55 protein-coding genes (2 of these 55 only partly in view) are annotated in these 55,783 nt (G+C 74.9%); 43 read left to right on the forward strand and 12 right to left on the reverse strand.

What is annotated here, in order from left to right; all coding sequences use genetic code 11:
- Positions 1-697 carry the final stretch of an ABC transporter substrate-binding protein gene (locus RM780_RS03120; RefSeq protein ID WP_311628866.1) on the forward strand. The gene continues 902 nt to the left of window position 1, outside the view, so 697 of the gene's 1,599 nt are visible here — the last part of the coding sequence; its start codon lies beyond the left edge, outside the window; its stop codon occupies positions 695-697.
- A gap of 35 nt (positions 698-732) precedes the next feature.
- On the opposite strand, the gene RM780_RS03125 is transcribed toward RM780_RS03120, so the two are convergent.
- Positions 733-1,401, reverse strand: a complete 669-nt coding sequence (locus RM780_RS03125; protein WP_311628868.1) for a response regulator transcription factor — start codon at positions 1,399-1,401, stop codon at positions 733-735.
- A gap of 50 nt (positions 1,402-1,451) precedes the next feature.
- Positions 1,452-2,411, reverse strand: a complete 960-nt coding sequence (locus tag RM780_RS03130) for a RecB family exonuclease (protein WP_311628869.1) — start codon at positions 2,409-2,411, stop codon at positions 1,452-1,454.
- 98 nt (positions 2,412-2,509) lie between these two features.
- Between RM780_RS03130 and RM780_RS03135 the strand changes: the two genes are divergently transcribed.
- From RM780_RS03135 to RM780_RS03145, 3 genes are all read left to right on the forward strand, one after another.
- Positions 2,510-3,763 (forward strand): site-2 protease family protein, encoded by a 1,254-nt coding sequence (locus RM780_RS03135; RefSeq protein ID WP_311628942.1) that lies wholly within the window; start codon positions 2,510-2,512, stop codon positions 3,761-3,763.
- 24 nt (positions 3,764-3,787) lie between these two features.
- A complete protein-coding gene (locus RM780_RS03140; protein ID WP_311628870.1) occupies positions 3,788-4,690 on the forward strand; it encodes a tRNA (adenine-N1)-methyltransferase in 903 nt (300 codons plus the stop codon).
- 117 nt (positions 4,691-4,807) lie between these two features.
- Complete coding sequence (locus tag RM780_RS03145; RefSeq protein WP_311628871.1) at positions 4,808-5,410, forward strand: hypothetical protein; 603 nt, start codon at positions 4,808-4,810, stop codon at positions 5,408-5,410.
- A gap of 49 nt (positions 5,411-5,459) precedes the next feature.
- On the opposite strand, the gene RM780_RS03150 is transcribed toward RM780_RS03145, so the two are convergent.
- On the reverse strand, positions 5,460-5,777 hold the full coding sequence (locus RM780_RS03150; protein WP_311628872.1) for a ferredoxin: 318 nt from the start codon (positions 5,775-5,777) through the stop codon (positions 5,460-5,462).
- A 234-nt stretch (positions 5,778-6,011) separates the two neighbouring features.
- On the opposite strand from RM780_RS03150, the gene arc reads away from it, so the two are divergent.
- The 5 genes from arc to prcA all read left to right on the forward strand — a co-directional run bounded on the left by arc (position 6,012) and on the right by prcA (position 11,665).
- Complete coding sequence (arc, locus tag RM780_RS03155) at positions 6,012-7,796, forward strand: proteasome ATPase (protein WP_394812873.1); 1,785 nt, start codon at positions 6,012-6,014, stop codon at positions 7,794-7,796.
- A 169-nt stretch (positions 7,797-7,965) separates the two neighbouring features.
- Complete coding sequence (gene dop, locus RM780_RS03160) at positions 7,966-9,477, forward strand: depupylase/deamidase Dop (protein ID WP_311628874.1); 1,512 nt, start codon at positions 7,966-7,968, stop codon at positions 9,475-9,477.
- Between the two features lie 122 nt (positions 9,478-9,599).
- Complete coding sequence (locus RM780_RS03165; RefSeq protein ID WP_311628875.1) at positions 9,600-9,818, forward strand: ubiquitin-like protein Pup; 219 nt, start codon at positions 9,600-9,602, stop codon at positions 9,816-9,818.
- Positions 9,819-9,963: 145 nt separating this feature from the next.
- On the forward strand, positions 9,964-10,809 hold the full coding sequence (gene prcB, locus RM780_RS03170) for a proteasome subunit beta (RefSeq protein WP_311628876.1): 846 nt from the start codon (positions 9,964-9,966) through the stop codon (positions 10,807-10,809).
- A gap of 106 nt (positions 10,810-10,915) precedes the next feature.
- Positions 10,916-11,665, forward strand: coding sequence for a proteasome subunit alpha (gene prcA / locus RM780_RS03175; RefSeq protein ID WP_311628877.1), 750 nt, complete (start codon positions 10,916-10,918; stop codon positions 11,663-11,665).
- A gap of 152 nt (positions 11,666-11,817) precedes the next feature.
- Here the strand turns inward: prcA and RM780_RS03180 are convergent, their stop codons facing one another.
- Positions 11,818-12,840, reverse strand: coding sequence for a LacI family DNA-binding transcriptional regulator (locus RM780_RS03180; protein WP_311628878.1), 1,023 nt, complete (start codon positions 12,838-12,840; stop codon positions 11,818-11,820).
- A gap of 120 nt (positions 12,841-12,960) precedes the next feature.
- On the opposite strand from RM780_RS03180, the gene RM780_RS03185 reads away from it, so the two are divergent.
- The 10 genes from RM780_RS03185 (at position 12,961) to RM780_RS03230 (ending at position 23,767) form a co-directional block, all read left to right on the forward strand.
- Entirely contained in the window at positions 12,961-14,223 is a 1,263-nt protein-coding gene (locus RM780_RS03185; protein ID WP_311628879.1) for an MFS transporter, read from the forward strand.
- A gap of 9 nt (positions 14,224-14,232) precedes the next feature.
- A complete protein-coding gene (gene pafA / locus RM780_RS03190) occupies positions 14,233-15,594 on the forward strand; it encodes a Pup--protein ligase (RefSeq protein ID WP_311628880.1) in 1,362 nt (453 codons plus the stop codon).
- Between the two features lie 115 nt (positions 15,595-15,709).
- Positions 15,710-16,690, forward strand: coding sequence for an FKBP-type peptidyl-prolyl cis-trans isomerase (locus RM780_RS03195; protein ID WP_311628881.1), 981 nt, complete (start codon positions 15,710-15,712; stop codon positions 16,688-16,690).
- Between the two features lie 64 nt (positions 16,691-16,754).
- Positions 16,755-17,126 (forward strand): FKBP-type peptidyl-prolyl cis-trans isomerase, encoded by a 372-nt coding sequence (locus RM780_RS03200; RefSeq protein ID WP_311628882.1) that lies wholly within the window; start codon positions 16,755-16,757, stop codon positions 17,124-17,126.
- A 136-nt stretch (positions 17,127-17,262) separates the two neighbouring features.
- Positions 17,263-18,216, forward strand: coding sequence for a helix-turn-helix transcriptional regulator (locus tag RM780_RS03205; RefSeq protein WP_311628883.1), 954 nt, complete (start codon positions 17,263-17,265; stop codon positions 18,214-18,216).
- Between the two features lie 73 nt (positions 18,217-18,289).
- On the forward strand, positions 18,290-19,258 hold the full coding sequence (locus tag RM780_RS03210; RefSeq protein WP_311628885.1) for a helix-turn-helix transcriptional regulator: 969 nt from the start codon (positions 18,290-18,292) through the stop codon (positions 19,256-19,258).
- The gene (locus tag RM780_RS03215; RefSeq protein ID WP_311628886.1) at positions 19,258-19,485 is read left to right on the forward strand and encodes a hypothetical protein; all 228 of its coding nucleotides are present in this window, start codon (positions 19,258-19,260) and stop codon (positions 19,483-19,485) included. The genes RM780_RS03210 and RM780_RS03215 overlap by 1 nt, the downstream gene beginning before the upstream one ends.
- 124 nt (positions 19,486-19,609) lie before the next feature.
- Positions 19,610-19,891, forward strand: a complete 282-nt coding sequence (gene tatA, locus RM780_RS03220; protein ID WP_311628887.1) for a Sec-independent protein translocase subunit TatA — start codon at positions 19,610-19,612, stop codon at positions 19,889-19,891.
- A 122-nt stretch (positions 19,892-20,013) separates the two neighbouring features.
- Positions 20,014-20,847: a twin-arginine translocase subunit TatC gene (gene tatC / locus RM780_RS03225; RefSeq protein WP_311628888.1), complete on the forward strand. Its 834-nt coding sequence runs from the start codon at positions 20,014-20,016 to the stop codon at positions 20,845-20,847.
- 94 nt (positions 20,848-20,941) lie between these two features.
- Positions 20,942-23,767, forward strand: a complete 2,826-nt coding sequence (locus RM780_RS03230; RefSeq protein ID WP_311628889.1) for a DEAD/DEAH box helicase — start codon at positions 20,942-20,944, stop codon at positions 23,765-23,767.
- A gap of 42 nt (positions 23,768-23,809) precedes the next feature.
- Here the strand turns inward: RM780_RS03230 and RM780_RS03235 are convergent, their stop codons facing one another.
- Complete coding sequence (locus tag RM780_RS03235) at positions 23,810-24,715, reverse strand: 5'-3' exonuclease (RefSeq protein ID WP_311628943.1); 906 nt, start codon at positions 24,713-24,715, stop codon at positions 23,810-23,812.
- A gap of 204 nt (positions 24,716-24,919) precedes the next feature.
- On the opposite strand from RM780_RS03235, the gene RM780_RS03240 reads away from it, so the two are divergent.
- The 4 genes from RM780_RS03240 (at position 24,920) to mycP (ending at position 29,532) form a co-directional block, all read left to right on the forward strand.
- Entirely contained in the window at positions 24,920-26,077 is a 1,158-nt protein-coding gene (locus tag RM780_RS03240; protein ID WP_311628944.1) for a cation:proton antiporter, read from the forward strand.
- Between the two features lie 105 nt (positions 26,078-26,182).
- Positions 26,183-27,178 carry a DUF2510 domain-containing protein gene (locus RM780_RS03245; RefSeq protein ID WP_311628890.1) on the forward strand — a complete coding sequence of 332 codons (996 nt, stop codon included), beginning with the start codon at positions 26,183-26,185 and terminating at the stop codon, positions 27,176-27,178.
- A 69-nt stretch (positions 27,179-27,247) separates the two neighbouring features.
- A complete protein-coding gene (locus RM780_RS03250; protein WP_311628891.1) occupies positions 27,248-28,309 on the forward strand; it encodes a hypothetical protein in 1,062 nt (353 codons plus the stop codon).
- A complete protein-coding gene (gene mycP, locus RM780_RS03255) occupies positions 28,306-29,532 on the forward strand; it encodes a type VII secretion-associated serine protease mycosin (RefSeq protein WP_311628892.1) in 1,227 nt (408 codons plus the stop codon). Before RM780_RS03250 ends, mycP begins: the two co-directional genes overlap by 4 nt.
- A gap of 18 nt (positions 29,533-29,550) precedes the next feature.
- Here the strand turns inward: mycP and RM780_RS03260 are convergent, their stop codons facing one another.
- Positions 29,551-30,516 carry a serine hydrolase gene (locus tag RM780_RS03260; RefSeq protein ID WP_311628893.1) on the reverse strand — a complete coding sequence of 322 codons (966 nt, stop codon included), beginning with the start codon at positions 30,514-30,516 and terminating at the stop codon, positions 29,551-29,553.
- A 140-nt stretch (positions 30,517-30,656) separates the two neighbouring features.
- Here RM780_RS03260 and RM780_RS03265 point away from each other — a divergent pair, with 140 nt between their 5' ends.
- Both RM780_RS03265 and RM780_RS03270 read left to right on the forward strand, forming a co-directional pair.
- Positions 30,657-31,385, forward strand: coding sequence for an SseB family protein (locus tag RM780_RS03265; RefSeq protein ID WP_311628894.1), 729 nt, complete (start codon positions 30,657-30,659; stop codon positions 31,383-31,385).
- Positions 31,386-31,520: 135 nt separating this feature from the next.
- On the forward strand, positions 31,521-32,273 hold the full coding sequence (locus tag RM780_RS03270; protein ID WP_311628895.1) for an aquaporin: 753 nt from the start codon (positions 31,521-31,523) through the stop codon (positions 32,271-32,273).
- On the opposite strand, the gene RM780_RS03275 is transcribed toward RM780_RS03270, so the two are convergent.
- The gene (locus RM780_RS03275; protein WP_311628896.1) at positions 32,251-32,616 is read right to left on the reverse strand and encodes a DUF1844 domain-containing protein; all 366 of its coding nucleotides are present in this window, start codon (positions 32,614-32,616) and stop codon (positions 32,251-32,253) included. The genes RM780_RS03270 and RM780_RS03275 overlap by 23 nt on opposite strands.
- Positions 32,617-32,911: 295 nt before the next feature.
- Between RM780_RS03275 and infC the strand changes: the two genes are divergently transcribed.
- The 7 genes from infC (at position 32,912) to pheT (ending at position 40,217) form a co-directional block, all read left to right on the forward strand.
- Positions 32,912-33,544, forward strand: coding sequence for a translation initiation factor IF-3 (gene infC / locus RM780_RS03280; protein WP_311628945.1), 633 nt, complete (start codon positions 32,912-32,914; stop codon positions 33,542-33,544).
- Between the two features lie 55 nt (positions 33,545-33,599).
- Positions 33,600-33,794, forward strand: a complete 195-nt coding sequence (gene rpmI / locus RM780_RS03285) for a 50S ribosomal protein L35 (protein ID WP_311628897.1) — start codon at positions 33,600-33,602, stop codon at positions 33,792-33,794.
- Between the two features lie 127 nt (positions 33,795-33,921).
- Positions 33,922-34,308: a 50S ribosomal protein L20 gene (gene rplT, locus RM780_RS03290; RefSeq protein ID WP_311628898.1), complete on the forward strand. Its 387-nt coding sequence runs from the start codon at positions 33,922-33,924 to the stop codon at positions 34,306-34,308.
- Positions 34,309-34,459: 151 nt separating this feature from the next.
- Positions 34,460-35,290: a TrmH family RNA methyltransferase gene (locus RM780_RS03295; protein ID WP_311628899.1), complete on the forward strand. Its 831-nt coding sequence runs from the start codon at positions 34,460-34,462 to the stop codon at positions 35,288-35,290.
- A gap of 34 nt (positions 35,291-35,324) precedes the next feature.
- Entirely contained in the window at positions 35,325-36,404 is a 1,080-nt protein-coding gene (locus RM780_RS03300; RefSeq protein WP_311628900.1) for a sensor histidine kinase, read from the forward strand.
- Between the two features lie 136 nt (positions 36,405-36,540).
- On the forward strand, positions 36,541-37,695 hold the full coding sequence (gene pheS / locus RM780_RS03305) for a phenylalanine--tRNA ligase subunit alpha (protein WP_311628901.1): 1,155 nt from the start codon (positions 36,541-36,543) through the stop codon (positions 37,693-37,695).
- On the forward strand, positions 37,695-40,217 hold the full coding sequence (gene pheT / locus RM780_RS03310) for a phenylalanine--tRNA ligase subunit beta (RefSeq protein WP_311628902.1): 2,523 nt from the start codon (positions 37,695-37,697) through the stop codon (positions 40,215-40,217). Before pheS ends, pheT begins: the two co-directional genes overlap by 1 nt.
- A gap of 607 nt (positions 40,218-40,824) precedes the next feature.
- Here the strand turns inward: pheT and ligD are convergent.
- Positions 40,825-41,706: a non-homologous end-joining DNA ligase gene (gene ligD, locus RM780_RS03315; RefSeq protein WP_311628903.1), complete on the reverse strand. Its 882-nt coding sequence runs from the start codon at positions 41,704-41,706 to the stop codon at positions 40,825-40,827.
- Between the two features lie 30 nt (positions 41,707-41,736).
- Between ligD and ku the strand changes: the two genes are divergently transcribed.
- A complete protein-coding gene (gene ku / locus RM780_RS03320; RefSeq protein WP_311628946.1) occupies positions 41,737-42,774 on the forward strand; it encodes a non-homologous end joining protein Ku in 1,038 nt (345 codons plus the stop codon).
- 115 nt (positions 42,775-42,889) lie between these two features.
- Here the strand turns inward: ku and RM780_RS03325 are convergent, their stop codons facing one another.
- The gene (locus RM780_RS03325; protein WP_311628904.1) at positions 42,890-43,762 is read right to left on the reverse strand and encodes a 3-hydroxybutyryl-CoA dehydrogenase; all 873 of its coding nucleotides are present in this window, start codon (positions 43,760-43,762) and stop codon (positions 42,890-42,892) included.
- A 238-nt stretch (positions 43,763-44,000) separates the two neighbouring features.
- On the opposite strand from RM780_RS03325, the gene RM780_RS03330 reads away from it, so the two are divergent.
- Positions 44,001-45,233, forward strand: coding sequence for a glycoside hydrolase family 10 protein (locus RM780_RS03330; RefSeq protein ID WP_449657193.1), 1,233 nt, complete (start codon positions 44,001-44,003; stop codon positions 45,231-45,233).
- On the opposite strand, the gene RM780_RS03335 is transcribed toward RM780_RS03330, so the two are convergent.
- The gene (locus RM780_RS03335) at positions 45,227-46,222 is read right to left on the reverse strand and encodes a DMT family transporter (protein ID WP_311628906.1); all 996 of its coding nucleotides are present in this window, start codon (positions 46,220-46,222) and stop codon (positions 45,227-45,229) included. The two genes, RM780_RS03330 and RM780_RS03335, sit on opposite strands and share 7 nt — an antisense overlap.
- Here RM780_RS03335 and RM780_RS03340 point away from each other — a divergent pair.
- The 3 genes from RM780_RS03340 (at position 46,221) to RM780_RS03350 (ending at position 48,801) form a co-directional block, all read left to right on the forward strand.
- Entirely contained in the window at positions 46,221-47,675 is a 1,455-nt protein-coding gene (locus RM780_RS03340) for an aminotransferase-like domain-containing protein (protein WP_311628907.1), read from the forward strand. The genes RM780_RS03335 and RM780_RS03340 overlap by 2 nt on opposite strands.
- Before the next feature lie 91 nt (positions 47,676-47,766).
- Positions 47,767-48,327 (forward strand): histidine phosphatase family protein, encoded by a 561-nt coding sequence (locus RM780_RS03345; RefSeq protein WP_311628909.1) that lies wholly within the window; start codon positions 47,767-47,769, stop codon positions 48,325-48,327.
- Between the two features lie 72 nt (positions 48,328-48,399).
- Positions 48,400-48,801 (forward strand): thiol-disulfide oxidoreductase DCC family protein, encoded by a 402-nt coding sequence (locus tag RM780_RS03350; protein ID WP_311628910.1) that lies wholly within the window; start codon positions 48,400-48,402, stop codon positions 48,799-48,801.
- Between the two features lie 31 nt (positions 48,802-48,832).
- On the opposite strand, the gene RM780_RS03355 is transcribed toward RM780_RS03350, so the two are convergent.
- Positions 48,833-49,288, reverse strand: coding sequence for a GNAT family N-acetyltransferase (locus tag RM780_RS03355; RefSeq protein ID WP_311628911.1), 456 nt, complete (start codon positions 49,286-49,288; stop codon positions 48,833-48,835).
- Between the two features lie 78 nt (positions 49,289-49,366).
- Here RM780_RS03355 and RM780_RS03360 point away from each other — a divergent pair, with 78 nt between their 5' ends.
- The 6 genes from RM780_RS03360 (at position 49,367) to RM780_RS03385 (ending at position 54,949) form a co-directional block, all read left to right on the forward strand.
- Positions 49,367-49,873 carry a GNAT family N-acetyltransferase gene (locus RM780_RS03360; protein ID WP_311628912.1) on the forward strand — a complete coding sequence of 169 codons (507 nt, stop codon included), beginning with the start codon at positions 49,367-49,369 and terminating at the stop codon, positions 49,871-49,873.
- A gap of 84 nt (positions 49,874-49,957) precedes the next feature.
- Positions 49,958-50,986, forward strand: a complete 1,029-nt coding sequence (gene argC, locus RM780_RS03365; protein ID WP_311628913.1) for an N-acetyl-gamma-glutamyl-phosphate reductase — start codon at positions 49,958-49,960, stop codon at positions 50,984-50,986.
- 13 nt (positions 50,987-50,999) lie between these two features.
- Positions 51,000-52,172: a bifunctional glutamate N-acetyltransferase/amino-acid acetyltransferase ArgJ gene (gene argJ, locus RM780_RS03370; protein WP_311628914.1), complete on the forward strand. Its 1,173-nt coding sequence runs from the start codon at positions 51,000-51,002 to the stop codon at positions 52,170-52,172.
- Complete coding sequence (gene argB / locus RM780_RS03375) at positions 52,169-53,110, forward strand: acetylglutamate kinase (protein WP_311628915.1); 942 nt, start codon at positions 52,169-52,171, stop codon at positions 53,108-53,110. Before argJ ends, argB begins: the two co-directional genes overlap by 4 nt.
- A 107-nt stretch (positions 53,111-53,217) precedes the next feature.
- Positions 53,218-54,378: an acetylornithine transaminase gene (locus RM780_RS03380; protein WP_311628947.1), complete on the forward strand. Its 1,161-nt coding sequence runs from the start codon at positions 53,218-53,220 to the stop codon at positions 54,376-54,378.
- A gap of 19 nt (positions 54,379-54,397) precedes the next feature.
- Positions 54,398-54,949, forward strand: a complete 552-nt coding sequence (locus RM780_RS03385; RefSeq protein WP_311628916.1) for an arginine repressor — start codon at positions 54,398-54,400, stop codon at positions 54,947-54,949.
- A 45-nt stretch (positions 54,950-54,994) separates the two neighbouring features.
- Here RM780_RS03385 and RM780_RS03390 read toward each other — a convergent pair whose 3' ends face one another.
- Positions 54,995-55,783: the 3' portion of a polyprenyl synthetase family protein gene (locus RM780_RS03390; RefSeq protein WP_311628917.1), read on the reverse strand. It continues 297 nt past the right edge of the window; only the last 789 of its 1,086 coding nucleotides appear in the window; its start codon lies off the right edge, out of view — the gene reads right to left on this strand; it ends in the stop codon at positions 54,995-54,997.

Below are 55,783 nucleotides of genomic sequence, written 5' to 3' on the forward strand. Positions count from 1 at the left end.
CGTCCGGCGGGCCGTCGCCTACCTGCTCGACCGCTCCGCGCTGGTGCGCGACGTCTACCGGCGCACCGCCGAGCCGCTGTACTCCGTCGTCCCGGCCGGGATCACCGGGCACACCACGCCGTTCTTCGACGCCTACGGCGACAACCCGCGCCCCGGGGAGGCGGAGGCCGCGCTGCGCGAGGAGGGCATCACCGAGCCCGTGGAGCTGACCCTGTGGGTCACGCCCGTCCGCTTCGGCCCCGACACCGTGGCCGCCTTCGAGCACATCGCCCGCCAGCTCAACGACAGCGGCCTCTTCCGCGCCCGCGTCCGCAGCGTGGACGCCGACGCCTTCGACGAGGGCGTGGAGAACGGCGAGTTCGGCGCCTACGTCCGCGGATGGGTCCCCGACTACCCCGACCCGGACAACTTCACCGCGCCCTTCTTCGGCGACGGCAATGTGCTGGCCAACAACTACGACTCCCCGCGCATCAGCGAGGAGCTGATGCCGCGCACCGAGAGCGAGAGCGACCGGGCGCGCACCGCCCGGGACTTCGCCGCCGTGCAGGACATCGTGGCCGAGGACCTGCCGCTGATCCCGCTGTGGCAGGGGCGGCAGTACGCTGTCGCGGCCGAGAACATCGCAGGGCTCCAGTGGACCCTGGACGCCTCCACCGTCTTCCGCTTCTGGGAGATCGTGAACGCCCCCGCCGACTGAGCCCCGTCAGGGCCCCGGGCGCCCCCGAACGCCCGTCAGCTCCCCGGCCGCACCAGCCCGCTCTCGTAGGCGAAGACGGCCGCCTGCACCCGGTCCCGCAGGCCCAGCTTCGTCAGCACGTGCCCCACGTGCGTCTTCACGGTCGTCTCGCTGACGAACAGGTCGGCCGCGATCTCGGCGTTGGACAGGCCGCGGGCGACCAGCTTGAGCACCTCCACCTCCCGCTCGGTCAGCGTCTGGAGGGCGTCGGGCACCTGCTCCTCGCCCGAGGGCAGCTTCTCGGCGTACATGTCCAGCAGGCGGCGGGTGACGCTGGGGGCCAGCATCGCCTCCCCGGCCGCCACGACCCGGATGGCCTGCACCAGCTCGGCCGCCGGGGCGTCCTTCAGCAGGAAGCCGCTGGCCCCGGCCCGCAGGGCCTCCACCACGTACTCGTCCAGGTCGAAGGTGGTCAGTACCAGGACCTTCACCGGGCCGTCCTTGTCCGGGCCGGTGATCTGCCGGGTCGCCTCCACGCCGTCCATCCGCGGCATCCGGATGTCCATCAGGACCACGTCGGGCTGGAGCGCCCGCACCTGGTCCAGCGCCTGGAGGCCGTCCCCGGCCTCCCCGATCACCGCGATGTCGCCCTCGGCCTCCAGGATCATCCGGAACCCGGTGCGCAGCAGCGGCTGGTCGTCGACGAGCAGAACGCGGATCGGCACGGTGCCACCCTTCCCTCCGGCCTCACGGGTCGGCCGCCGACCATTCTCGCTCACCTCCCTCCGACCGCCTCTCCGGCGCCCTCCAGCGGCAGCCGCGGCTGGATCACCAGCGGGTAGGGCGGGGGAGTGCCCCCGAACTCCGGGCAGCGCGCGCGGTGATCGCACCAGTCGCACAGGCGCCCCCGGCTCGGCCGCCAGTCGCCGGACTCGGTCGCCGTGCGGATCGCCTCCCACAGCGCCAGCAGCTTGCGTTCGACCCCGCGCAGGTCGGCCTCGTCCGGGTCGTAGGTCAGCACGTCCCCGCTGCCCAGGTACACCAGCTGGAGGCGGCGGGGGACCTCCCCGCGCAGCCGCCACAGCACCAGCGCGTAGAACTTCATCTGGAACAGCGCCTCGGCCGCGTACTCCGGCCGGGGGGCGCGGCCCGTCTTGTAGTCGACGATCCGCACCTCGCCGCCGGGGGCCACGTCCACCCGGTCGATGACGCCGCGCAGCCGCAGCCCCGAGTCCAGCCGGGTCTCCACGAACAGCTCCCGCTCGGCGGGCTGGAGCCGCGCGGGGTCCTCCAGCGAGAACCACCGCTCCACCAGCTGCTCGGCCCCCGCCAGCCACTCCGCCAGCCGCGCCGGATCGATCGCGGCCTTCTCCGACCTCGCGTCCCCCTCGGTCCCCTCGTCCCCCTCGGTCCCCTCGTCCCCCTCGGTCCCCTCAACAGGCCCCGGCGCGCCCTCCTCCGCGAACAGCCGCGCCAGCTCGGGGCGCCGCGCCAGCAGACGCTCCCACTCCGTCGCGACCAGGGCCCTGGCCCGCGGCGCGCTGCGCTGCTCCGGCGGCGCGTCGAACACCCGCTCCAGCACGGCGTGCACGACCGTCCCGCGGGTCGCCGCCGCGCTCGGCTCCTCCGGCAGTTTGTCGATCACCCGGAAGCGGTAGAGCAGGGGACACTGCATGAAATCGGCGGCCCGGGAAGGGGAGAGCGAGTCCGGCGGCGAGGCGGAAGTCCCAGTCATGGAGCGAACCCTACGGCGCGTCACTGACACTTCCCCGCATACCATCGACTCCGGGCCCGCACCTGAGCGCAGGACCGGGCGCACGGCGACGAGGGGAACTGGTGGGAGACTCCGACAGCGGCCGCACACCCCGGGACCGGGACCGTCGGGCACCGGACGGCGCCCCGCCGCGCCGCGGGCCGACCGGGGGGATCCTGATGGGCCGGGTCGTCGGCGTCCCGGTCTACGTCGCGCCCAGCTGGTTCCTCGTCGCGGCCCTCATCACCTGGTTCTTCGGCAACCAGCTCGACCGCGTCCTGCCGGACCTCGGCGGCAGCCGCTACCTCGTCTCCCTCTTCTTCGCCGTCGCCTTCTACGCCTCCGTCCTGGTCCACGAGATCGCCCACACCCTCGCCGCCGTCCGCTTCGGCCTGCCGGTGCGCCGCATCCAGCTCCAGTTCTTCGGCGGCGTCTCCGAGATCGAGAAGGAATCCCCCACCCCCGGGCGGGAGTTCGTCCTCGCGGGCGCCGGGCCCCTGCTCTCCCTCGCGCTCGCCGGGGCCTTCGCGCTGTCCATGCTGGCGGTGCGCGCCGACACCGTTCCCGGCGTGCTGCTGGCCGGCCTGATGATCTCCAACCTCATCGTGGCGGCGTTCAACCTCCTGCCCGGACTCCCGCTGGACGGCGGGCGGATGCTGCGCGCCGTGGTCTGGAAGCTCTCGGGCAACGCCATGACCGGCACCGTCGCCGCCGCCTGGACCGGCCGGGCCTTGGCCGTCGCCGTCCTGATCGGCTTCCCCCTGGCCACGCACTACGGCACCGGCGGGGGCCGCGAGTCCCTCACGGGCGTGGAGACCCTCACCGACGCACTGCTGGCCGCCATCCTCGCCGCCATCATCTGGACCGGCGCCGGCAACAGCCTGCGCATGGCCCGCCTGCGCGAACGCCTGCCCGCCCTCAGCGCCCGCGCCCTCACCCGCCGAGCCGTTCCCGTCACCGCCGAGACCCCGCTCTCCGAGGCCCTGCGCCGGGCCAACGACGCCGGCGCCCGCGCCCTGGTCGTGGTCGACGCCGAGGGCCGGCCCCTCTCCGTGGTCCGCGAGGCCGGCATCGCCGGCGTCCCGCAGCACCGCCGCCCCTGGGTCCCTGTCGCCACGCTCGCCCAGGACCTCACCGCCGGGATGCGTGTGCGCGCCGACCTCAGCGGCGAGGGCCTGCTCGACCACCTGCGCACCGCCCCGGCCACCGAGTATCTCGTCGTGGAGGAGACCGGCGAGATCTACGGCGTCCTGTCCACCAGCGACGTGGAGCGCGCCTTCATCGACGCCATGGCCCGGACCCACCCCTCACCCCGGCCCAGGTCCGCGCCATGATCCGGGTGGACTAGGCTGACAGCCATGTCCGAACCGACCGGTGCAGCCCGCCGTCGCGGGCCCTTCAAGGTCGGGGACCAGGTTCAGCTCACCGACCCCAAGGGCCGCCACTACACGTTCACGCTCGAAGCAGGGAAGAGCTTCCACACCCACAAGGGAGCCTTCCCGCACGACGAGCTGATCGGGGCGCCCGAGGGCACCGTCGTCCGCACCACCGGAAACGTCGCCTACCTCGCGCTGCGCCCCCTGCTCCCCGACTACGTCCTGTCAATGCCGCGCGGCGCCGCCGTGGTCTACCCCAAGGACGCCGGCCAGATCCTGGCCATGGCCGACATCTTCCCCGGCGCGCGGGTCGTGGAGGCGGGCGTCGGCTCGGGCTCGCTGAGCACCTTCCTGCTGCGCGCCATCGGCGACCAGGGCATGCTCCACTCCTACGAGCGACGGGCCGACTTCGCCGAGATCGCCCGGGAGAACGTCGCCCGCTACTTCGGCGGCCCCCATCCCGCCTGGCGCCTGACCGTCGGGGACCTGCAGGACGAGCTGTCCGACACCGAGGTGGACCGCGTCATCCTCGACATGCTCGCCCCCTGGGAGTGCCTGGACGCCGTCTCCAAGGCGCTGGTGCCCGGAGGCATCGTCTGCGCCTACGTCGCCACCACCACCCAGCTGGCGCGCACCGTCGAGACCATCCGCGAGCACGGGACGTTCAACGAGCCGCGCGCCTGGGAGACGATGGTCCGCACCTGGCACGTGGAGGGCCTGGCCGTCCGCCCCGACCACCGGATGATCGGCCACACCGGCTTCCTGCTCACCGCCCGGCGCCTGGCCGACGGCGTCAGCCCGCCGCTGCGCCGCCGCCGCCCGGCCCCCGGCGCGTACGGAGCGGACTACACCGGCCCCGGGTCCGGTTCCGGCGCCGCAGAGTGAACGATCGGGCACCCCGCGGTTCCGCGCCGATGTGAGGTATGGCACGATGCCGGAGCTGGCACTGTGTCCTTTCTCACTGCTCTCACTGCCCCCTCCTCGCCCTCAGGAGACTCCCGCGTGCAGCTCCCGGCAGGTCACGACCTTCCGCACACCCGAGCCCGTACCGTTCACTGGCTGACCACCGCCGCGGCCCTCGCCGTCGTCACCGGCGCCGCCGCTCTCGTTCAGCCCTCCAACGCCACCGCCGCGGCCGAGGCGGGAGCCCCCGCCGGCCGGGCGGACGCCGAACCCCCCGCCGCCTCCCCGGGACCCGATCCCCGGGCGGTGGAGTACCCGCTGGAGTGCGGCCCGGTCGGGACCGTGGTCACCGAGCGGGCCGGCACCGACCTCGACGCCGACGGCGTGGGGGAGACGGTCGCCGTGGTCCGCTGCGACGCCGGCTCGGGCACCCCGCCCAGCGGCATGTACCTCATCGCCGCGGACGCCGGCCCCGGCGGAACGCCCGCCGTCGCCGAGACGCTGGTCGACCCCCGCGAGGGAATGACGGTGGACGCGCTGCGCGCGGAGGGCGACGCGATCGCCGTCCGGCTCACCGGGTACTCCTCGGCGGACGTGCCGCGCTGCTGCCCCGACCTGCGGCGCGAGGTCCGCTGGGAGTGGCGGGACGGCCGGCTGGTGCCGCTCGCCGTCCCCGGCTCCGGGGCCGCGGCTCAGGTCTGAGGCACCCGGCGGCCCGGGGCCTCCTCCGGGCCGCCGGGTGCCGGCCCCGTCAGGCGTCGTCGGCCTCCGGGCCGTACACCTCGGTGCCGTCCGAGACCCTCCGGACGTGGATGCACTGGCCCGGGCAGTCCTTCACGGAAGCGGTCACGTCGGTCAGCAGCGGCAGCGGCACCGGGGCCGCCGCGCCCGGCTCGGTCAGCAGCCCGGCCTCGGTACCCGCGGGCACGGGGGGCTTCACATAGGCAAGCCCGTCGATGTCGAGCTCGAACACCTCGGGGGCGTACTGCGCACAGATGCCGTCGCCCGTGCAGAGGTCCTGGTCGATCCAGACCTCCAGTTCCCCGGCCGCTTCGTTCTGCACCGTCATCGGTCTACCGTTCCTCGTAGGTATGCGTAGGGCTGATTCAAAGAGCGCCATCCCTGACGGCTGTTGACCGCTTACGACCATACAGCGGACGGCTTTCCTCTTCGGAAGGGTGGGTATTCCCCTGGCGAGAGGGAGTGCGCAAGGGTGAAGATCGGACACACCCCGACCGTCTTTGTGATCTAGGGGTTTCGAACTGCACCGGTCCAGGTAGGGTCTGGAAGCGTCCAGCTCCCCTTGGAGGAGGTGAGGACCGTGGTATCCCAGAACGACGACAGCAACCGCGGCATCCGGCCCGGTCGGGGATCCGACGACCCGACCCGGCAGATTGCCGACCTTGAGCAGGAGATCACCGTCCTGCGCCGTAAGCTGGCCGACTCTCCGCGGCACACTCGGATTCTCGAGGAGCGGATCGTCGAGCTGCAGACCAACCTCGCAGGCGTCACCGCCCAGAACGAACGCCTGGCCAACACCCTGCGCGAGGCCCGCGACCAGATCGTGGCCCTCAAGGAGGAGGTCGACCGCCTGGCGCAGCCGCCCTCCGGGTTCGGCGTCTTCCTGCACGCCGGCGAGGACGGCACCGCCGACATCTTCACCGGAGGCCGCAAGCTCCGGGTGAACGTCAGCCCCAGCATCGACCTCGACGACCTCAGGCGCGGCCAGGAGGTCATGCTCAACGAGGCGATGAACGTCGTCGCGGCCATGGAGTTCGAGAGCGCCGGGGACATCGTCACCCTCAAGGAGATCCTGGAGGACGGCGAGCGCGCCCTGGTGGTCGGCCATACGGACGAGGAGCGGGTGGTCCGCCTCGCCGAACCCCTGATGGACGTCACCCTCAGGGCCGGCGACGCCCTCCTGCTGGAGCCCCGCTCCGGATACGTCTACGAGGTCGTTCCCAAGAGCGAGGTCGAGGAGCTCGTCCTCGAAGAGGTCCCCGACATCGACTACACCCGGATCGGCGGCCTCGGCGGCCAGATCGAGCTGATCCGCGACGCGGTCGAGCTGCCCTACCTCTACCCCGACCTCTTCCGCGAGCACGAGCTGCGCCCGCCCAAGGGCGTCCTGCTCTACGGCCCGCCCGGCTGCGGCAAGACCCTGATCGCCAAGGCCGTCGCCAACTCCCTGGCCAAGAAGGTGGCCGAGGTCACCGGCAAGCCCGCGGGGAAGAGCTTCTTCCTCAACATCAAGGGCCCCGAGCTGCTGAACAAGTACGTCGGCGAGACCGAGCGGCACATCCGGCTGGTCTTCCAGCGGGCCCGCGAGAAGGCCGGCCAGGGCACCCCCGTCATCGTCTTCTTCGACGAGATGGACTCGCTCTTCCGCACCCGCGGCTCCGGCGTCAGCTCGGACGTGGAGAACACCATCGTCCCCCAGCTGCTCTCCGAGATCGACGGCGTGGAGGGCCTGGAGAACGTCATCGTCATCGGCGCCTCGAACCGCGAGGACATGATCGACCCGGCGATCCTGCGCCCCGGCCGGCTCGACGTGAAGATCAAGATCGAGCGCCCGGACGCGGAGGCGGCCCGGGACATCTTCTCCAAGTACCTCACCCCCCGGCTCCCGCTGCACGCGGACGACCTGTCCGAGCACCGGGGCAACGCCGAGGCCACCGTCCAGGGCATGATCCAGACCGTCGTCGAGCAGATGTACGCCGAGTCCGAGGAGAACCGCTTCCTCGAGGTCACCTACGCCAACGGCGACAAGGAAGTCCTGTACTTCAAGGACTTCAACTCCGGCGCCATGATCCAGAACATCGTGGACCGGGCGAAGAAGATGGCCATCAAGGACTTCCTCGACCACGACCAGAAGGGCCTGCGCGTCTCTCACCTGCTCTCCGCCTGCGTGGACGAGTTCAAGGAGAACGAGGACCTGCCCAACACCACCAACCCGGACGACTGGGCCCGCATCTCCGGCAAGAAGGGCGAGCGGATCGTCTTCATCCGCACCCTGGTCACCGGGAAGCAGGGCGGCGACACCGGCCGTTCCATCGACACGGTGGCCAACACCGGACAGTACCTGTAGTGCACGACACATCCGGCTGCGGGGCGCGCGAGGGCGGGCCCCGCAGCCGGGCCTTTTACCGACCGCGGGGAAGGAAACCCGCAGTGATCTCCTCACCGCACCGCGTGTCGCCTAGGCTCGTAGGCAGCGTCGGCGCGGCGGAGGGCAGCCGCCGGGCAAGGAGGACCGCATGTCAGTACGGCGAGTGATGGGCATCGAGACGGAGTACGGCGTCTCCGTCCCCGGGCACCCGAACGCCAACGCCATGCTCACCTCCTCCCAGGTCGTGAACGCCTACGCGGCGGCCATGCACCGCGCCCGCCGGGCCCGCTGGGACTTCGAGGAGGAGAACCCCCTGCGCGACGCCCGCGGCTTCGACCTGGCCCGGGAGAACGCCGACGCCAGCCAGCTCACCGACGAGGACATCGGCCTGGCCAACGTCATCCTCACCAACGGCGCGCGGCTCTACGTCGACCACGCCCACCCCGAGTACAGCTCCCCGGAGACCACCGGCCCCCGGGACGCCCTGCTGTGGGACAAGGCCGGCGAGCGGATCATGGCCGAGGCCGCCCGGCGCGCGGCCGAGGTCCCCGGCTCCCAGCCGATCCACCTCTACAAGAACAACACCGACAACAAGGGCGCCTCCTACGGCACCCACGAGAACTACCTCATGAAGCGGGAGACGCCGTTCTCCGAGATCGTGCGGCACCTGACGCCGTTCTTCGTCTCCCGCCAGGTGGTCTGCGGCGCGGGGCGGGTCGGCATCGGGCAGGACGGCGGCGAGCACGGCTTCCAGCTCAGCCAGCGCGCCGACTACTTCGAGGTCGAGGTCGGCCTGGAGACGACCCTCAAGCGGCCCATCATCAACACCCGGGACGAGCCGCACGCCGACGCCGAGCGGTACCGCAGGCTCCACGTGATCATCGGGGACGCCAACCTCTCCGAGATCTCCACCTACCTCAAGCTCGGCACCACGGCGCTGGTGCTCTCCATGATCGAGGACGGCTTCATCGCCGTGGACCTCGCCGTGGACCAGCCCGTGCGCACGCTGCACCGCGTCAGCCACGACCCGTCGCTGCGCGAGCCGATCACGCTGCGCAGCGGGCGTTCGCTCACCGCGGTGCAGCTCCAGATGGAGTACTGCGAGCTGGCCAGGAAGTACGTCGAGGAGCGCTGGGGCCAGGACGCCGACGAGCAGACCCTGGACGTCCTGGACCGCTGGGAGGACGTGCTGGGCCGCCTGGAGACCGACCCGATGAGCCTGGCGGGCCAGCTCGACTGGGTCGCCAAGCGGGAGCTGATGGAGGGGTACCGGCGCCGGGACGGCCTGGGCTGGGATGCCGCGCGCCTGCACCTGGTCGACCTCCAGTACGCGGACGTGCGCCCGGAGAAGGGCCTGTACAACCGCCTGGTTGCCCGCGGCCGGATGGCCCGGCTGCTGACCGAGGAGGACGTGCTCGGGGCGATGACCCGGCCGCCGGCCGACACCCGGGCGTACTTCCGCGGGCGCTGCCTGGAGCAGTACGCGGACGACGTCGCCGCCGCCTCCTGGGACTCGGTGATCTTCGACCTGCCGGGGCGGGACTCGCTCCAGCGGGTGCCCACGATGGACCCGCTGCGCGGCACCGAGGAGCACGTCAAGGCGCTGCTCGACCGCTGCGGAACGGCCGAGGAGCTGGTCCGGGCGCTCTCCGGCGGCTGATTTCCGGGCGTTCCGGGAATCATGGAGGTGGCTCCCGGGCGTTGTACGGACGCAGAGCCAATGTCAGCCCCGGCTAGTAGGGTCTGATCTTGTCACGTCGAACTGAGCATGGGGTGAGGGAGATGGCGACCAAGGACACCGGCGGCGGCCAGCAGCGCGCGTCGCGCACCAGCGAGGAAGTCGAGGAGCAGACCCAGGACGCGGAGGTCTCGGAGGAGCTCAAGGAGCGGCAGGAGGCCCTGACGGACGACGTCGACTCCGTCCTGGACGAGATCGACGAGGTCCTGGAGTCCAACGCGGAGGACTTCGTCCGCAGCTTCGTCCAGAAGGGCGGCCAGTAGGCCTCGGGGAGCCTCGGGAAGCCCGTGCGCTCCGGGTGGATCTTCAGCATGTGACGGGTAGGGTCCGTGGCATACGCTGCCTGCAGCCCCGGCCGCACCGCCGGACCGGGGCAGCGGACCGTTTCTCCTACCTGGAAGGACACCTGTGGCGGCCAACTCCCACGATCAGGGGCGACTCCCGGCAGCCTTCCTGCGGCCCGGCTCGTCCTCTTTCCTGGACTTCCTGACCGAGTACGCCCCGGAGCGGCTTCCGGGCAGTCTCCGGCTGCCGCCCGTGGAGGGCCCGGTGGAGGCCGTGCACGGCACCACCATCGTCGCGGCCACCTTCGACGGCGGCGTGGTGCTGGCCGGCGACCGCCGGGCCACCATGGGCAACATGATCGCCCAGCGGGACGTGGAGAAGGTGTTCCCCGCCGACGAGCACTCGGCGGTGGGGATCGCCGGGACCGCGGGCCTGGCCGTCGAGCTGGTCAAGCTCTTCCAGCTGGAGCTGGAGCACTTCGAGAAGGTGGAGGGCCACGCCCTCTCCCTGGAGGGCAAGGCCAACCGGCTGTCCACCATGATCCGCGGAAACCTGGGCATGGCGATGCAGGGCTTGGCCGTGGTCCCGATGTTCGCCGGGTACGACCTGGAGCGGCGCAGGGGCCGGATCTTCTCCTACGACGTGACCGGCGGCCGTTCCGAGGAGCTGGGCTTCGCCTCCGTCGGCTCCGGCTCCCTCTTCGCCCGCGGCTCGCTCAAGAAGCTGCACCGCGAGGGCCAGTCCGAGCAGCAGACGGTCACCGCCGTCGTTCAGGCGCTCTACGACGCGGCCGACGACGACTCGGCCACCGGCGGCCCCGACCTGACCCGCCGGATCTACCCGATCGTGACGGTGATCACCGAGGAGGGCTACCGCCGGCTCGCCGAGGCGGAGGTCGCCGAGACCGCGCGCGCCGTTCACGAGGGCCGCCTGGAGCTGCCCAACGGGCCGCAGGCGCCGGTCCTCTAGCCCTCGGCGGACCGGCCCGGCCCGGCCGGCGGCGCCCCCGGGTCCGCCGGCCCTCTCCACGTTTCCACGCCCACTTTCTCCGACGGACAGAAAGGGACGAATAGCGGTGTCGACGCCGTTCTATGTCTCACCCCAGCAAGCCATGGCGGACCGCGCCGAGTATGCCCGCAAGGGCATCGCGCGGGGGCGCAGCCTGGTCGTGCTGCAGTACGCCGACGGCATCGTGTTCGTCGCCGAGAACCCCTCCCGGGCGCTGCACAAGGTGAGCGAGATCTACGACCGGATCGCCTTCGCGGCCACCGGCAAGTACAACGAGTACGAGAGCCTGCGCATCGGCGGCACCCGGTACGCGGACCTGCGGGGCTTCACCTACGACCGCGAGGACGTCACCGCCCGCGGCCTGGCCAACCTCTACGCCCAGACCCTGGGCAACATCTTCTCCAGCGCCGCCGAGAAGCCCTACGAGGTGGAGCTGCTGGTGGCCGAGGTCGGCGAGAGCCCGGCCGACGACGAGATCTACCGCCTGCCGCACGACGGTTCGATCATCGACGAGCACGGCTCGGTCGCGGTCGGGGGGAACTCCGACCAGATCGGCACGTATCTGGACCAGCACCACCGTGACGACCTGAGCCTGGGCGAGGCGCTGCGCCTGGCCGTGGAGTCCCTGACCCGGGACAGCAACGGCTCGGGCGGCGGCGAGCGCGAGCTGAGCGCCGATCAGCTGGAGGTCGCGGTCCTGGACCGGAACCGGCCCCAGACGCGGAAGTTCAAGCGCCTGCTGGGCCGCCGGCTGACGGAGCTGCTGCAGCCGGGCGGTTCCTCCGCGGAGTCCGAGGAGCCGGCCGACGGCGAGTGAGCCGACCCCGCCACGTGCCCCGGAGGCCCACGCCCCCGGGGCACGGCCGCGTCCCGGGAGCATGACACTCCGTCACGGCGCCGCGTCGTCCCAGCCGGCCCGCGGCGGAGCGCGTGTGCCGAGGCGCGCCTGAGCGGGCGGCCTCCGGGCCGTCAGGGGCCGGGCGGCGGGGGAGCCGTGGAGGCGCGGGGGAGAAGGGCGGCGGGGAGGACGGTCGTGGCCGGGGACGTTCCGGCGAGGAGGGCGAGGAGGGCGTGCATGCCCGCCGCGCCCAGGTCCTCGGCGGGGAGGGCGACCGTGGTCAGCTCGGGCTCGACGGCCGTGGCCACGGTCAGGTCGTCGAAGCCGGTCACGGACAGCTCCTCCGGCACCCGCAGGCCCAGCCGCCGGGCGGCCTTGCAGGCGCCCACGGCCAGCAGGTCGTCGTCGCACACCAGGGCCGTGGGCCCCGCCTTCCCGCGCGCGCCCGCCAGGACCCGCTCCGCCGCGCCCAGGCCCCCGCGCACGGTGATCGGCGCGCGCTCGGCCGCCACCAGCCGCGCCCCCGGAACGGCCGCCAGCTCCTCGGCCAGCACCCGGGCGCGGACGCGGAAGGTCCAGGAGTCCACCTCGGCCGCGAGGTGCGCGAAGCGCCGGTGGCCCAGGCCCAGCAGGTGCCGGGCCACCTGGCGCGTGCCGTCGGCGATGTCGGGGTTGACGGTCGCCGTGCCGGGGCCGCGCGGCTCGCTGTCCAGCATCACCAGCGGCAGGCCGCCCTGGCTCAGCGTGGCCAGGCTCTCCGCGGCCATCGAGGAGGCCAGCACCCCGTCCACGGCAGCCCCCGCGGAGGCGAACGGGTCGGGCGCCGGGCCCCGTTCGTCGGGCGGGACGTAGAGCACCACGCCCACGTCCTCCCCGGCCGCGACCCGGGCGGCCCCGGCGTACATCCGCGCGAAGAACTCGTTGGTCAGCGCGGGCACCACCACCAGCGCGGTTCGCGCGCGCCCCAGGCGCAGGCTGCGCGCGGCGAGGTTGGGCCGGTAGCCCAGCTCCGCCACCGCGGCCCGGACCGCCTCGACCCGGGCGGGGGAGACCCGCCCGCGCCAGCGGTCGCGCAGGACGAGGGAGACCGTGGCCTGGGACACCCCCGCGCGCTCGGCGACGTCCCGGCTGGTGGGCCTGGGCCGGATGCTCACGGTGCTCGCCCGACTCCCTCCCCCCGCCCGCGCGGGAGTGTCCTGACACCGGCTTACCGGATCGGGCCATGGTACGTAGAATCGAGGGACGTTATACGTAACACGCGCGGAGGGTGGGCCATGGCCACGGGCTACGGGGAGCTGCTGCGGGCGCCGCACGTGGCGCGGCTGCTGGGCGGCACGCTGCTGGGCAGGCTGCCCTACGGCACCGCGGCCCTGGCCGTCGTGCTCTTCGCCCGCTCCGAGGGCAGCGGCTACACCCTGGCCGGCGTCCTCGCCTCCGTCTACGGCCTGGCCACCGCCGTCGGCCAGCCGCTCCTGGGGCGGATGGTCGACCTCTACGGCCAGGTGCGCGTCATCCTGCCCGCCGCGGTCGTCTCCGCCGTGGCCGTGGGCGCGTTCGCCGCCCTGGGCACCGAGCCGCTGCCCAGGGCCGCCGCCCTGATCCTGGTCGCCGGGCTCACCACCCCGCCGCTTGAGGGCGCCCTGCGCGCCCTGTGGGCGAGCGTGCTCGGCGGCGCCACGCCCGTGCACCGGGCCTACGCGCTGGACGCCGTGGCCCAGGAGGTGATGTTCGCCGGCGGGCCGCTGATCGTCATGCTGCTGGTGGCCCTGTGGTCCGAGGCCGCCGCCCTCCTCGTGGTCAACGCCCTCGGCCTGCTCGGCGCCCTCGCCTTCGTCACCGCCCCTCCCGCCCGCCGGTGGAGGGCGGCCCCGCGCGAGGCGCACTGGCTGGGCGCCCTGCGCTCGCCGGGGCTCCTCGCCCTGCTCGCCTGCTTCTTCTTCGTCGGCCTCGCGCTGGGCGCGATCTCCGTGGCCGCCGTCGCCTACGCCGACGACCGCGGCGACGAACTCGTCGCCACCTGGCTGCTCTCCGCCCTCGGCGCCGGGGCCATGGCCGGCGGCCTGTGCTACGGCGCGCGCCCCTGGGCCGGGCCGCCCGAGCGCCGCCTGCTCGCCCTGGTCGCCCTCCTGGCCGCCGGATACCTGCCGCTGCTGCTCGTGCCCTCCTCCGCGGCCCTGATGACCCTCCTCACGGGTCTGGCCGGGGTCTTTCTCGCCCCGGCCCTGGCCTGCGCCTTCGTCGTCATCGACCGGCACGCCCCGGCCGGGACGGTCACCGAGGCGTTCTCCTGGCTGGTCACCACCTTCGGCGTCGGCGCCGCCGCGGGCACCGCCGCGGTGGGCCCGGTGGTCGAGCGCGGAGGGGACGCGGCCGGCTTCGGCCTCGCGGCGGCCGGGGGGCTGGCCGCGCTGCTGGTCCTGCTGGTCACCCGCCGTGCGCTGGAGCCGCCCCCCGCCCCGCCCGCCCCCGCGCCGGAATCGCAAAATGATCGAAACGCCGCACTGCAACCCGGTTTCAGAACCGGGCATCGGGCGTAATGTTCCCTCATGGATCGCCGAATCTTCGGGCTGGAGAACGAGTACGGAGTCACGTGCACGTTCCGAGGCCAGCGACGGCTGTCCCCGGACGAAGTGGCGCGGTATCTCTTCCGCCGAGTCGTGTCATGGGGCCGCAGCAGCAACGTCTTCCTGCGCAACGGCGCCCGCCTCTACCTGGACGTCGGCTCGCACCCCGAGTACGCAACCCCCGAGTGCGACAACGTGATCGAGCTGATCACGCACGACAAGGCCGGTGAGCGCATCCTGGAGGGCCTCCTGGTCGACGCCGAGCGCCGGCTGCACGAGGAGGGCATCGCCGGCGACGTCTACCTCTTCAAGAACAACACCGACTCCGCGGGCAATTCCTACGGCTGCCACGAGAACTACCTGGTGGCCCGGCACGGCGAGTTCTCCCGCCTGGCGGACGTCCTCATCCCCTTCCTCGTCACCCGCCAGCTCATCTGCGGCGCCGGCAAGGTGCTCCAGACCCCGCGCGGCGCGGTCTTCTGCGTCAGCCAGCGCGCCGAGCACATCTGGGAGGGCGTCTCCTCCGCCACCACCCGCTCGCGCCCGATCATCAACACCCGCGACGAGCCGCACGCCGACGCCGAGCGCTACCGCCGCCTCCACGTCATCGTCGGCGACTCGAACATGTCCGAGACCACGATGCTGCTCAAGGTCGGCGCCACCGACCTGGTCCTGCGGATGATCGAGGCCGGCACCGTCATGCGCGACCTCACCCTGGAGAACCCCATCCGGGCCATCCGCGAGGTCAGCCACGACATCACCGGCCAGCGCCGCGTCCGCCTGGCCACCGGCCGCGAGGCCTCCGCCCTGGAGATCCAGCAGGAGTACTACGAGAAGGCCCTCGACTTCTGCGAGCGCCGCGGCATGCGCACCGGCCTGACCGAGCAGGTCCTGGAGCTGTGGGGCCGCGCCCTGGAGTCCATCCGGGCCGAGGAGCTCGACAAGATCAACACCGAGATCGACTGGGTGATGAAGTACCAGCTCATCGAGCGGTACCGCGCCAAGCACAACCTCACCATGTCGCACCCGCGCGTCGCGCAGATAGACCTCGCCTACCACGACATCCACCGCCGCCGCGGCCTCTACTACCTGCTGGAGCGCCGCGGCCAGGCCCAGCGCGTGTGCAACGACCTGAAGATCTTCCAGGGCAAGTCCGTGCCGCCGCAGACCACCCGCGCGCGGCTGCGCGGCGACTTCATCCGGCGCGCCCAGGAGCAGCGGCGGGACTTCACCGTCGACTGGGTCCACCTGAAGCTCAACGACCAGGCGCAGCGCACCGTGCTGTGCAAGGACCCCTTCCGCTCCGTGGACGAGCGGGTGGAGAAGCTCATCGCCGGCATGTGAGGGCCGCACGGGGGACACGGCGCCCCGGGTTCACAGCTTGAGGTCGTAGGGTGGGGCGGGACCAGCGGGGTCCCGCCCCGGCCGTTGCCTACCGCAAGTTGGACAGATGACCCCCATGACACGTGCGCGCCGCATCGTGGCGGCGCTCGGCGTTTCCACGCTGCTCCTGACCGCCGCGGCCTGCGGCTCCGAGGACGACTCCGGCGAGACCTCGGAGGGCCCGCTGGCCCGCGTCACGGGAGAGCTGGGCCGCTCGCCGGAGATCGAGCTGAACGAGGACGCCAGGGCCGGTGACGAGGCCGTGGCCGACGTGCTCAGCGCGGGCGACGGCGCCGTGATCGAGGAGGGCGACTACCTGCGGGTGGACGTCGTCGGCCAGCTCGCGGAGAACGGCACCCCCCTCCTGGACACCTGGAACGCCGCGGGCGACGACCCCGAGGCTCCCCACCAGCAGGTGATCGTCCAGGCCGGTGTCGACTCCTACATGCGCGCGAACGTGACCCGGCCCCTCATCGGCCTCACCGCGGGCAGCCGCGTCAAGATCGAGGGCCAGGCCGGGGACATGCTCGGCGACGGCATCGCCGACGCGGGCATCGACGCGGAGGACGGCGTCGTGTGGGTCTTCGACCTCGTGGCCGCCTCCCGCGTCGACCCGCACGGCGAGGCGCAGGGCGAGCAGGCCCCCACCGAGGAGGGCCTGCCCGAGGTCGAGGCCGGCGGCGGCGAGGCCGCCACCATCACCGTCCCCGAGGGCCAGGACCCGCCGGAGGAGCTGGCCCAGCAGGTGCTGATCGAGGGCGACGGCGCCGAGGTCGAGGCCGGCCAGGGCGTCGCCGTCCAGTACACGGGCGTGCTGTGGGACGGCGGCGAGCAGTTCGACTCCTCCTGGGACCGCGAGAGCGCCTCCGCCTTCCAGATCGGCACCGGCGCCGTCGTGGACGGCTGGGACGAGGGCCTGGTCGGCAAGCGCGTGGGCGACCGCGTGCTGCTGGTCGTTCCGCCCGACATGGGCTACGGCGACGAGGAGGCCGGGGACGGGGCCATCCCGGCCGGGTCCACCCTCGTCTTCGTCGTGGACATCCTCGCCGCCTTCTGACCCCGCCACGCCCACGGCCCGGGCGCGCGCCCGGGCCTCACCACCGCGCAAGGAGTGTTGTTCCGTGAGCATCGACAAGCCGGAGATCGACTTCCCCGAGGGCGCGCCGCCCGCCGACCTGGAGATCAAGGACATCTGGGAGGGCGACGGGCCGGTGGCCCAGGCAGGGGCGCAGGTCTCCGTCCACTACGTGGGCGTGGCGTTCAGCTCGGGCGAGGAGTTCGACGCCAGCTGGAACCGCGGCACCCCGCTGAGCTTCCAGCTCGGTGCCGGCCAGGTCATCCCCGGCTGGGACCGGGGCGTTCAGGGCATGCGCGTCGGCGGCCGGCGCCGGCTGACCATCCCGCCGCACCTGGCCTACGGCGACGCCGGGGCGGGCGGCGTGATCAAGCCGGGGGAGACCCTGATCTTCGTCTGCGACCTGGTCTCGGCCTGATCCGCCAGGCGGTACGGTAGGCCCATCCCGCACGGGATGGGCCTGCCCGCTTTCCGGGCCGGACCGCCCGGGGCGGCGGCGCCCCCGTCCGGCGCGGGGAGCGACCACACACGCGAGGAAGGGGGGCGGCGCGCCGATGGCGATCGCCAAGGCCGAACGCCTGATGAACCTTGCCCTGTGCCTGCTGGGCTCCGGCCGCCCGCTCAGCAAGCGCGAGCTGCGCACCTCCATCGAGGCGTACATGGAGGTCGGCAGCGAGGACGCCTTCAACCGGATGTTCGAGCGCGACAAGGACGACCTGCGCGAGCTGGGCATGGTCATCGAGACCGTGGAGAGCCTGGAGGGCGAGATCGGCTACGTCGCCCGCCGCGACCGCAACCGGCTGCCCCCCGTCGCGCTGGACGCCGAGGAGGCCGCCGCCCTGGTCCTGGCCGCCCGTGTCTGGCAGCAGGCCCGCCTGGCCGGGGCCGCCAGCGGCGCCCTCCAGAAGCTGCGGGCCGCCGGGATGCCGCTGGCCGAGGAGGAACGCGAGACCTACGCGGCGCTGGAGCCGCGGGTCCCGGCCGGCGAGGCCGCGTTCGAGCCGCTGATGATCGCCTGCCGGGACCGGCGTCCGGTCACCTTCGACTACCGCAAGTCCAACGCCGTGCGCCCCGAGACCCGGCAGGTCGAGCCCTGGGCCCTGGAGTGCTGGCGCGGTCACTGGTACCTGGCCGGCTTCGACCGCGACCGGGGCGCCGAGCGGGTCTTCCGCCTCTCCCGGATCACCGGCCGCGTCAGGTCCAGGGCGGGGGCGTTCACCGTGCCCGTCCCCGGGCAGGTCGCGGTGCGCGAGAGCGTGGAGCGCTTCGCCGGGGAGAACGCCACCGCGCAGGCCCGCATCCGGCTTCGGACCGGCTCGGGGTACCCGCTGCGCGCACGGGCCACCTCCACCGCGCGCCACGACGCCGAGTGGGACGAGCTGGAGATCCCCTACGGGCACGGACTCGACGCCTGGCTGGCCGAGTTCGGCCCCGACGTGATCGTGCTGGGGCCAGCCGAGCTGCGGGCCGACGTGATGGAGCGGCTGCGCGCGGTCGCCAAGGGCTGAGCGGCCGGCGCGGGGGAGCGGGGCCGGGAGCGGCCGGCGGCCCACAGGACGGACGAGGAGAAGAGAGGCAGTCATGGCGACCACCGCCATCGACCGGACGCGGCGGATGCTGTCCCTGGTGACGTATCTGCGGGAGCGGCCGGGCGCCCGGGTGAACGAGGTGGCGCGGGCGTTCGGCATCAGCGAGGCGGAGCTGATCTCCGACCTGAACGTGCTGCCGATGTGCGGCACCAGTTTCCGCGGCGGCGACCTGCTGGACATCGACACCGACGGCGAGCACATCTGGTGGCACAACGCCGAGGCCGTCGGCTCCGAGGCCGGGCGCCCGCTGCGGCTGGCCGCGGACGAGGCCACCGCGCTGCTGGTCGCCGCCCGCGCCGTGGCCACCCTGCCCGGCCTGCGGGACGGGGACCGCGACGCCCTGCTGCGGGCCACCGCCAAGCTGGAGGCCGCGGCCGGGGAGGCCGCCGGGGCCAGCTCCCGGCTCTCGGTGACCTTCGAGGCCGAGGGCGGCGTCTTCGCCGACGTGGACCGGGCCATCACCGAACGCCGCCGGCTGCGCATCCAGTACTACTCGCCCGGCCGGGACGAGCTGACCGACCGCGAGATCGACCCGATCCGCCTCTTCGCCGTGGGCCACACCTACGTCGAGGCCTGGTGCCGCAGGTCGGAGGCGCGGCGGACGTTCCGGCTCGACCGGGTCGCGCGGATCGAGCTGCTGGACACCCCCTCCGACCCGCCGCCCGTGGAGCCCCGCGACCTGAGCGAGGGCCTGGTCCAGCCCGCCCCCACCGACCCCGAGGTGGTCATCGAGGTGGGCCCGGGCGGCCGTTGGGTCGCGGAGTACTACCCGCACGACGCGGCCGAGGAGCTTCCCGACGGCGGGCTGCGGGTGACGCTGCGCACCCCGGATCCGGCGACCCTGCGGCGCCTGGCGCTGCGGCTGGGCGGGGACGGGCGCATCGTCGCCCCGGCGGAGCTGGCCGACAGCGCGCGGGAGGCGGCCCGCGCCGCCCTGGAGAGGTACGAGGAGCCGGTGTGATGTCCTGGGCGATGCTGCAGCTGGCGCTCGCGGCTGCGGGGGTCGCGGTCCTGGGCGTCCTGGCCGTGCGCGTGGGCCTGGAGGTGCGGCGCTTCGCGCGGGCCGTGGGCGACAGCGCGGAGCGGATCGGGCGGGCCGTGGAGGACCTGGAACGCTCGGCCTCCCCCCTCGCCTCCCGCGGCGGGGAGTGGCGCCGGGCATACGGCGGACACCAAAGGGAAGAATAGGCGGACGCGAAGTCATTGCCTGGTGTTCACTCGTGAGCGTTAGGATTGCACTCCGTGCGGGGCCGGGATTGTCCGGGGCCGGCACGGCAGGCAGAGCATCTTGATGAGAGGCTGGACGATCGAAATGGGCTCTTTCTCAGCTTGGCACCTGCTCCTCGTGGCCCTCGTCGTGATTGTCGTCTTCGGATCCAAGCGCCTGCCGGACACGGCCCGCGCGCTCGGCAAGTCCATGCGCATCCTCAAGAGCGAGACAGCCGCGATGAAGCAGGAGAGCGGCCAGAACGCCGCTCCCCAGGACGCCGGCGCCGCCGCCCCGGCGCAGCGGACCATCCAGTCCGCCCCGGGCGACACCGCCGGCGCCCGCCCCGTCGAGGAGCCGGAGCCGCGGCGCACCGCCCAGGGCTGACCCGCGCGCCGTTCCGGAATCTGTGAGGAAGGCGGCCGGAGGCGCACTCCGGCCGCACTGCGAGACGAGGACGTGGGGTGGCCAGAGCCACGCGCAAGAACGCGAAGGACCCAGAGGGCCGCATGCCCCTCACCGAGCACCTCCGGGAGCTGCGCAACCGGCTGGCCATCTCGGTGGCCGCGGTGCTGGTGATCACCATCGGGGCGATGTTCTTCGCGAGGGACATCATGGAGTTCCTCATCGACCCCGTGCCGGTGTGCGGTGAGGAGGGCCGGGAGACCCGCTGCGCCACGGTGAACCAGCAGGGCATCACCTCGCCCTTCGCCACCTACTTCCGGGTGTCCCTGCTGGTGGGCATGGTGGCGGCGGCCCCCGTCTGGCTGTACCAGGCGTGGGCCTTCGTGGCGCCGGGCCTGCACAAGCACGAGAAGAAGTACTCCCGGGCCGTCGTCGGCGTCGGCGTGCCGCTCTTCGTCGGCGGCGTGGCGTTCGCCTACTGGCTGCTGCCCCGGGCGATCCCCGTGCTGCTGGGCTTCAGCGCCGACGAGGTGACGAACTTCGTCTCCGTCGAGGAGATCCTCGACCTGACCGTCCGGATGGCGCTGGCCTTCGGCCTCTCCTTCGAGCTGCCGCTGCTGCTGGTCCTGCTCAACATGGGCGGCCTCGTCTCGGGCAAGCGGATGCTCAGCTGGTGGCGGTGGATGGTGGTCGGCATCGCCGTCTTCGCGGCGGCGATCACCCCGACCGACATGATGTCGATGGTCGCCCTCCAGGTGCCCGTGACCGGCCTGTACTTCATCGCCTGCGGCATCGCGGTGCTCAACGACCGCCGCAGGGGCCGTTCCGACCCGGACCGGGACCTGGACGACGACGAGGCCTCGGACCTGGACCTCACCCCCTCGGTGATCGAGCCGGCGCCCCCCGTGAGCACCTCCTCCCTCGACGACGCGACCTGAGCCGCCGCGGCCGTCCGCCCTCCCCGGCCCGGGTACGCCGGGGGCGGGCGATCACGGCCGCGCGCGGTCCACGGCCGGTAGGCTCGTAGACACAATGACCGAGCACATGTCCCCCGCCGAGCGGTACGCCGCCGCGCGGCGGCGCAGCGCCGAGCACACCTCTGCGCTCGCCCCCTTCCGCGAGCTGTACGACTTCGGGCTCGACGCGTTCCAGGTCGAGGCCTGCCAGGCCCTGGAGGCCGGGAAGGGCGTGCTGGTCGCCGCCCCGACCGGGTCGGGCAAGACGATCGTGGGCGAGTTCGCCGTCCACCTGGCCCTGGAGCAGGGCCGCAAGTGCTTCTACACCACGCCCATCAAGGCGCTGTCCAACCAGAAGTACGCCGACCTCGCCAGGCGCTACGGCGCCGCCCGCGTCGGGCTGCTGACGGGCGACAACAGCGTCAACTCCGACGCTCCCGTGGTCGTGATGACCACCGAGGTGCTGCGGAACATGCTCTACGCCGGCTCCCAGGCGCTGCTGGGCCTGGGCTACGTGGTGATGGACGAGGTGCACTACCTCTCCGACCGCTTCCGCGGCGCCGTCTGGGAGGAGGTGATCATCCACCTCCCGGAGTCCGTCACGCTGGTCTCGCTGTCCGCGACCGTCTCCAACGCCGAGGAGTTCGGCGACTGGCTGGACACCGTCCGCGGGGACACCGAGGTGATCGTCTCCGAGCACCGGCCGGTCCCGCTGTGGCAGCACGTGCTGGCCGGGCGGCGGATGTTCGACCTCTTCGAGGAGAGCGGCGAGAAGCGGGAGGTCAACCCCGACCTGCTCCGGCTGGCCCAGCGGGAGAACGCCCGCCCGCTCACCGCCCGCGACCGCTACCGGCAGGGCCGGGACCGCAAGCGGGCCGCCGACCGGGAGCGGGAGCGGCGTCAGCGGGCCCGCACCTACACGCCCAGCCGCGCCGAGGTCATCGACCGGCTGGACGCCGAGGGGCTGCTGCCCGCGATCACCTTCATCTTCAGCCGCGCCGGCTGCGAGGCCGCCGTCCAGCAGTGCCTGCACGCGGGCCTGCGGCTGAACGACGCGCCCGCCCGCGCCCGGGTGCGGGAGATCGTGGAGGAGCGCACCGCGGCCATCCCGCGGGAGGACCTGCACGTCCTGGGCTACTTCGAGTGGCTGGAGGGCCTGGAGCGGGGGATCGCCGCGCACCACGCGGGCATGCTGCCGACGTTCAAGGAGGTCGTCGAGGAGCTGTTCGTGCGCGGGCTGGTCAAGGCGGTCTTCGCCACCGAGACCCTGGCCCTGGGCATCAACATGCCCGCCCGCTCGGTGGTGCTGGAGAAGCTGGTGAAGTGGAACGGCGAGCAGCACGCCGACATCACCCCCGGCGAGTACACCCAGCTCACGGGCCGCGCCGGGCGGCGCGGCATCGACATCGAGGGCCACGCCGTGGTGCTGTGGCAGGGCGGCATGGACCCGGCGGCCGTGGCCGGCCTGGCGGGGGCGCGCACCTACCCGCTGCGCTCCTCGTTCAAGCCCTCCTACAACATGGCGGTCAACCTGGTCGCGCAGTTCGGGCGGCACCGCTCGCGCGAGCTGCTGGAGACCTCCTTCGCGCAGTTCCAGGCCGACCGCTCGGTGGTCGGGATCTCCCGGCAGGTGCAGCGCAACGAGTCGGGCCTCGAGGGGTACCGGGAGGCGATGACCTGTCACCTGGGTGACTTCACGGAGTACGCCGGGCTGCGGCGGAAGCTGAAGGACCGGGAGCAGGAGCTGGCCCGGGAGGGCGTGGCGCAGCGGCGGGCCGCCGCGCACACCGCGCTGGAGCAGTTGCGGCCCGGGGACATCATCCACGTGCCCACCGGCAAGTTCGCCGGCCTGGCGCTGGTCCTCGACCCCGGGCTCGCGGCGGGGCGCAGCACGGGCTTCCGCGGGCACGACCACCACGACGGGCCGCGCCCGCTGGTGCTCACCGAGCAGCGGCAGGTCAAGCGGCTGGCCGCGATGGACTTCCCCGTGCCGGTGGAGCCGCTGGACCGGATGCGGATTCCCCGGTCGTTCAACCCGCGCAGCCCCCAGTCCCGGCGGGACCTGGCCTCGGCGCTGCGCTCCAAGGCCGGGACCGCCCAAAGGGAAGGGGGGGTTCCCCGCAAGCATCGTGGGCGGGGCGGGCCGGCCACGGACGACCCGGAGATCGCGCGGCTGCGCGCGGCGATCCGCGCGCACCCCTGCCACGGCTGTGACGAGCGCGAGGATCACGCGCGCTGGGCCGAGCGCCACGACCGGCTGACGCGGGACACCCGGCAGCTCCAGCGGCGGATCGAGGGCCGGACGAACACCATCGCCCGCACCTTCGACCAGGTCGCCGCCCTGCTGACCGAGCTGGAGTACCTGCGGGGCGACGAGGTCACCGAGCACGGCAGGCGCCTGGCCCGGCTCTACGGCGAGCTGGACCTGCTGGCCAGCGAGTGCCTGCGGGACGGCGTCTGGGAGGGCCTGGGCCCGGCGGAGCTGGCCGCCTGCGCCTCGGCGCTTGTGTACGAGGCGCGCTCGGCCGACGACGCGCCCGCGCCGGAGGTGCCGGGCGGGCAGGCGCGGCGGGCGCTGGGCGAGATGGTGCGGATCTGGGGGCGCCTGGACGCCCTGGAGGAGCAGCACCGGATCAACCAGGCCACCGGGGTGGGCCAGCGCGAGCCGGACCTGGGCTTCGCCTGGCCGGCGTACCGGTGGGCGCAGGGCCACGGGCTGGACGAGGTGCTGCGGGACGCGGACATGCCGGCCGGGGACTTCGTGCGCTGGTGCAAGCAGGTCGTCGACGTGCTGGGGCAGATCGCCGCCGCCGCGCCGGGGGAGGGGACGGTGGCCACCAACGCCAGGAAGGCCGTGGACCGGATGCTGCGGGGCGTGGTGGCGTACAGCTCGCTGGGCTGAGGGCGTTCCCCCCGGGCGGCGGCCTCTGCCGCCGCCCGGGGCTCAGCCGCCGAGCGCGGCGCGGGCCCGGCGCAGCGAGCCGCCCAGGCCCCAGCGGGCGTCCAAGGCGTCCAGCGCGGCGGGGTCGCGCGGCGCCTTCGGCAGCGCCGGGTCGGCCTCCGGCAGGGGAACGTCCGCGGCGACCCGGACCACGCGGGGGGCCACCGCCAGGTAGGGCCGGGCCTCCTCCAGACGCTTGCGCTGGGCCGGGGTGAAGGTGGGGTCCCCGGCGTCCAGGGCGGCCAGGATGCCCTCCAGGTCGCCGTGGCGCTCCAGCAGGCGGGCGGCGGTCTTCTCGCCGATGCCGGGAACGCCGGGCAGCCCGTCGCTCGGGTCCCCGCGCAGCAGGGCGAGATCCGCGTAACCCGGGCCGTTCACCCCGTACTTGGCGCGCAGCGCGGCCTCGTCGAAGGCCGCCAGGTTCCCCATGCCCTTGACCGGGTAGAGCACGCGGACGCCGCGGGCGTCGTCGATCAGCTGGAAGAGGTCGCGGTCGCCCGTGACGATGTCCACCGGGCCGCGGGCGCGGGCGGTGAGGGTGCCGATGACGTCGTCCGCCTCGTACCCGGGGGAGCCCAGGCGCAGGACGCCGAGCGCGTCGAGCACCGCCTCGATGACCGGGACCTGGGGCGTGAGGGTGTCGGGCACGGTCTCGGTGTCCGGGCCCTCGTGGGCGGCCTCGGCCACCCGGTGCGCCTTGTAGGTGGGGATCAGCTCGACCCGCCAGGCCGGGCGCCAGTCCTCGTCCACGCAGGCCACGAGGTCGTCGGGGCGGTGGTCGGCGATGAGGCGGGCCAGGAAGTCGAGCAGGCCGCGCACGGCGTTCACCGGCGTGCCGTCGGGGGCGCGCACGGACTCGGGGACGCCGAAGTAGGCGCGGAAGTACAGCGACGCGGTGTCGAGGAGCATCAGTCGTCGGGTCACACCCGGATCATGCCGCACGGGGCTGACAGGGCCGGGGCGGTGCGGCTCCCGGCGCGGGGTCCCGGGCCGCCGGAAAGTCGTTTGGTAAGCTAAATATTGACGCGTCCTTGACGTGGCCTTTACCCGTCAGCCCGCAGCCGAGAAGGGGAGACCACCCGCTCCATGGGACACGCCGACACTCTGCTCGCCATGGGCGGCGCCTTCGTCGCCGCCGCCGTCCTCGCCCGCCTCGGAGGCCGCATCGGCCTGCCGACCATCCCGCTGTTCATCCTGGCCGGCATTCTGCTCGGCCCCCACACGCCCGGCTACGTCCTGCTGGAGGACCCGCACGACCTGGAGATGCTCTCGGCGCTCGGCCTGGTCCTGCTGCTCTTCTACCTCGGCCTCGAATTCCACATGGAGGACCTGCGTACCGGCGGCCGGAAGATGATCGTCGCCGGCTCGCTGTACCTGGTGCTCAACGTCGGGGCGGGGCTGGCGTTCGGCTTCGGCCTGGGCTGGGGCACCGAGGAGGCGCTGGTCCTGGCGGGCGTGCTCGGCATCTCCTCCTCGGCCATCGTCACCAAGGTCCTGGTGGACCTGGGGCGCATCGGGAACCCGGAGACCCGGCCCATCCTGGGCATCATCGTGGTCGAGGACATCTTCCTCGCCCTCTACCTGGCGGCCCTCCAGCCGGTGCTCTCCGGCGCCGACGGCCTGGGCGCGATGGCCGCCGACATGGCCAAGGCCTTCGGCTTCCTGGTGGCGCTGGCCCTGCTGGCGCGGTTCGGCACCCGGGTCATCGGCCGGCTCTTCGCGATCAAGGACGACGAGCTGCTGGTCATCTCCTTCCTCGGCGCGGCCGTGTTCGTCTCCGGCGTGGCCGAGCGGTTCGGGGTCGCCGACGCCATCGCCGCCTTCATGGTCGGCCTGATCCTGGGCAACACCGGGGCGGGGGAGCGCATCCGGGAGCTGGTGCACCCGCTGCGGGACGCCTTCGCGGCCATCTTCTTCTTCGGCTTCGGGCTGTCCATCGACCCGGGCGACCTGCGGGCCGTGGTCGGGCCCGTGCTGATCGCGCTGGCCATCACCGTCGCGATGAACCTGCTGGCCGGGCTGATCACCGCGCGGGTCTACGGATTCGGGCCCGCGCCCACGGCGAACGTCGCCACCACGCTGCTGGCGCGCGGGGAGTTCGCCCTGATCCTGGCCACGATGGCGGCGGCGGCCGGGCTGGACGCGCGGCTCTCGCCGTTCATCGCGGGCTACGTGCTGGTGCTCGCCGTGGTCGCCCCGCTGGTCGCCGGGCGCTCCCACTGGCTGGCCCGCATCCTGCCCGGCGGGCCGCCGGAGGCCGCCCGGGCGTGAGGGGCGCCCGGCCGGGGAGGCCGGCGGCAGATTCGGCGCATACGCGACCCCTCTTCAGCCTGCCGACGCCTGGTCGGCGCGCCGCCGCTGTGAGAGGTTCACCGGGTGAGCCTCACGACGCCCCCCGGCTGGTACCCGGACCCCGTCGGCCCGGCCGACGGCCTGGCTGCGGAGCGGTATTGGGACGGGACGGCGTGGACCGGGCACACCCGGACCGCCGCTCCGGGGGCCGCGCGCGCCGCCACGCTCCCGGACGCCGGCGCGTGGCCGCACGCCCCGGGCTCGCCCGCCTCCCCCTACGCCCCCGCGCCCGCGCCGCCGCCCCGGCTGAGCGGCGGGCGGCGGCGCGCCCTGGTCGCCGGGCTCGTCGCCGTCGCCGTCCTGCTCGCCGCCGTGATGGCCGGCGGACTGATCCTGCTGGCCGGGGACGGCGACCGGGACGCCCGGGACCGGGCCGGGAGCGGCCCGACGGACGCCGCCGCGGAGAGCGGCCCCGACGGCCAGGCGCCGCGCGAGCGGGAGGACCCCGAGGACCCCGGGGACGGCATGCCGACGCCCGGCGAGAGCGGCCCTGCGGGCCGCGAGCCCCTCACCGCCGCCCGGGCCGGCGGCGTCGCCCTGCCCGTGCCCGGGGGCTGGCGCGAGAGCGCGCTGCCCGGCGGCGTCGCCGTCCTGGCCGGCTCCTACCCCTGCCCCGCCCAGCCCGCGCTGGACTGCGTGAACGGCAGCGCCTTCCTCACCGTGATCCCCGGCCTCGGCTCCGTCCCGCCCGAGGAGTACGCCCGCGGCGACCTCGCCGCCAACGAGGCCGAGTCCTACGACGCCACCGCCTACGGCTCCCTCACCGGGCGGCGCCAGATCCTCGCCGAGACCGTCACCGTGGCCGGACGGCCGGGCTACCGCGTGCGTTCCCGCGTCGAGACCGGCTCCGGCGTGGCCGCCTTCGTGGAGTCCGTCGCCTTCCCCGCCCCCGACGGCTCGGGCGACCTGATGCTGCTGCGCCTCGGCCTGGACGAGGGCAGCGGCCCGACCACGGCCGACCTGGACCGGATCGTGGCCGGAGCGGGCGCCGTATCCGCCGGGCCAGGTACCGAAGTCTGAGGTGACGCACGTAAAGTGACGGCAGTCGGGCGTGATCAGCGGGGCATCGGGCGGCCGGGGAGCGTGGGGATGAACACCGAGCAGGGGCCGCGCCGTTCGGCCGTACAGTCCGCCGGGCCCGCCCACGCCGAGCAGACCACGCCGCCCAAGCCGCCGGCCCCGCCGCGGCCCACCGCGCCCCCGCGCCCGCCCCGCCCGCCGTCCGCCTCCTGGCGGCTGGCCGGCCCCGGGCCCGCCGCCGTCTCGGCCGCCGCCCGGCCCGCGCCCGCGCGCCCGGCCGCGCCCCCGCCGCCCGCCGCCCCTCCCGTCCCCGCCACGCCGCCTCCGCCCGCGCGCGCACCGGGGCGCGCGCTCCGGGCGTTCCTGCGCCGCGTCCCCGCCCGCCTCCTCGGGGCCGTGGTCAGCGCGGTCCTGGGCACCGGCCTGCTGGGCGGCGCAGCCGCCGGGACCTGGCTGGCCGACGGCGGGGACGACCGCACGGCCGAGCAAGTGGCGTTCGCGGAGGGCAGGTTCCTGTGGCGGGACGTTCCCGTGGACGACCTCTTCCCGCCCGAGCTGAGTGCCGAGGACGCCGGGCCCGGCGGCGCCCCCCGGCGCTGGATACGCGTGGCGGTCGCCCCCGACAGCGGCTGCCGCGGCGGGTTCGACCCGCTGCTCACCGAGGTGCTCGCCCCCGTCGGCTGCGAACGCCTGGTCCGCGCCACCTACACCGACGACACCCAGAGCGCGGTGACCACCGTCGGCCTGCTCTTCGCGGAGGCCGAGGCCGCGGGCATGGAGGCCCTCGCCGACCGCCTCGACGAGGAGGGCCTGGACACCCGCACCGACCTGCTGCCCCGCACCCTCCCCGCCCCCGGAACGCCCGCGGCCGGCTTCCGGGACGAGCAGCGCGCCTCCTGGACCATCGGCGTCGTGGATGGCCTGCCCGTCGTGGCCTACGCCGTCACCGGCTTCGCGGACGGCCGGCCCGCCGGGGACCCCGAGCCCGCCGCCGCGGCCACCGCCGACGGCGCCGACAGCACCGCCGCCCTCGCCGGGCTCGGCCACGACGCCGCGGGGGTGGCCGAGGCCGTGCGCGACGGGCTCCGCGAGGCATCCGACCGCGCCGCCCGCGAACGGGAGGACCGATGAACCGCCGCGCCCCGCACCGCCGTTCACCCCTGCGCCGCCCCGCCGGCCTGCTCGCCGCCGCGCTGACCGGCGCCGCCCTGCTGGTGCCCGCCGCCCCCGCGAGCGCCGACGTGATACGCGACCAGCAGCGCTGGGCCCTGGACGCCATCAACGCCCCGCAAGCCTGGGAGACCACGCGCGGCGAGGGCGTCACCGTGGCCGTCCTCGACACCGGCGTGGACGCCACCCACCCCGACCTGGCCGGGGCCGTCCTGGAGGGCCGCGACTTCGTCGGCATGGGCGCCGGACCCGGCGACCCGCAGTGGGCCGCGCACGGCACCGCCATGGCCGGGATCATCGCCGGCCGCGGCCACGGCACCGACCGCTCCTCCGGCATCATCGGCGTCGCCCCCGAGTCCACCGTCCTGCCCGTGCGGGTGCTGCTGGAGGACGACGACCCGGCCCGCGACGAGGCCCGGGAGGCGCGCGCCGGGGCGCTCGCCTCCGCCATCCGCTGGGCCACCGACCAGGGCGCCCGCGTCATCAACCTCTCCCTCGGCGACGACAGCGAGTCCGCCCAGCCCGACCCCCAGGAGGACGCCGCCGTCCGCTATGCCCTCGAACGCGGCGTGGTCGTCGTCGCCTCCGCGGGCAACGGCGGCGAGAACGGCGACCCCGTCTCCTACCCCGCCGGCTACCCCGGCGTCATCGCCGTCACCGCCGTGGACCGCGGCGGCAGCCCCGCCGAGTTCTCCACCCGCCGCTGGTACGCCACCGTCAGCGCCCCCGGCAAGGACGTCATCGTCGCCGACCCCGACCGCGAGTACTACGCGGGCTGGGGAACGTCCGCCGCCGCCGCGTTCGTCTCCGGCTCCGCCGCCCTGCTGCTCGCCGCCCACCCCGACCTCAGCCCCGCCCAGGTACGGACCCTGCTGACCTCCACCGCCCAGGACCCGCCGCGCGGCGGGCGCAGCGACGCGCTCGGCAGCGGCCTGGTCGACCCGGCGGCGGCGATCGAGGCCGCCACGGACGTGGAGGGGGAGCTGCTGACGCCGGGCGCGGGGCCGTACGCCGAGACCTACTTCGGGGAGGGCCCCCGCCCCGGGGACGGCGGCTCGGGCCCCCTGGTCTGGCTCGCGCCCGCGGCCGGGGCCGCCGGGGTGCTGCTGCTGGGCGCGGCCGTCGCCCTCTTCGCCCGCCACCGCGGCCCGTTTCCGGCGCGGGCCGTCCCCTGGCGGTCGTGAAGGCGTGACCGCCCCGCGCTACTGCCCCGGCAGGGCCGCCGCCGGCGGGCCCTGAAGGGCGGCGACGGCGGCGCGGGCGGCCGTTTCCACCAGGTCGATGCCCGCGGCCTGCGTGGCGTTCCCGTCGGAGACGACCGCGAGGAGGTACTCCCGGCCGTCCGCGGTGACGCGGCCGATGCTGTTGATGTCCCACAGGCCGGTCCTGCTGCGTGGCAGCCAGCCGTTCTTCAGCTCCACCTCGCCCCCCTGGCCCCCCTCGGCCGCGGCGGAGACGCCCCAGCGCTGCCCCGGCACGACGGTGTCCATCAGGCCGCGGACGAAGGCGCGCGCGTCCGGTCCGAGCGGCGAGTCCTCCTCGTACACCGCGCGCAGCAGGGCTATCTGGTCCTGGCTGGTGGTCTGCGTCAGCCCCCAGTGCGTGCGGGGACCGCCCGTGGTGCCGGTCAGGCCCAGGCGCCGGTTCGCCTCGTCCAGGCCCGGCGCCCGGCCTATCGCCCGCCACAGCACGTCGGCCGCCGCGTTGTCGCTGCTGCGGATCATCTCGGCCGCCAGGGAGCGCTCCCGCGCGCTCAGCTCCCGGCCCTCGTCCTGGGCGAGCAGCAGCAGCGCCGCCAGGATGTCCACCTTCACGATGCTCGCCGTGTCGAAGCGCTCCTGGAGGCCGAAACCCGCGCCGGCGCCGCTCGCCAGGTCCAGCACCGACACCGACAGGCGCGCCTCCGTGCCCTCCGTCAGCCCGCCCACTGCCTCGGCCAGCGCCGCGTCCCGGTTCCCGCCGGGGAGGGCCGCCTCCGCGGGCTCCTCCGGGACGTCCGGGCCCGGGACCGGGCCGCCGTCCGCCACCCGCGAGGGCCCGGCCGCGTCCACCACCCCCGCGTCGGCCGGCGTGCTGCCCATCGAGTCACCCGCCGCGAACGCCAGCAGCGCGGTCGCGAGAGCGGCGTTCAGGGCCAGGGCGGGGCGCGCCCGCCGCGACAGACTCATGCACGCACGCTAATCCGGCACACCCGGCCGCGTCATCGCCCCCGGGTGAAGAACGCGTAACACCCGCCCGTGAATGGCGCGTTCCGTACGTGCCGCGCCCCCGCGGCCGTTTCCGGAGGCGGCGCGGCTACCCTCGACGGGTGGCGCTGAAGAACATCCCCACTCCCGCGTTCGCCGAGGACGACGGAAGGGCCGACCCCGCGCTGGAGCGGGCGCTGGCCGACTGGTCCCGCGACCCGGCCGCCGAGCCCCGGCTGATCGCCGCCCTGACCGGCGCCCGCCTGCTGGTCCCCGTCGTCGCCGTCCTCGGCGAGGCCGAGACGGGCCCCGACGGGCTGCGCCGCGAGAAGAGCAGCGAGATGGCCGTGCTCACCCTCGCCCTGCCGGACGGGCGCCGGGCGCTGCCCGTGTTCACCTCCACCGCGACGCTGGCCCGCTGGCGGCCCGACGCCCGGCCCGTCGCGGTCACCGCGCGGCAGGCCCTGTCCGCCGCCGTCCAGGAGAACGCCGGGGCCCTCGTGGTCGACCTGGCCGGGCCCGTCCCCTACGAGGCCGCCGGGGCGGCCCTGCGCGCCCTGGCCACGGGCAACGACCCCGCCGCGGTCCCGGCCGTCGCCGAGGCGGTGGACGCGGTGCTGCGGGGGGAGCCGGCCGTGGCCACCGCCCGCCTGGTCCCGGGGGGCTCCGCGGCCGATGGCACCCTGGCCGTTTCCCTGGACCCCGGGGCGCCCGCCGCCGAGGTCGCCGGGCGCCTGGCCCGCGCGCTGGCCGCCGACCCGACCCTGCGCACCCACCTGGTCCGAGGCCTCCAGCTGGCCGTGCTGCCCCCGGGCACGCCCCCGCCCGGCGGGCCGACGTACCGCCGCTGACGCCCGCGGGCCCCGACCCCGCTCGGCCCCCTCCCACCCGGATGCCCCGGCGGGCGTGCGGGGCGCGGGGGCCGGGCCGAGACTGCCGGAAGGACCGCCGCACACCGGCACTCGCTACGGCACTGGAGGGCGCGCATGTCCGTCGAGACCCAACCCCAGCCACTGGCGGCCGAGTTCATCGGCACGCTGGCCCTGGTCTTCTTCGCGGTCGGAACGGCCGTGGTGGCCGGCGAGTACGTCGGCTCGCTCGGCATCGCCCTGGCCTTCGGCTTCACCGTCCTGGGCCTGGCCTACGCCCTGGGCGGCATCTCCGGCGCACACGTCAACCCGGCCGTCACCCTCGGGATGCTGCTGTCCGGGCGGATGGCGCTGCGCGCCGCCGCCCTGTACTGGGCGGCGCAGTTCGCCGGGGCCATCGTCGGGGCCGCGCTGCTCTTCCTGGTGGCGCACCAGGTGCCCGGCCTGGAGACGAGCGGCGCCTTCGGCACCAACGGCTACGGCGACCGTTCCGCCGTGGGCCTCTCGGGCGGCGGGGCGTTCGTCGTCGAGAGCCTGCTGACGTTCCTGCTGGTCTTCGTCTTCCTCTCGGTCACCCACGACCTCGCCGTGCGGGGCTTCGACGGGCTGCCCATCGGTCTGACCCTGGCCGCCGTGCACCTCATCGGCGTCCCGCTGACCGGCACCTCGGTCAACCCCGCCCGCAGCCTGGCCCCCGCCCTCTTCGCGGGCGGGGACGCTCTGGCGCAGCTGTGGCTGTTCATCCTGGCCCCCGTCGTGGGCGCGGCCCTGGCCGTGCTGGCGCACCGGGTCGTTCACCCGCAGCCCGACGCCTGGCTCGCCGGGGGCCGGACCAGCCCCGGCGGCGCTACCCCACCACCGGGCCGGTGAACTTCTCGCCCGGCCCCTGCCCCGGGGAGTCCGGCACCGCGGAGGCCTCGCGGAAGGCCAGCTGCAGGGACTTCAGCCCGTCCCGCAGCGGCGCGGCGTGGTAGGAGCCCACCTCGGGGGCGCTGGCCGTCACCAAGCCCGCCAGGGCGGTGATCAGCTTCCTGGCCTCGTCCAGGTCCTGGTGGCGCTCCCCGTCATCGGCGAGCCCCAGGTTCACCGCGGCGGAACTCATCAGGTGCACCGCGACCGTGGTGATCAGCTCCACCGCGGGAACCTCCGCGATGTCCCGGGTCATGGCCCCGATCTCCCGGCCGCTGTCGGGGCCGCTGCTGGCGTCGCTCATGGGCCACACCCTACGCATCCGGCCGCGCCCCGGCGCCGGGCGGATGCGCGGTGCGCCTCCTTGCGGCGTGCGGTACGATGGCAGGTGACCGGCCGGACATCCGTATGTCCCGGCCCCGCAAGTGGAGGCTCCGCGCTCCCACCTGACCGGCTCCCGGCTGGCAGGTCACTGGTCAGGCTGCGCCCCGCGAAGAGCCGCGGTGGTGCTCCCGGTCTGTGGAGCCCCGCCTGCGAGCCGTCCCGGGGCGTTTTTTGATCGCCGCGGCGCGGCGGTCCACAGGAACTATCCAGCGCGGCTGTCCGCCAGGCAACCGCGCGGCGCAAACCGAGGAGGCCCCATCAGCGCCGAGCCCCGCATCAACGACCGGATCCGAGTCCCCGAGGTGCGACTCGTCGGTCCCAGCGGCGAGCAGGTCGGCATCGTGCCGCTTGCGAAGGCCCTGGAGCTTGCCCAGGAGTACGACCTGGACCTGGTCGAGGTGGCGGCGACCGCCCGCCCGCCGGTGTGCAAGCTCATGGACTACGGAAAGTTCAAGTACGAGTCGGCCATGAAGGCCCGTGAGGCGCGCAAGAACCAGGCGCACACGGTCATCAAGGAGATGAAGCTCCGGCCGAAGATCGACCCGCACGACTACGACACCAAGAAGGGTCACGTCGTCCGGTTCCTCAAGCAGGGGGACAAGGTCAAGATCACGATCATGTTCCGCGGCCGTGAGCAGTCCCGCCCCGAGCTGGGCTTCCGGCTGCTCCAGCGGCTCGCCGAGGACGTCCAGGACCTGGGCTTCGTGGAGTCCAACCCCAAGCAGGACGGCCGGAACATGATCATGGTGCTCGGTCCGCACAAGAAGAAGACCGAGGCCATGGCCGAGGCCAGGGAGGCACAGGCCGCCCGGAAGGCCGAGCGCCAGCAGGGGAAGACGACGGCCTGACCCGGGCCGCGTTTCCCGGCACAGGACAGAAGAGGACGAGGAGAGTAACGGCGCCATGCCGAAGAACAAGTCGCACAGCGGTACCGGGAAGCGCTTCAAGGTCACCGGTTCCGGCAAGGTGATGCGCCAGCGCGCAGGTCGCCGTCACTACCTGGAGCACAAGCCGTCGACGCTGACCCGTCGGCTCGCCGGCACCACGGAGACCGCTCCGGCCGATGCCAAGAGGATCAAGAAGCTCCTCTCCAGCTGATCCCGGCCGGCGGCCGTCCGCTCGTCCCCGCGGGGGCGCGGCGGCGGCGCAGGCCGGACATCGACCGGGACCGATCCGTTTCCGGGCCGCGTGACCACACCGCGGCCCCCCTACAAGGAGTACTCACGTGGCACGCGTCAAGCGGGCAGTCAACGCCCACAAGAAGCGCCGGGCGATCCTGGAGCAGGCCAGCGGCTACCGCGGGCAGCGCTCCCGCCTGTACCGCAAGGCGAAGGAGCAGGTCACCCACTCCCTCGTCTACAACTACAACGACCGCAAGAAGCGCAAGGGCGACTTCCGCCAGCTGTGGATCCAGCGGATCAACGCCGCTGCCCGCGCCAACGGCGTCACCTACAACCGCTTCATCCAGGGTCTGAAGGCCGCCGAGATCGAGATCGACCGCAAGATGCTCGCCGAGCTCGCGGTCAACGACCCGGGTGCCTTCGCGGTGCTGGTGGAGACGGCCCAGAAGGCCCTGCCCAGCGACGTCAACGCCCCGAAGGCCGCCGCCTGAGCGGCGCCACGCCGCACCCAGCGCGCCCGGACCCGCAGGCTCCCGCCTGCGGGTCCGGCGCGTTGCGGCCCCGCGCGGCCCGCGCCGCGCCGCGCCCCGACCGAAGAGAACCCGCCGCCCGAAGCGAGCCCCCCGAAGCGAGCCGCCGCCCATGGCCCCTGCCGCCCAGCTCACCTCCCCCCGCTCCGCGCGCGTGCTCGCCGCGCGCCGCCTCGCGCGCCGCGCCGCCCGCGGCAGGGAGCGCCGGTTCCTGGCCGAGGGCCCCCAGGCCGTGCGCGAGGCCGTCGCCCACCGCGCCGGCGGCGAGGCCACCCTGGCCGAACTGTTCGCCACCCTCGAGGCCGCCGAGCGGCACGGCGAGCTGCTGGAGGCCGCGCGGGCGGCCGGCGCCCGCGTCCACCTGGCCGCCCCGGACGTTCTCGACGAGCTCTCGGACACCGTCACCCCCCAGGGCCTGGTAGGCGTCTGCCGCTTCCTGGACCGGCCCCTGGCCGAGATCACCGCCGCCCGCCCCCGCCTGGTCGCCGTCCTCGCCCACGTCCGCGACCCCGGCAACGCGGGCACCGTCCTGCGCTGCGCCGACGCCGCGGGTGCCGACGCCGTCATCCTCACCGACGCCTCGGTCGACCTCTACAACCCCAAGGCCGTGCGCGCCTCCGCCGGAAGCCTCTTCCACCTGCCCGTCGCCGTGGGCGTTCCCGTCGCCGAGGCCGCCGCGGCCCTGGGCGCGGCCGGGGTGCGGCTGCTGGCGGCGGACGGCGCGGGGGAGCGGGACCTGGACGCCGAGCTGGACGCGGGGGCCATGAGCGGCCCCACCGCCTGGGTCTTCGGCAACGAGGCGTGGGGCCTGCCCGCCGAGACCCGCGCGCTGGCCGACGCCGTCGTCAGAGTCCCCATCCACGGCCGCGCCGAGAGCCTCAACCTCGCGACCGCGGCGGCCGTTTGCCTCTACGCCTCGGCCCGTGCGCAGCGCGCGTCCTAGTAGGCTGACCGCACTGGGAGAGGGGCGAGAGGGGATGGACACCGCATCCGGTGCCGGGCAGCTCGATCTGCGGCCCGACGATCTTCCCGACGGTCTGGTGATCGCCAACCGGCTCGGCCTGGTGACCTGCTTCAACGCCGAGGCCGCCCGGGTCACCGGCCGCCGGCCCGCCGAGGCGCTCGGACGGCCCATCGAGCGCGCCCTGCCGCTGGAGGACCCCGACGGCCGCCAGTGGTGGCGCGTCACCAACCCCTACCGCGGCCTGGCCACCCGCTCCGGCCAGCCCGAGCGCAATCTCCTGCTCCCCGGCGGCCAGGAGGTGCTGGTCGCCGCCCGCTACGTCCGCTCCCGCCCCGGCGGCCCCGTGCACCGCCTGGTCGTCACCCTGCGCGGCACCGACGCCCGCCGCCGCACCGAGCGCAGCAACGCCGAGCTGATCGCCACCGTCGCGCACGAGCTGCGTTCCCCCCTCACCTCGGTCAAGGGCTTCACGGCCACGATGCTCGACAAGTGGGACCGGTTCACCGACGAGCAGAAGCGGCTGATGCTCCAGACCGTCGACGGCGACGCCGACCGCGTCACCCGGCTGATCACCGAGCTGCTGGACATCTCCCGCATCGACTCCGGCCGCCTGGAGCTGCGCCGCCAGCCCGTCCGGCTGGACGAGGCCGTCCGCCGCCACGTCAAGACGATGATCAACGGCGGCCACCGCGCCGACCGCTTCGACCTGCGCGTCGACGGGCCCCTGCCCGGCCTGTGGGCCGACCCGGACAAGATCGACCAGGTCCTGGGCAACCTCCTGGAAAACGCAGTGCGCCACGGCGCCGGAACCGTCACCATCGAGATGCAGCGCGTACCGCCCAGCAGAACCCGGCAGGAGGGCATGGCCGTCACGGTGAGCGACGAGGGACCCGGCATCCCAGAGGAGGCGATGCACCGGGTCTTCACGCGCTTCTGGCGCGGCAGCGAGCGCGGCGGCACGGGCCTGGGCCTGTACATCGTCAAGGGCATCGTCGAGGCGCACGGCGGCACCGTCACCGTCGGCCGCTCCACGGGCGGCGGCGCCCGCTTCCGATTTATTCTGCCCGCGGGCACCCCGGCGTTCCTGTCCTGAGCCGGACACGGCCGTCGCCCGCGGGCTGACACCGCGTATCCAAGCCATCCGCGCCCCCCTTTAGACTCGGTCTCCGCGCACCCCGGAGGACCGGGGCGCGCAGCGGGGCGCAAGCCACACGGAAGCACGGGAAGAGATGTCGGCACCCAACAAGTCGTACGACCCGGTCGAGGTCGAGGCACTGAAACCCGAAGAGATCGACCGGGTGCGGGGAGAGGCCCTGGAGGCCATCGCCGCCGCCACGAGTCTCGACGCCCTGCGCGAGGTCAAGGCGGCCCACGCCGGCGACCGCTCGCCGCTGGCCCTGGCCAACCGCGAGATCGGCTCCCTGCCGCCGCACGCCAAGGCCGAGGCCGGCAAGCGCGTCGGCCAGGCCCGCGGTGCGGTCAACAAGGCGCTCGCCGCCCGCCAGGGGGAGCTGGAGGCCGAGCGCGACGAGCGCGTCCTGGTCGAGGAGGCCGTGGACGTCACCCTGCCCCACGACCGCACCCCGCCCGGCGCCCGCCACCCGCTGACCACCCTCTCGGAGCGGATCGAGGACATCTTCGTGGCCATGGGCTACGAGGTCGCCGAGGGCCCCGAGGTGGAGGCCGACTGGGTCAACTTCGACGCCCTCAACCTCGGCCCCGACCACCCCGCGCGCTCCACCCACGACACCTTCTTCGTCGAGAGCCTCGCCCGGGCCGCCGGCGCGGCCGGGTCCCGGCCCGAGGAGGACGGGGCCGGCCTGGTCCTGCGCACCCACACCTCGCCCGTGCAGATCCGCTCCATGCTCGACCGCGAGCCCCCGCTCTACGTGATCTGTCCCGGCCGCGTCTACCGCACCGACGAGCTGGACGCCACCCACACCCCCGTCTTCTCCCAGGTGGAGCTGCTGGCCGTGGACGAGGGCCTGACCATGGCCGACCTCAAGGGCACCCTGGATCACCTGGTCCAGTCCCTGTTCGGCGGCGAGGGCATGCGCACCCGGCTGCGCCCGGACTACTTCCCCTTCACCGAGCCCTCCGCCGAGATGGACATGGTGTGCTTCCGCTGCCGCGGCGCCTCCGTGGGCAACCCCGACCGGCCCTGCCGGACCTGCTCCAGCGAGGGCTGGATCGAGCTGGGCGGCTGCGGCATGGTCAACCCCCGCGTGCTGACCGCCTGCGGCATCGACCCCGAGCGCTACAGCGGCTTCGCCTTCGGCTTCGGCATCGAGCGGATGCTGATGTTCCGGCACAGCGTCGAGGACATGAGAGACATGATCGAAGGTGACGTCCGGTTCACCCGGCCGTTCGGGATGGAGATCTGATGCGCGTCCCGCTCTCCTGGCTGCGGGAGTACGTCGACCTGCCCGCGGGGATCACCGGCCGCGAGGTCGCAGCCCGCCTGATCGCGGCCGGTCTGGAGGTCGAGACCGTCGAACGGCTGGGCGAGGGCCTGCGCGGCCCGCTGGTCGTCGGCAAGGTCCTGGCCATCGAGGAGCTGACCGGCTTCAAGAAGCCCATCCGCTACTGCCAGGTGGACGTCGGCACCGCCAACGGCAGCGGCGAGCCCCAGAACATCGTCTGCGGCGCCACCAACTTCGCCGTGGGCGACCGCGTCGTCGTCATCCTTCCCGGCGGCGAGCTGCCCGGCGGCTTCGCCATCGGCGCCCGTACCACCTACGGCAAGCTCTCCGAGGGCATGATCTGCTCCGCCCGCGAGCTGGGCATGGGTGAGGACCACGCCGGGATCGTGGTGCTGCCGCCGGGGCACGAGCCCGGCAGCGACGCGATCGAGCTGCTGGAGCTGAACGACGAGGTCCTGGACATCGCGGTCAACCCCGACCGCGGCTACTGCCTCTCGCTGCGAGGCGTGGCCCGCGAGACCGCCACCGCCTTCGGCCTGCAGCTGCGTGACCCGGCGCTGCTGGACGTTCCGCGGGCCAACGACAGCGGCTATCCCGTGCGCGTGACCGCCGCCGCCTGCCGCCGCTTCGTCGCGCGCACCGTCACGGGCGTGCGCCCCGACGCGCCCACCCCGGTGTGGATCCAGCGCCGGCTCCAGAAGGCCGGCATGCGCTCCCTCTCGCTGGCCGTGGACATCACCAACTACGTGATGCTGGAGATCGGCCAGCCGCTGCACGCCTACGACCGCGCCCGCCTGCGCGGCCCGCTGGGCGTCCGCCGCGCCGAGGCCGGCGAGAAGCTGACCACCCTGGACGGCGTGCACCGCGCGCTCGACCCCGAGGACCTGGTCATCACCGACGACCGCGGCCCCATCGGCCTGGCCGGAGTGATGGGCGGCGCCGAGACCGAGATCAGCGGCCCCACCGCCGCCGGGACCGGCCTGCTCGACGAGGCCACCACGGACGTCGTCATCGAGGCCGCGCACTTCGACCCGGTCACCGTGGCCCGCGCGGCCCGCCGCCACCGCCTGCCCAGCGAGGCGGCGCGCCGCTTCGAGCGCGGCACCGACCCGCAGGCCGCCCCGGCCGCCGCCCAGCGCGCCGTGGACCTGCTGGTGCTCCTCGGCGGCGGCGCCGCCGAGCCCGGGGTCACCGACGTGCTGGCCGACGGCGCGCCCGGGACGATCGTCATCCCGGCCGATCACCCCGACCGGGTCGCGGGCGTCACCTACGGCCGCGAGGCCGTCGTGCGCCGCCTCCAGGAGGTCGGCTGCGACGTCGCGGGCACCGACGAGCTGACGGTGACCGTGCCGAGCTGGCGGCCCGACCTGACCGACCCCAACGACCTCGCCGAGGAGGTCATCCGCCTGGAGGGGTACGAGGAGCTGCCCGCCACGCTGCCCCGCCCGCCGGCCGGCCGCGGCCTGACCGCCCGGCAGCGGCTGCACCGCCGCGTCGGCCGCGCCCTGGCCGGGGCCGGGTACGTCGAGGCCCTCAACTACCCGTTCCTGGGAACGGCCGTGCTCGACGCGTTCGGCCTGCCCGCGGACGACCCCAGGCGCCGCACCGTGCGGCTGGTCAACCCGCTCTCCGACGAGGCCCCGGCGCTGCGCACCACGCTGCTGCCGGGCCTGCTGGAGGCGCTGCGCCGCAACCACGGCCGGGGCAGCCAGGACCTGGCGCTCTTCGAGACCGGCCTGGTCTTCAGGCCCACCGGCGAGGAGACCCCGCCCGTCCGCTTCCCGATCACCGAGCGGCCCTCGGACGAGGACCTGGCCCGCCTGGACGCCTCGCTCCCGCAGCAGCCGCGCCGGGTCGCCGCCGTCCTCGCGGGCGGTCGCGAGCAGGCCGGCTGGTGGGGGCCGGGCCGCCCGGCCGACTGGGCGGACGCGGTGGAGACCGCCCGCCTGGTCGCCCGCGAGGCCGGCGTCGAGCTGACGGTCGAGAACGACCGGCACGCGCCCTGGCACCCCGGCCGCTGCGCGGCCCTGTACGCGGTGGTGGACGGCGAGAAGACCCTCGTCGGCCACGCGGGCGAGCTGCATCCGCGGGTCGTCAAGGCGCTCGGCCTGCCCGAGCGGACCTGCGCCGTCGAGGCCGACCTCGACCTGCTCCAGCGGGCGGGCACCGGGACGGTCACGGCGCCGCGGATCTCCGCCTTCCCGGTGGCCACGCAGGACGTGGCGCTGGTCGTGGACGCCTCCGTCCCGGCGGCCGAGGTGGAGGCGGCGCTGCGCGAGGGGGCCGGCGAACTGCTGGAGTCCCTGCGGCTGTTCGACGTCTTCACCGGCGAGCAGCTGGAGGAGGGGCGCAAGTCCCTGGCGTACGCGCTGCGCTTCCGCGCCCCGGACCGCACGCTGACCGCCGAGGAGGCCACGGCCGCCCGCGAGGCGGCTGTCGCCGCGGCAGCCACCCGCACGGGAGCCACCCTCCGCGGCGCGTAGCCCTGGCCGGGCGGGCCAGGACCACGAACGGGCCCGGCGGGGTGCTTCCCCGCCGGGCCCGCTTCCGTTCGCGCCGCGCCGCGCGGCTCACCTGTCTCGCGTGCGTCCGCGGCCGTCGGCCGCCCTGCCCGCCGGCAGCGCGGCGCCCCGCCGGGCCCGGTCCTGGCTCCGGCCGGGGATCGCCCGGGGCGGGCGCCGGGCGGGGCGGGTGGACCGCGCGGCGTGTAGTCCTGGCCGGGCGGACCGGGCCGGACTTGAGGCGGTCCCCGGCGGGGGGCGTCCCCGCCGGGTTCCGCCTCCGGTCGCCCCCGGGGCGCGCGGCTCGCCGCCTCGCGCGCACCCTCGTGCATGGCCGCAGCGGCGTCGTCCGGCCGGCGGCCCCACGCCCGCAGCGCGGCGCGCGGCGCATCCGTTCGGCCGTTCGCCCGGTTCCGCCTCGGGGGGCGCGCGGCCGGCGCGGCCCCGCCCGCGTGTGGTCGCGCCCACACCCGGTCCCGGGCTCGGCCCGCGGTCGTCGGCCGCCCGGCCCATGACCGGCCGGCGGCGGAGTGCCGGTCCGCCGGGCCCCGGCCCGGGCTCCGGCGCGGCGGGCCCGCCGGCCCGCGGCTCAGCGGGGCAGGGAGCGCGCGCGGCGGCGGTCCGTCAGGGGGCGGAGGAGGTCGCCGTGGGTCCGAAGGCGGGCGGGGAGGTCGGGGAGGCGGATGTCGAGCTGGGAGGGGTCGGTGCAGTCCTCGACCTCCTCCCAGGTCAGCGGCGCCGAGACGGCCGGCACGGGCGCGGCGCGCAGCGTGTAGGGCGCGGCCGTGGTCTTGCGGGCGGCGTTCTGGCTGTGGTCGATGAAGACCTTGCCCGGCCGCAGGCGCCTGGCCATCTCCGCGATGGCCAGGCCCGGCAGGGCCGCCGCGGCCTCCTCGGCCAGCGCCCTGGCGTACGCCGAGGTGTCGGCCGCGGGCGCGGGCCGCACCGCGCACAGCAGGTGCAGCCCCTTGCCGCCCGAGGTCTTCGGGTAGGCCGTCAGCCCGTCCGCCGCCAGGCGGTCGCGCAGCCAGCGGGCCACCGCGCAGCACTCCACGACCGTCGCGGGCGCCCCCGGGTCCAGGTCGAAGACCAGCCGGTCCGCAACGCCCGGGCTCCCGGCCCGCCACTGCGGGGTGTGCAGCTCCACGACGAGGTTGGCGACCCACATCAGGGCGGGCAGGTCGTTGACCACCACCTGCCGCAGCGCGCCCCCGCCGGAGCGCGGCACGTCGCAGACCGTCACCCAGTCGGGCGCGCCAGGGGGGACGTTCTTCGTGAAGAAACGCTCGCCCCCGGGCCCGTCCGGGTAGCGCAGCAGGCTCAGGGGCCGATCGCGGAGGTGGGGCAGGAGGACGTCGCCGTGCGCGGCGTAGTGGTGCAGCACCTCGCCCTTGGTCGTGCCGTCCGGGTAGATGACCTTCTCCAGGTTCGAGAGCGGCAGCGACCGCCCCTCCACGGTGACGACAGGCATACCCTGAGACTGGCACGAAAGGGGCAGATGATGCGAACCATCTGGAAGGGCTCCATATCGTTCGGCCTGGTCACCATTCCCGTCAAGGTCGTCGGCGCCACCGAGAGCCACGCCGTGTCCTTCCGGCAGATCCACACCGCCGACGAGGGCAAGATCCGCTACCGCAAGGTGTGCGAGCTGGACGGCGAGGAGGTCTCCGGGAGCGAGATCGGCCGGGCGTTCGAGACCTCCGACGGCTCGCTGGTGCAGCTCACCGACGAGGACCTGGCCGCGCTGCCGCTGCCCACCGCCAGGACCGTGGAGATCCTCGGCTTCGTGCCCGTGAGCACCATCGACCCCTACCAGCTCGACCGCTCCTACTACCTGACCGCCGACGCCGGGGCCGCCAAGCCGTACGTGCTGCTGCGGGAGGCGCTGCGCCGGGCCGGCCGCGGCGCCATCGCCAAGCTCGCGATGCGCGGCCGGGAGACCCTCGCGCTGGTCCGCGCCCTGGACGGCGAGGACGTGCTGGGCATGCACACCCTGCTGTGGCCCGACGAGATCCGCCCGGCCGCCGGGCTGGCCCCGGCGGAGCAGGTGACCGTCAGGGACGCCGAGCTGGACCTGGCCGACGCCCTGATGAACACCCTCGGACCCGTGGACATGGGCGGGCTGCACGACGAGTACCGGGAGGCCGTCGAGGCCCTGGTCAACGCCAAGCTCGCCGGCACCGAGCCGCGCGAGCTGACCGCCGAGGCCCCGGCCGGCGGCCGGGTGGTCGACCTGATGGCGGCCCTGGAGGACAGCGTGCGCAGCGTCCGGGCGGCGCGCGGCGAGGACGCCGAGCGCGTGGCGGCCACGGTCACGCCGATCAAGAAGAAGCCCCCGGCGAAGAAGGCGGCGGCCAAGAAGACCGCCGCGAAGAAGACGGCCGCGGCCAAGCGGACGACCACCGGCAAGCGCGCCGCCGAGAGCGGGGGAGCGGCCCGGGGCGGGACCGCCGGAAGCGGCCGGGCCGCCGGGCGGAAGAAGGCCGCGGGGGAGACCCCGCCGCGCAAGCGGAGCGGGGGCGGGAAACGCGCCTCCTGAGGCGCCGGGGGGCGCGGGCCGGGCGGCGCGCCCCGGGGCGCGTGCCTCACCTCGAAGCGCGCGCCCGCCCGGCCCCGACTCCTGCCCGGCCCCGCCCGTCAGCCGGCCGCGCGGATCAGCGGGCCCGTTCGTAGGAGTAGAACCCGATGCCCGACTTCCGGCCCAGGTGCCCGGCCGCGACCATCCGCAGCAGCAGCGGCGGGGAGGCGTACAGCGGCTCCTTCATCTCGGCATACATCGACTCCGCGATGGAGGCCACGGTGTCCAGCCCGATGAGGTCGGCCAGCTTCAGCGGCCCCAGCGGGTGCGCGCAGCCCAGCTCCATCCCGCTGTCGATGTCCTCCCGGCTCGCGGAGCCGGACTCGAACATCCGGATCGCGGCGAGCAGATAGGGCACCAGCAGGGCGTTCACCACGAAGCCGGAGCGGTCCTGGGACTTGATGGCGTGCTTGCCCAGCACCTGGGAGACCAGGGACTCGGCCCGCTTGACCGTCTCCTCGGTCGTGGTCAGCGCCGGGATCAGCTCCACCAGGCGCTGGACCTGCGCCGGGTTGAAGAAGTGGATGCCCAGCACCTGGCCGGGCCGGGAGGTGGACACCGCCAGGTTCACCAGCGGAATGGCCGAGGTGTTCGAGGCCAGGATCGCGTCCGGGCGGGTCACCACCTGGTCCAGGACCTGGAAGATCTCCGTCTTGACCTGCTCGCTCTCCACCACGGCCTCGACGACCAGATCCCGGTCGGCGAACTCGCCCAGGTCGGTGGTGAAGGTGATCCGCTCCAGGGCCGCGTCCCGCGCCTCCGCGGTGATCTTGCCGCGCTCCGCCGCGCGGCCCAGGGAGGTGGCGAGCCGGGTGCGGCCCAGCTCCAGCGCCTCCCCCGTGGTCTCCGCGACCCGCACGTCGAGTCCCGCCCGCGCGCAGACCTCGGCGATGCCGGACCCCATCTGGCCGCAGCCCACCACGCCCACGCGTTCAATGTCGCTCGTCACACCGTGCCCCTTCGCTGATCTCCCTCACAGGACCGACCGTACCCCCGCCGTGCGGGCGAACGGCGGGCCGGGGGTGGCGCCCGCCCGGCCGGGGCCTGTGAAGCGCGGGCGGGGATGGTGTTGACTGCGGCGGTGTGCGCATGACGACGTTTGCGGCGGGTAACACTCGGTCGGCCCCGTCACGCTGTGCGGGGCCCGCATGACGCAGGGCGAGGGCAGGGGGCGGGAGATGCCGCGGATCAGCCGGCGGGGCCTGGGAGGCGCCGCGTTCGGAACGCTCGCGGGGCTGCTGTCGCTCACCCAGGCGTCCGCGCCGGGAGCCTCGGCCCGCCCGCGCCTGAGCGAGGACGCCGCGCCGGGGCTGCCGGCCGGCGGCCTGCGCGGCATGTGGATCGCGACGGTGGCCAACATCGACTGGCCCGACGAGCCGGGCCTGGGCGCCGAGGAGGCGCAGGCCGGGCTGGCGGCCCTCCTGGACACGGCCGTCGAGCACCGGCTCAACAGCGTCTTCCTCCAAGTGCGGCCCACGGCCGACGCCCTGTGGCCCTCGCCGTACGAGCCCTGGTCGGCCTGGCTGACGGGCGTCCCCGGGCGGGACCCGGGCTGGGACCCGCTGGACTTCGCCGTCCGCGAGGCGCACGCGCGCGGGCTGGCGCTGCACGCCTGGTTCAACCCCTACCGCGTCGCCATGCACGACGACCCCGGGCAACTGGCCCCGAACCACCCGGCCCTGGAGCACCCCGACTGGGTCGTCCCCTACGGCGGGCGGCTGTACTACAACCCGGGCATCCCCGAGGTGCGGGTCTTCGTCCAGGACGCGATGGCGCACGCGGTGGAGCACTACGCCGTGGACGGCGTCCACTGGGACGACTACTTCTACCCCTACCCCGTGGCGGGCGAGGAGTTCGACGACGACGACGCCTTCGCCGCGTACGGCGGGGACTTCGCGGACCGGGCCGACTGGCGGCGGCACAACATCGACCTGCTGGTGCGGGAGATGCGCGAGCGCGTTCGGGCCACGCGGGCGGACATCCCCTTCGGCGTCAGCCCCTTCGCGGTCTGGCGCAACGCGAGCACCGACCCCGAGGGCTCCGACACCCGCGGCGGCGTGCAGACCTACGACGACCTGTACGCCGACACGCGCGGCTGGGTCCGCCAGGGCTGGATCGACTACATCGCCCCGCAGGTGTACTGGCACATCGGGGACCCGGCCGCCGACTACGCCACGCTCGTGGAGTGGTGGTCGGGCGTGGCCGCGGGCACCGGGGTCGCCCTCCACATCGGCGAGGCGCTGTACAAGGCGGGCGACCCGGCCTCCCCCGAGGCGTGGCAGGACCCGGCCGAGCTCTCCCGTCACCTCACCCTGTGCGCGGACCACCCGGAGGTCGGGGGGAACATCTTCTACTCCGCCACGCACGTGGTGACCGACCGCATCGGCGCGATGAGCCGCGTCGTGGCGGACCACTACTGAGCCCTTGGCGCCGGGGCCATCGGGACGGCGGGCGCGTCCGGCGCGGGCGGGGGCGCCGGCAGGGGGTCCCTCGGCGAACGGGCGCGAGGCGCGCGCTGGGTGGCCGCGATGCACAGCAGGACGGCCGCCGCGGTGGGGAGCGCGGCGGGCGGGAGGCGTTCGCCGAGCAGCAGGACCGACCAGGCCACGGTCAGCAGCGGCTGGGCGAGCTGGAGCTGGCCGCCCCGGGCGACCCCGGCCAGGGCCAGCCCGCGGTACCACAGGACCATCCCCAGCAGGCTGGAGCCCACGGCCAGCCACAGCAGCCCCGCCGCCGCCCGGCCCGTGGGCCGCGCCGGCTCCGCCGCCAGAGCCGCAGCCAGCGCGGGCAGCGCGAACGGCAGACTGGCGGCCAGCGCCCAGAACATCACCTCCCGCCCGGGCAGTTCGCGGGCCAGCCGCCCGCCCTCCCCGTAGCCCGCCGCGCACAGCAGCAGGGCAACGCCCAGCAGCAGGTCCGCGCGGGAGGGCAGCCCGCCGCCGTCCACCGCCGCGAAGAGGGCCACCGCCGCACCGCCGGTCCCGGCCGCCGCCCAGAAGGCGGGGGAGAGGCGCGCGCCCGAGCGCAGCGCCGCGTACCCGGCCGTCGTCAGCGGCAGCAGGCCCACCACGACCGCCGAGTGGGCGGTGCCCGAGGTCCGCAGCGCGAGCGTGGTCAGCAGCGGGAAGCCCAGCACGCAGCCGGCCGCGACCGTCGCCAGGCCGGGCCAGTGCCGGCGTTCCGGCGGCGGGGTGCGGGCCAGGGCCAGCCAGCAGACGGCGATCAGGCCCGCGAGCGCCGTGCGGCCCGCCGTCACCGTCCAGGGGCCCATGCCCTCCAGAGCCCAGGCGGTGGCCGGGAAGGTGAGCGAGAAGGCGGTGACGCCGAGGGCGGCCAGCAGCGTGCCGCTGCCGCGGCCGGAGGGGACCGCTATCGGCGCGAGGGCGATAGCGCTATCGTTGTCTCTCATGAACAACGGTAGCAGTGCGGGGGATCTCGCGTCCTGCCTGCGTGAGGAGCTGGAGCGCTACTCGACAGGGGAGAAGCTGCCCTCCAGCCGCGAGCTGGTCCGCCGCTTCCGGGTCAGCCCCGTCACCGTCTCCCGCGCGCTGGCCGCCCTCGCCGCCGAGGGCCTGATCGTCACCCGCCCCGGCGCGGGCGCCTTCCGCGCCGGGCCGCGCCCCGCCCCCGGCAGCCGCGGCGACCTGGGCTGGCAGGAGGTCTCCCTCTCCGCCGAGCCCACCCCCGAGCACGCCCCGCGCACCGTGGACGCCACCGGCGTGCTCGCCACCCTGGCCGAGCCGCCGCCGGGCGTCATCGAGCTGAGCGGCGGGTACCTCGCCCCGCCGCTGCGCCCCGAGCGCGCGCTGGCCGCGGCCCTCGCTCGCGCCGGGCGGCGGCCCGGCGTCTGGGGCCGGCCGCCGATGGAGGGCATCGGGGACCTTCGGGCCTGGTTCGCCCGCGGGATCGACGGCGGCGCCGGGACGGTCGCCGCCTCCGACGTGCTGATCACCGCGGGCGGGCAGAGCGCCCTGAGCACCGCGCTGCGGGCCCTCGCCCCGCCCGGCGGCGCGGTGCTCGTCGAATCGCCCGCCTACCCCGGGATGCTGGCCACGGCCCGCGCCGCCGGGCTGCGGCCGGTGCCGGTCCCGGTGGACGCGGACGGCGTGCGCCCCGGCCTGCTCGAACGCGCCTTCGCCGCCAGCGGGGCGCGGGTCTTCGTCTGCCAGCCGCTGTTCCAGAACCCCACGGGCGGGGCCTACGCGCCCGCGCGCCGCGCCGAGGTCCTGGCCGCCGCGCGGGCCGCGGGCGCGTTCGTGCTGGAGGACGACTTCGCGCGCCGCCTCGCCCACGAGGACGCCGGGCCGCTGCCGCCCACCCTCGCGGCGGAGGACCGCGACGGCGCGGTGGTGCACGTCTGCTCCCTCACCAAGATCGCCTCGCCCAGCCTGCGCGTCGGCGCCCTCGCGGCGCGCGGCCCGGCCGCCGAGCGGCTGCGGGCGATCCAGATCGTGGACAGCTTCTTCGTGCCGCGCCCGCTCCAGGAGACCGCCCTGGAGTTCGTGAACTCCCCGGCCTGGGGCCGCCACCTGCGCGCGGTGGCCCGCGAGCTGCGGGTGCGGCGCGAGGCCCTGGCGACCGCGCTCGCCGCCCGCCTGCCCGCCCTGTCCCTGCCGCACCTCCCGCGCGGCGGATACCACCTGTGGGCCGGCCTGCCGCCCGGCACCGACGAGACGGCCCTGGCAGCGGCGGCCCTGCGCGCCGGCGTGGCCGTGGCCCCCGGCCGCCCCTACTTCCCGGCCGAGCGCCCCGCCCCGCACCTGCGCCTCAGCTTCGCCCCCGCCGTCAGCGTCACCGACCTCGCCGAGGGCGTCGACCGCCTGGCCCGCGCCTGCGCGGAAACGGGGCTCCCGACCGCCTGAGGGCCCCCTTCGCGGAAGAGGCGCGCACGGGCCTTACAGGATTTACGCATCCGTAGTGGTGGTCCGGTTCACCTCGCCCTACCATCGCGCCATGCTCGTCACGCTCATCGCCGCCGCCCGGGGATCTTCCCTGCTGGACGCGCGTTTCGGCGATGACCGGCCGCTGGACGTGGCCGGGTGGCAGGCGCTGGAGCGGGCCGTCCCCGCGCTGCTCCCGCTCGCCGCCGCGGAGCTGCGCTACTGCTCCCCGACGGCCTCCAGCCGGCAGACCGGCGTCGCCCTCGGCCTCGCCCCGCTCTCCCAACTCGCGCTGCGCGACTGCGACATGGGGCGCTGGCAGGGAATGACTCTCCAGGAGGTCACCCTGCGGGAGCCCCAGGCCGTGGAGGCGTGGCTGGCCGACCCCCGGTCCGCGCCGCACGGCGGCGAGCCGCTGCTGGCGTTCGTCTCCCGCGTCGGCGGCTGGCTGGACACCCGGCCGGTGGGGGAGGACGGGCGCGTCGTGGCCGTCACCGAGCCCTCCGTGATCCGGGCGGCGCTGCTGTACGCGCTGCGCGTCCCGCCGCACGCCTACTGGCGCACGGAGGTCCACCCGCTGTCCGTGCTCAGCATCAGCGGCGGCCCCGGGCGCTGGAGCCTGCGCGTCGGCTGAGGCCCGGAGCCCTCGCATCCCCGAGCGCCGCCCTGTCCGGCGGGCTCGCGGGCGGCGCGGGAGACTGGAGGCATGCGGACCCGACCGACGCTCGTCTACGACGGGGACTGCGGCTTCTGCACCACCGTGATGCGCTTCGCCGAGCGGCGCGTGCGGCCCCGGTGCGACGCGGTGCCCTGGCAGTTCGCCGACCTCGACGCGCTCGGCACCACGCCCGAGCGCGCCCAGCACGAGGTGCTGTGGATCACCCCGGACGGGACGGTGCGCGGGGGCGCGGACGCCGTCGCGCGAGCGTTGCTGAGCGCCCCGCGCGGGTGGGCCGTGCTCGGCGCCCTCCTCGCGCTCCCGCCCGCGCGCTGGCTGGCGCCCCCGCTCTACCGGCTGATCGCCGCCAACCGCCGCCGCCTCCCCGGCGGAACCCCCGCCTGCGCCCTCCCCGCCGGCCGCGTCGGCCCGCCCGGCGACGCGCCGTGAGACCGTGGCCGCCCGCCCGTGCGGCGGGGCCTCAGGCCGTTCCCGCCCCGTGGTGCATGATCACCAGCCCCTCCGCCGGCCCGGCCGGGTCCGGGACGAAGCCCTCGGAGGCGTAGAGGGCCCGCGCCCGGACGTTGTCCGGCTTGACGTCCAGCCACACCCGCGCCGCGCCGTGCACCCGGTACGCCCGCCCCACCGCCGCCCGCAGCAGCGCCCGGCCCCGGCCCGCGCCCCGGAAGCCCGCGCCCAGCACCAGGCGCCGCAGCTCCACGACCCCGCCGCCCTCCACCAGCCCCGCCAGGACCACGAAGCCGGCCGGCCGCCCCTCCTCCGCCTCTGCGATCAGGTGCTCCACGTCCGGGTCGCGCAGGGCGCGCCGGTGCCAGGCCAGGCCCGTCTCGCCCAGCCAGCACGCCGTGTCGGGGCCGCTCTCCCACCCGGCCACCAGCTCCACCTCGTCCGCCCGCGTCGGGCGCATCCTCAGCATGGCGACAGTCTGCAAGCGCGGGGGCGCGTGGGGAAAAGCCGTTGTCGCGCGGGCCCGGCGCGTTGACAGGATGCGCGCATGCGCCCGGACGTGCGGCTCGCGCCGCTGGACCACGACCTGCTCGACGACCTCCTCGCGACGGCCGTCGCGGACGCCGACCCGCTGGAGGTGATGCCGCCCGTGGAGGGCCCGCCCGGGTGGACGTCCCGGCGGCGCGAGGCCTTCCTCGCCTTCCACCGCTCCCGGGGGCTCGCGGCCGAGCCGGTGGAGGCCACCTACGCCGTCCTCGAGGGAACGGCCGTGGCGGGCGCCGCCCGCCTGTGCCCGCTGCCGGACCCGGGCCCCGGACGCCGCGCCGCCGAGGCCGGCCTGTGGCTCGGGCGTTCGCACCGGGGCGTCGGCGTGGGCGGCGCGGTGCTGCCCCTGCTGTGCGAGACCGCGCGCCGGGACGGCTTCACCGCCCTCTACCTGAGCACCACCCCGGACAACGCCCCCGTCCGCCGCCTCCTCGCCCGCCTCGACGCCACCCCCGAGGCCGACGACACCCACGTCACCGCCTGGCTTGACCTGCGCACCGGCCCCTGAGCCGGGGGCGTACCCACCGGGGCCGATTGCATAAAACTGCCATGGTGCGTATAGTCATGCCGGGACGGCGAGTGCGAGGAGGCGATGACGGTGCGCGCTGCGGTGGCCGGGGCGAGCGGTTATGCGGGGGGCGAGATCCTGCGGCTGCTTCTTCAGCACCCGGAGGCGGAGATCGGGGCCCTGTCCGCGAACGCCAGCGCGGGGCAGCGGCTCGGGGAGGCGCAGCCGCACCTGCTGCCGCTGGCCGACCGGGTGCTCGCGCCCACCACGGCCGAGGAGCTGGCCGGGCACGACGTGGTCTTCCTCGCCCTCCCGCACGGCCAGTCGGCCGCCGTCGCCGAGGAGCTGGGCGAGGGCGTGCTGATCGTGGACTGCGGCGCCGACTTCCGGCTCGTGGACCCCGCCGACTGGGAGCGCTTCTACGGAAGCCCGCACGCCGGCACCTGGCCCTACGGCCTCCCCGAGCTGCCCGGGGCCCGCGACGCCCTCAGGGGGTCCACGCGCGTCGCGGTCCCCGGGTGCTACCCCACCGCCGTCTCCCTGGCGCTCTTCCCGGCCTACGCCGCCGGGCAGGCCGAGCCCGAGGCCGTCATCACCGCGGCCTCCGGGACCTCGGGCGCCGGGCGCGGCGCCAAGCAGCGCCTCCTGGGCAGCGAGGTCATGGGCGCGATGAGCCCCTACGGCGTCGGCGGCGGCCACCGGCACACCCCCGAGATGATCCAGAACCTCTCGGCCGTCGCCGGGGAGCGCGTCACCGTCTCGTTCACGCCCACCCTCGCGCCGATGCCCCGCGGCATCCTGGCCACCTGCTCCGCGCGCGCCAGGCCCGGCGTCACCGCGGCCGGGCTGCGCGAGGCGTACGACAAGGCCCTGGCGGGCGAGCCGTTCGCCCGCCTGCTCCCCGAGGGGCAGTGGCCCAGCACCGCGGCGGTCCTCGGGTCCAACGCCGCGCTGATCCAGGTCGCCCTGGACGAGGCGGCCGGCCGGATCATCGCCGTCAGCGCCATCGACAACCTCACCAAGGGCACCGCGGGCGGGGCCGTGCAGAGCATGAACCTCGCCCTCGGCCTGCCCGAGGACCTCGGACTCACCACGATCGGAGTCGCCCCGTGAGCGGAGGCAAGCAGTGAGCGTGACCGCAGCAGCGGGATTCCTCGCCGCCGGCGTGGCCGCCGGCATCAAGGCCGCCCCGGAGCGGGGCGGGGCCCCCGCCCCCGACCTCGCCCTGGTGGTCAACCAGGGCCCGCGCGCCGACGCCGCCGGCGTCTTCACGAGCAACCGCGTCAAGGCCGCCCCCGTCGTCTGGTCCGAGCAGGTGCTGCGCGGCGGCCGGGTCACCGCGGTCGTTCTCAACTCCGGCGGCGCCAACGCCTGCACCGGCCCCCTCGGCTTCCAGGACACCCACGCCACCGCCGAGCGCGCCGCCGGGATCCTCGGGCACAGCGCAGGCGAGGTCGCCGTCGCCTCCACCGGCCTCATCGGCCTGCGCCTGCCCATGGACCGCCTGCTGCCCGGCCTCGACGCCGCCGCCGCCGCGCTCTCCGCCGATGGCGGCGAGGACGCCGCCGTCGCCATCAAGACCACCGACTCCGTGCACAAGACCGCCGCCGTCACCAGCCCCGCCGGCTGGACCGTCGGCGGCATGGCCAAGGGCGCCGGCATGCTCGCCCCCGGCCTGGCCACCATGCTCGTCGTCCTCACCACCGACGCCGACCCCGGCCAGGGCCCGCTGGAGAGCGCCCTGCACGCCGCCACCCGCGTCACCTTCGACCGGATCGACTCCGACGGCTGCATGTCCACCAACGACACGGTGCTGCTGCTGGCCTCCGGCGCCTCCGGCGTCGTGCCCGACCGGGCCGAGTTCGCCGAGGCCGTCCGCCGGGTCTGCGCCGACCTCGCCCTCCAGCTGATCAAGGACGCCGAGGGCGCCTCCAAGGACATCCGCATCGAGGTCACCGGGGCGGCCAGCGAGGACGACGCCCTGGAGGTGGGCCGTTCCATCGCCCGCAACAACCTCCTCAAGTGCGCCATCCACGGCGAGGACCCCAACTGGGGCCGGGTCCTCTCGGCCATCGGCACCACCTCCGCCGCCTTCGAGCCCGACCGCCTCAACGTCGCCATCAACGGCGTGTGGGTCTGCAAGAACGGCGCGGTCGGCGAGGACCGCGACCGCGTGGACATGCGCTTCCGCGAGGTCACCATCACCGCCGACCTCGCCGCCGGCTCCGCCTCCGCCGAGATCTGGACCAACGACCTCACCGCCGACTACGTCCACGAGAACAGCGCCTACTCCTCATGACCTCCCCCACCCGCAAGCACACCGCGCTGCCCAAGGCCCGCACGCTCATCGAGGCCCTGCCCTGGCTGACGCGCCACCACGGCAGGACGGTGGTCGTGAAGTTCGGCGGCAACGCCATGGTGGACGAGGACCTCAAGGCCGCCTTCGCCCAGGACGTCGTCTTCCTGCGCCACGCCGGCCTGCGCCCCGTCGTCGTGCACGGCGGCGGCCCGCAGATCAACGCCCAGCTCGACCGCCTCGGCCTGACCTCCGAGTTCCGCGGCGGGCTGCGCGTCACCACCCCCGAGACCATGGACGTGGTCCGGATGGTGCTCGCCGGGCAGGTCCAGCGCGAGCTGGTCGGCCTGCTGAACCGGCACGGCCCGCTGGCCGTCGGCCTGACCGGCGAGGACGCGCGCCTGATGACCGCCACCAAGCGCTACGCCAAGGTCGACGGCGCGCCGGTGGACCTCGGCCGCGTCGGCGACATCACCGGCATCGACCCCGGCGCCGTCACGGCCCTGCTGGACGACGGGCGCATCCCCGTCATCTCCTCCATCGCCCGCAGCGCCGACGACGACCACGTCTACAACGTCAACGCCGACACGGCCGCCGCCGCCCTGGCCGCCGCGCTCGGCGCGGAGACCCTGATGGTGCTCACCGACGTCGAGGGCCTGTACGCCGACTGGCCCGCCAGCGACGAGGTGATCAGCCGCCTCACCGAGAGCGAGCTGGAGAAGCTGCTGCCCGACCTGGCAAGCGGCATGGTGCCCAAGATGGAGGGCTGCCTGTACGCCGTGCGCAACGGCGTGCGCACCGCGCGCGTCATCGACGGCCGCGTGCCCCACTCCATCCTGCTGGAGATCTTCACGGACGAGGGCATCGGGACCATGGTCGTCCCCGACCCGCCCGCGCCCGCCGCCACCGGACCCGACGGACCCGAGGGAGAGCCGACATGACCGGGAACGGAACCGCCCACGAGACCGGAACCGCGAACGACACCGCGAACGACGCCGGGAACGACGCCGGGAACGCCGCGCTGGCCACGCGCTGGCAGGGCGCGCTGATGGACACCTACGGAACGCCCCGCCTGGCCATCACGCACGGCGAGGGCGCCCGGCTGTGGGACGCCGACGGCCGCGAGTACCTGGACTTCGTCGGCGGCATCGCCGTCACCTCCCTGGGCACCGGCCACCCCGCCGTGGTCCGCGCCGTCTGCGACCAGATCGCGCTGCTGGGCCACGTCTCCAACCTCTTCATCGCCGAGCCCACCGTCGCCCTCGCCGAGCGGCTGCTGTCCCTGGCCGGGCGCCCGGGCCGCGTCTACTTCGGCAACTCGGGCGCCGAGGCCGTCGAGGCGGCCTTCAAGATCGGCCGGCGCACCGGCCGCCCGCACATGGTCGCCGCCGCGGGCGGCTTCCACGGCCGCACGATGGGCGCCCTGGCCCTGACCGGGCAGCCGAAGAAGCACGAGGGCTTCCAGCCCCTGCCCGGCGAGGTCACCCACGTCCCCTACGGTGACGCCGACGCGCTGCGCGCCGCCGTCACCACCGACACGGCCCTGGTGATCCTGGAGCCGGTGCAGGGCGAGAACGGCGTGGTCGTCCCGCCCGAGGGGTACCTGGCCGCCGCCCGGGAGATCACCCGCGCCACCGGCACCCTGCTGGTGCTGGACGAGGTGCAGACCGGCATCGGCCGCACCGGGCACTGGTTCGCCGGGCAGGCCCAGGGCGTGGAGGCGGACGTGGTGACCCTCGCCAAGGGCCTGGGCGGCGGGCTGCCGATCGGCGCGGCCCTGGCGTTCGGCCCGGCCGCCGAGCTGCTGACCCCCGGCACGCACGCCTCCACCTTCGGCGGTAACCCCGTCTCCTGCGCCGCCGCCCTGGCCGTGCTGGAGACCATCGAGTCCGAGGGCCTGCTCCAGCGCGTCAAGGACGCGGGCGAGCGGCTGCGCGACGGGATCTGGAGCCTGGGCCACCCCCTGGTGGACCGGGTCAGGGGCGCCGGGCTGCTGCTGGGTATCGTGCTGACCGAGCCGCTGGCGCCCCGGGTCCAGCAGGCCGCCGAGCGGGCGGGCCTGCTGGTGAACGCCGTGGCCCCCGACGTGATCCGGCTCGCGCCGCCGCTGATCCTCACGGACGGCGAGGTGAACGCCTTCCTCGCGGCGCTCCCCGGCGTCCTGGACGCGGTGGACACCCGCACGGGAGAGGCGGCGGCGCCCCGTTGACCGCACGAAGAGAGGGAGCATGAGCGAGCAGCGCCAGCCGAACGGCCCCTCCGTACCGCAGACCCGCACCGCCCGGCACCGCCGGATCGTGGACATCCTCAACCGGCAGCCCGTCCGCTCCCAGAGCCAGCTGGCCAAGCTGCTGGCCGACGACGGGCTGAGCGTCACCCAGGCGACGCTCTCCCGGGACCTCGACGAGCTGGGCGCGGTGAAGATCCGCAACACCGGCGGCGAGCTGATCTACGCCGTGCCCAGCGAGGGCGGCTTCCGCACGCCCCGGGCGCCGCTGGGGGAGTCGGCCAAGGAGGAGCGGATGGCCCGGCTGGCGGGCGAGCTGCTGATCTCGGCCGAGGCCTCCGCGAACCTGGTGGTGCTGCGCACCCCGCCCGGGGCCGCGCAGTTCCTCGCCTCCTCGATCGACCAGGCGGAGGTGCACCAGATCCTGGGCACCATCGCCGGGGACGACACCGTGCTGCTGATCAGCCGCGACCCGCTGGGCGGGCAGCCGCTGGCCGACCACCTGCTGCGGCTGGCGCAGAAGCAGAAGGAGGCGGAGCAGCCGGACGGCTGACGCCGCGCCGGCCCCCGCGTCCGCCCGGCCCCCGCGTCCGCCCGGTCAGCGGTCGCGGTGGCAGGCCAGCCGGGCCAGCGCCGCCAGGCTCTCGGCCGCCCCCGGCGCGGGCTCCGCCGCGGCCAGGCACTCCAGCGCCAGCCGCAGCTCCTCCTCCGCCGCCCGCTCCGCCCAGGCCCGCCCGCCGGCCTCCTCCACCAGCGCCGCCAGGTGCGCGGTCTCGGCCGGGTCGCCCTCTGCCCGGCGCCCGGCGGGGCCCGCCGGTCCCGGCTCCGGCCCGCCCTTGCCGTACGCCTCGGCCAGCCGCCGGGCCGCCGGGGTCCCGGAGTCCAGGGCCGCCACCACCGGCAGGCTCTTCTTCCGGCTGGCCAGGTCCGCCCCGGCCGGCTTCCCGGTCACCGCCGGGTCGCCCCAGATGCCCAGCAGGTCGTCCGCGAGCTGGAACGCCATGCCCAGGTGGCTGCCGAACCGCCGCAGCGCCTCGGTGCGGTCGGCCGAGCCGCCGGCCCACAGGGCCCCCAGCGCGCAGGCGCAGGCCAGCAGCGCGGCGGTCTTGCGCTCGGTCATCGCCAGGCACTCCACGAGCGTGACGTGCTCGCGCTCCTCGAAGGAGATGTCCGTCTGCTCGCCCTCGATCAGCCGGGTGGTCGCCTCGCTGAGCCAGCGTAAGCCGGTGGCCGTGGCCAGCCGGCCGGGCTGCCCGGTGAGCACGCGCCCGGCGTGCACCAGCAGCGCGTCCCCGGCCAGCAGCGCCGAGGCGGTGCCGAAGACCGTCCAGGCCGTGGCCCGGTGCCTGCGGGTGGTGTCGCCGTCGAGGATGTCGTCGTGCAGCAG

It is taken from the genome of Streptomyces boetiae (genome assembly GCF_031845405.1).
GTDB lineage: Bacteria > Actinomycetota > Actinomycetes > Streptomycetales > Streptomycetaceae > Streptomyces > Streptomyces boetiae.

What these genes read in the sequence shown, in the direction of transcription:
- RM780_RS03130 (WP_311628869.1), bottom strand. Translation starts at nt 2,411, where the DNA reads ATGACTGGGACTTCCGCCTCGCCGCCGGACTCGCTCTCCCCTTCCCGG.
- RM780_RS03140 (WP_311628870.1), top strand. Translation starts at nt 3,788, where the DNA reads ATGTCCGAACCGACCGGTGCAGCCCGCCGTCGCGGGCCCTTCAAGGTC.
- RM780_RS03150 (WP_311628872.1), bottom strand. Translation starts at nt 5,777, where the DNA reads ATGACGGTGCAGAACGAAGCGGCCGGGGAACTGGAGGTCTGGATCGAC.
- dop (WP_311628874.1), top strand. Translation starts at nt 7,966, where the DNA reads ATGTCAGTACGGCGAGTGATGGGCATCGAGACGGAGTACGGCGTCTCC.
- RM780_RS03165 (WP_311628875.1), top strand. Translation starts at nt 9,600, where the DNA reads ATGGCGACCAAGGACACCGGCGGCGGCCAGCAGCGCGCGTCGCGCACC.
- RM780_RS03185 (WP_311628879.1), top strand. Translation starts at nt 12,961, where the DNA reads ATGGCCACGGGCTACGGGGAGCTGCTGCGGGCGCCGCACGTGGCGCGG.
- pafA (WP_311628880.1), top strand. Translation starts at nt 14,233, where the DNA reads ATGGATCGCCGAATCTTCGGGCTGGAGAACGAGTACGGAGTCACGTGC.
- RM780_RS03195 (WP_311628881.1), top strand. Translation starts at nt 15,710, where the DNA reads ATGACACGTGCGCGCCGCATCGTGGCGGCGCTCGGCGTTTCCACGCTG.
- RM780_RS03205 (WP_311628883.1), top strand. Translation starts at nt 17,263, where the DNA reads ATGGCGATCGCCAAGGCCGAACGCCTGATGAACCTTGCCCTGTGCCTG.
- RM780_RS03210 (WP_311628885.1), top strand. Translation starts at nt 18,290, where the DNA reads ATGGCGACCACCGCCATCGACCGGACGCGGCGGATGCTGTCCCTGGTG.
- RM780_RS03215 (WP_311628886.1), top strand. Translation starts at nt 19,258, where the DNA reads ATGTCCTGGGCGATGCTGCAGCTGGCGCTCGCGGCTGCGGGGGTCGCG.
- tatA (WP_311628887.1), top strand. Translation starts at nt 19,610, where the DNA reads ATGGGCTCTTTCTCAGCTTGGCACCTGCTCCTCGTGGCCCTCGTCGTG.
- tatC (WP_311628888.1), top strand. Translation starts at nt 20,014, where the DNA reads ATGCCCCTCACCGAGCACCTCCGGGAGCTGCGCAACCGGCTGGCCATC.
- RM780_RS03230 (WP_311628889.1), top strand. Translation starts at nt 20,942, where the DNA reads ATGACCGAGCACATGTCCCCCGCCGAGCGGTACGCCGCCGCGCGGCGG.
- RM780_RS03235 (WP_311628943.1), bottom strand. Translation starts at nt 24,715, where the DNA reads ATGCTCCTCGACACCGCGTCGCTGTACTTCCGCGCCTACTTCGGCGTC.
- RM780_RS03240 (WP_311628944.1), top strand. Translation starts at nt 24,920, where the DNA reads ATGGGCGGCGCCTTCGTCGCCGCCGCCGTCCTCGCCCGCCTCGGAGGC.
- RM780_RS03250 (WP_311628891.1), top strand. Translation starts at nt 27,248, where the DNA reads ATGAACACCGAGCAGGGGCCGCGCCGTTCGGCCGTACAGTCCGCCGGG.
- mycP (WP_311628892.1), top strand. Translation starts at nt 28,306, where the DNA reads ATGAACCGCCGCGCCCCGCACCGCCGTTCACCCCTGCGCCGCCCCGCC.
- RM780_RS03260 (WP_311628893.1), bottom strand. Translation starts at nt 30,516, where the DNA reads ATGAGTCTGTCGCGGCGGGCGCGCCCCGCCCTGGCCCTGAACGCCGCT.
- RM780_RS03270 (WP_311628895.1), top strand. Translation starts at nt 31,521, where the DNA reads ATGTCCGTCGAGACCCAACCCCAGCCACTGGCGGCCGAGTTCATCGGC.
- RM780_RS03275 (WP_311628896.1), bottom strand. Translation starts at nt 32,616, where the DNA reads ATGAGCGACGCCAGCAGCGGCCCCGACAGCGGCCGGGAGATCGGGGCC.
- rpmI (WP_311628897.1), top strand. Translation starts at nt 33,600, where the DNA reads ATGCCGAAGAACAAGTCGCACAGCGGTACCGGGAAGCGCTTCAAGGTC.
- RM780_RS03295 (WP_311628899.1), top strand. Translation starts at nt 34,460, where the DNA reads ATGGCCCCTGCCGCCCAGCTCACCTCCCCCCGCTCCGCGCGCGTGCTC.
- RM780_RS03300 (WP_311628900.1), top strand. Translation starts at nt 35,325, where the DNA reads ATGGACACCGCATCCGGTGCCGGGCAGCTCGATCTGCGGCCCGACGAT.
- pheS (WP_311628901.1), top strand. Translation starts at nt 36,541, where the DNA reads ATGTCGGCACCCAACAAGTCGTACGACCCGGTCGAGGTCGAGGCACTG.
- pheT (WP_311628902.1), top strand. Translation starts at nt 37,695, where the DNA reads ATGCGCGTCCCGCTCTCCTGGCTGCGGGAGTACGTCGACCTGCCCGCG.
- ligD (WP_311628903.1), bottom strand. Translation starts at nt 41,706, where the DNA reads ATGCCTGTCGTCACCGTGGAGGGGCGGTCGCTGCCGCTCTCGAACCTG.
- ku (WP_311628946.1), top strand. Translation starts at nt 41,737, where the DNA reads ATGCGAACCATCTGGAAGGGCTCCATATCGTTCGGCCTGGTCACCATT.
- RM780_RS03340 (WP_311628907.1), top strand. Translation starts at nt 46,221, where the DNA reads ATGAACAACGGTAGCAGTGCGGGGGATCTCGCGTCCTGCCTGCGTGAG.
- RM780_RS03335 (WP_311628906.1), bottom strand. Translation starts at nt 46,222, where the DNA reads ATGAGAGACAACGATAGCGCTATCGCCCTCGCGCCGATAGCGGTCCCC.
- RM780_RS03345 (WP_311628909.1), top strand. Translation starts at nt 47,767, where the DNA reads ATGCTCGTCACGCTCATCGCCGCCGCCCGGGGATCTTCCCTGCTGGAC.
- RM780_RS03350 (WP_311628910.1), top strand. Translation starts at nt 48,400, where the DNA reads ATGCGGACCCGACCGACGCTCGTCTACGACGGGGACTGCGGCTTCTGC.
- RM780_RS03355 (WP_311628911.1), bottom strand. Translation starts at nt 49,288, where the DNA reads ATGCTGAGGATGCGCCCGACGCGGGCGGACGAGGTGGAGCTGGTGGCC.
- RM780_RS03360 (WP_311628912.1), top strand. Translation starts at nt 49,367, where the DNA reads ATGCGCCCGGACGTGCGGCTCGCGCCGCTGGACCACGACCTGCTCGAC.
- argC (WP_311628913.1), top strand. Translation starts at nt 49,958, where the DNA reads ATGACGGTGCGCGCTGCGGTGGCCGGGGCGAGCGGTTATGCGGGGGGC.
- argB (WP_311628915.1), top strand. Translation starts at nt 52,169, where the DNA reads ATGACCTCCCCCACCCGCAAGCACACCGCGCTGCCCAAGGCCCGCACG.
- RM780_RS03380 (WP_311628947.1), top strand. Translation starts at nt 53,218, where the DNA reads ATGGACACCTACGGAACGCCCCGCCTGGCCATCACGCACGGCGAGGGC.
- RM780_RS03385 (WP_311628916.1), top strand. Translation starts at nt 54,398, where the DNA reads ATGAGCGAGCAGCGCCAGCCGAACGGCCCCTCCGTACCGCAGACCCGC.